Annotated in this window: 45 protein-coding genes and 1 pseudogene; 18 read left to right on the top strand and 28 right to left on the bottom strand. The window is 58.5% G+C overall.

The window, feature by feature from the left end:
- Positions 1-84: 84 nt before the first annotated feature.
- The gene (locus RDL66_RS01895) at positions 85-1,143 is read right to left on the bottom strand and encodes a zinc-binding dehydrogenase (protein ID WP_308534810.1); all 1,059 of its coding nucleotides are present in this window, start codon (positions 1,141-1,143) and stop codon (positions 85-87) included.
- Between the two features lie 77 nt (positions 1,144-1,220).
- Positions 1,221-2,639, bottom strand: a complete 1,419-nt coding sequence (locus RDL66_RS01890; RefSeq protein ID WP_374042894.1) for a cell wall-binding repeat-containing protein — start codon at positions 2,637-2,639, stop codon at positions 1,221-1,223.
- Positions 2,640-2,791: 152 nt separating this feature from the next.
- Here RDL66_RS01890 and RDL66_RS01885 point away from each other — a divergent pair, with 152 nt between their 5' ends.
- A complete protein-coding gene (locus RDL66_RS01885; RefSeq protein WP_299296538.1) occupies positions 2,792-3,787 on the top strand; it encodes a bifunctional riboflavin kinase/FAD synthetase in 996 nt (331 codons plus the stop codon).
- A gap of 40 nt (positions 3,788-3,827) precedes the next feature.
- The gene (locus RDL66_RS01880) at positions 3,828-5,099 is read left to right on the top strand and encodes a CapA family protein (RefSeq protein WP_308534808.1); all 1,272 of its coding nucleotides are present in this window, start codon (positions 3,828-3,830) and stop codon (positions 5,097-5,099) included.
- Between the two features lie 52 nt (positions 5,100-5,151).
- On the opposite strand, the gene RDL66_RS01875 is transcribed toward RDL66_RS01880, so the two are convergent.
- The 8 genes from RDL66_RS01875 to rimP all read right to left on the bottom strand — a co-directional run bounded on the left by RDL66_RS01875 (position 5,152) and on the right by rimP (position 16,614).
- Entirely contained in the window at positions 5,152-6,582 is a 1,431-nt protein-coding gene (locus RDL66_RS01875) for a sodium:alanine symporter family protein (protein WP_308534806.1), read from the bottom strand.
- A gap of 139 nt (positions 6,583-6,721) precedes the next feature.
- A complete protein-coding gene (locus RDL66_RS01870) occupies positions 6,722-8,650 on the bottom strand; it encodes a cell wall-binding repeat-containing protein (protein WP_308534804.1) in 1,929 nt (642 codons plus the stop codon).
- Between the two features lie 54 nt (positions 8,651-8,704).
- Positions 8,705-9,763 carry a tRNA pseudouridine(55) synthase TruB gene (truB, locus tag RDL66_RS01865; RefSeq protein WP_308534802.1) on the bottom strand — a complete coding sequence of 353 codons (1,059 nt, stop codon included), beginning with the start codon at positions 9,761-9,763 and terminating at the stop codon, positions 8,705-8,707.
- Between the two features lie 107 nt (positions 9,764-9,870).
- A complete protein-coding gene (rbfA, locus tag RDL66_RS01860; RefSeq protein ID WP_308534800.1) occupies positions 9,871-10,308 on the bottom strand; it encodes a 30S ribosome-binding factor RbfA in 438 nt (145 codons plus the stop codon).
- 90 nt (positions 10,309-10,398) lie between these two features.
- The gene (infB, locus tag RDL66_RS01855; RefSeq protein ID WP_308534871.1) at positions 10,399-13,182 is read right to left on the bottom strand and encodes a translation initiation factor IF-2; all 2,784 of its coding nucleotides are present in this window, start codon (positions 13,180-13,182) and stop codon (positions 10,399-10,401) included.
- Between the two features lie 358 nt (positions 13,183-13,540).
- On the bottom strand, positions 13,541-14,770 hold the full coding sequence (locus RDL66_RS01850) for a cell wall-binding repeat-containing protein (protein ID WP_374042893.1): 1,230 nt from the start codon (positions 14,768-14,770) through the stop codon (positions 13,541-13,543).
- Positions 14,771-15,076: 306 nt separating this feature from the next.
- Positions 15,077-16,063, bottom strand: coding sequence for a transcription termination factor NusA (nusA, locus tag RDL66_RS01845; RefSeq protein WP_299296520.1), 987 nt, complete (start codon positions 16,061-16,063; stop codon positions 15,077-15,079).
- 23 nt (positions 16,064-16,086) lie between these two features.
- Entirely contained in the window at positions 16,087-16,614 is a 528-nt protein-coding gene (rimP, locus tag RDL66_RS01840) for a ribosome assembly cofactor RimP (protein WP_308534798.1), read from the bottom strand.
- A gap of 119 nt (positions 16,615-16,733) precedes the next feature.
- On the opposite strand from rimP, the gene RDL66_RS01835 reads away from it, so the two are divergent.
- From RDL66_RS01835 to RDL66_RS01820, 4 genes are all read left to right on the top strand, one after another.
- Positions 16,734-17,714, top strand: a complete 981-nt coding sequence (locus tag RDL66_RS01835) for a hypothetical protein (protein ID WP_308534796.1) — start codon at positions 16,734-16,736, stop codon at positions 17,712-17,714.
- A gap of 190 nt (positions 17,715-17,904) precedes the next feature.
- Entirely contained in the window at positions 17,905-18,378 is a 474-nt protein-coding gene (locus tag RDL66_RS01830) for a MarR family transcriptional regulator (protein WP_308534794.1), read from the top strand.
- 118 nt (positions 18,379-18,496) lie between these two features.
- Positions 18,497-19,333, top strand: a complete 837-nt coding sequence (locus tag RDL66_RS01825; protein WP_308534793.1) for an ABC transporter ATP-binding protein — start codon at positions 18,497-18,499, stop codon at positions 19,331-19,333.
- Between the two features lie 3 nt (positions 19,334-19,336).
- Positions 19,337-22,051 carry an FtsX-like permease family protein gene (locus RDL66_RS01820; RefSeq protein WP_308534792.1) on the top strand — a complete coding sequence of 905 codons (2,715 nt, stop codon included), beginning with the start codon at positions 19,337-19,339 and terminating at the stop codon, positions 22,049-22,051.
- 6 nt (positions 22,052-22,057) lie between these two features.
- On the opposite strand, the gene RDL66_RS01815 is transcribed toward RDL66_RS01820, so the two are convergent.
- Genes RDL66_RS01815 through RDL66_RS01785 form a run of 7 tightly spaced genes read right to left on the bottom strand, consistent with a single transcriptional unit; the run spans position 22,058 to position 26,549 of the window.
- Positions 22,058-22,573: a pilus assembly protein TadG-related protein gene (locus RDL66_RS01815; protein ID WP_307741446.1), complete on the bottom strand. Its 516-nt coding sequence runs from the start codon at positions 22,571-22,573 to the stop codon at positions 22,058-22,060.
- Positions 22,563-23,027, bottom strand: a complete 465-nt coding sequence (locus tag RDL66_RS01810; protein WP_307741447.1) for a pilus assembly protein TadE — start codon at positions 23,025-23,027, stop codon at positions 22,563-22,565. Before RDL66_RS01810 ends, RDL66_RS01815 begins: the two co-directional genes overlap by 11 nt.
- Positions 23,024-23,479, bottom strand: a complete 456-nt coding sequence (locus tag RDL66_RS01805) for a TadE/TadG family type IV pilus assembly protein (protein WP_307741448.1) — start codon at positions 23,477-23,479, stop codon at positions 23,024-23,026. Before RDL66_RS01805 ends, RDL66_RS01810 begins: the two co-directional genes overlap by 4 nt.
- A complete protein-coding gene (locus tag RDL66_RS01800) occupies positions 23,463-23,648 on the bottom strand; it encodes a hypothetical protein (protein ID WP_307741449.1) in 186 nt (61 codons plus the stop codon). Before RDL66_RS01800 ends, RDL66_RS01805 begins: the two co-directional genes overlap by 17 nt.
- Before the next feature lie 32 nt (positions 23,649-23,680).
- Positions 23,681-24,592 carry a type II secretion system F family protein gene (locus RDL66_RS01795; RefSeq protein WP_308534789.1) on the bottom strand — a complete coding sequence of 304 codons (912 nt, stop codon included), beginning with the start codon at positions 24,590-24,592 and terminating at the stop codon, positions 23,681-23,683.
- A gap of 3 nt (positions 24,593-24,595) precedes the next feature.
- Positions 24,596-25,483 (bottom strand): type II secretion system F family protein, encoded by an 888-nt coding sequence (locus RDL66_RS01790; protein WP_307742342.1) that lies wholly within the window; start codon positions 25,481-25,483, stop codon positions 24,596-24,598.
- Positions 25,476-26,549: an ATPase, T2SS/T4P/T4SS family gene (locus RDL66_RS01785; RefSeq protein WP_307742340.1), complete on the bottom strand. Its 1,074-nt coding sequence runs from the start codon at positions 26,547-26,549 to the stop codon at positions 25,476-25,478. Before RDL66_RS01785 ends, RDL66_RS01790 begins: the two co-directional genes overlap by 8 nt.
- Before the next feature lie 252 nt (positions 26,550-26,801).
- Here RDL66_RS01785 and RDL66_RS01780 point away from each other — a divergent pair, with 252 nt between their 5' ends.
- Positions 26,802-27,938, top strand: coding sequence for a phosphotransferase (locus RDL66_RS01780; protein ID WP_307742339.1), 1,137 nt, complete (start codon positions 26,802-26,804; stop codon positions 27,936-27,938).
- 315 nt (positions 27,939-28,253) lie between these two features.
- Here RDL66_RS01780 and RDL66_RS01775 read toward each other — a convergent pair whose 3' ends face one another.
- Positions 28,254-31,796 carry an ATP-dependent DNA helicase gene (locus tag RDL66_RS01775; RefSeq protein WP_308534785.1) on the bottom strand — a complete coding sequence of 1,181 codons (3,543 nt, stop codon included), beginning with the start codon at positions 31,794-31,796 and terminating at the stop codon, positions 28,254-28,256.
- Positions 31,793-35,203, bottom strand: a complete 3,411-nt coding sequence (locus tag RDL66_RS01770; RefSeq protein WP_308534784.1) for a PD-(D/E)XK nuclease family protein — start codon at positions 35,201-35,203, stop codon at positions 31,793-31,795. Before RDL66_RS01770 ends, RDL66_RS01775 begins: the two co-directional genes overlap by 4 nt.
- Before the next feature lie 129 nt (positions 35,204-35,332).
- Here RDL66_RS01770 and RDL66_RS01765 point away from each other — a divergent pair, with 129 nt between their 5' ends.
- Entirely contained in the window at positions 35,333-35,554 is a 222-nt protein-coding gene (locus RDL66_RS01765; RefSeq protein WP_308534783.1) for a DUF3107 domain-containing protein, read from the top strand.
- Positions 35,555-35,560: 6 nt separating this feature from the next.
- Here the strand turns inward: RDL66_RS01765 and RDL66_RS01760 are convergent, their stop codons facing one another.
- The gene (locus RDL66_RS01760; RefSeq protein ID WP_299296482.1) at positions 35,561-36,184 is read right to left on the bottom strand and encodes a ferritin-like fold-containing protein; all 624 of its coding nucleotides are present in this window, start codon (positions 36,182-36,184) and stop codon (positions 35,561-35,563) included.
- A gap of 79 nt (positions 36,185-36,263) precedes the next feature.
- Here RDL66_RS01760 and RDL66_RS01755 point away from each other — a divergent pair, with 79 nt between their 5' ends.
- From RDL66_RS01755 to RDL66_RS01735, 5 genes are all read left to right on the top strand, one after another.
- On the top strand, positions 36,264-38,471 hold the full coding sequence (locus RDL66_RS01755) for a cell wall-binding repeat-containing protein (protein ID WP_308534781.1): 2,208 nt from the start codon (positions 36,264-36,266) through the stop codon (positions 38,469-38,471).
- 118 nt (positions 38,472-38,589) lie between these two features.
- Positions 38,590-40,170: a DEAD/DEAH box helicase gene (locus tag RDL66_RS01750; protein WP_308534779.1), complete on the top strand. Its 1,581-nt coding sequence runs from the start codon at positions 38,590-38,592 to the stop codon at positions 40,168-40,170.
- A gap of 12 nt (positions 40,171-40,182) precedes the next feature.
- The gene (locus RDL66_RS01745) at positions 40,183-40,686 is read left to right on the top strand and encodes a transglycosylase (protein WP_308534777.1); all 504 of its coding nucleotides are present in this window, start codon (positions 40,183-40,185) and stop codon (positions 40,684-40,686) included.
- A 114-nt stretch (positions 40,687-40,800) separates the two neighbouring features.
- The gene (locus RDL66_RS01740) at positions 40,801-42,315 is read left to right on the top strand and encodes an aminopeptidase P family protein (protein ID WP_299296476.1); all 1,515 of its coding nucleotides are present in this window, start codon (positions 40,801-40,803) and stop codon (positions 42,313-42,315) included.
- Positions 42,316-42,419: 104 nt separating this feature from the next.
- A complete protein-coding gene (locus RDL66_RS01735; protein ID WP_308534774.1) occupies positions 42,420-43,298 on the top strand; it encodes a PHP domain-containing protein in 879 nt (292 codons plus the stop codon).
- On the opposite strand, the gene RDL66_RS01730 is transcribed toward RDL66_RS01735, so the two are convergent.
- On the bottom strand, positions 43,295-45,433 hold the full coding sequence (locus tag RDL66_RS01730; protein ID WP_308534772.1) for an acyltransferase family protein: 2,139 nt from the start codon (positions 45,431-45,433) through the stop codon (positions 43,295-43,297). The two genes, RDL66_RS01735 and RDL66_RS01730, sit on opposite strands and share 4 nt — an antisense overlap.
- 90 nt (positions 45,434-45,523) lie before the next feature.
- Here RDL66_RS01730 and RDL66_RS01725 point away from each other — a divergent pair, with 90 nt between their 5' ends.
- Positions 45,524-46,660 carry an Mrp/NBP35 family ATP-binding protein gene (locus RDL66_RS01725; RefSeq protein WP_308534770.1) on the top strand — a complete coding sequence of 379 codons (1,137 nt, stop codon included), beginning with the start codon at positions 45,524-45,526 and terminating at the stop codon, positions 46,658-46,660.
- Between the two features lie 70 nt (positions 46,661-46,730).
- On the opposite strand, the gene RDL66_RS01720 is transcribed toward RDL66_RS01725, so the two are convergent.
- The 4 genes from RDL66_RS01720 to RDL66_RS01705 form a co-directional block, all read right to left on the bottom strand.
- A complete protein-coding gene (locus RDL66_RS01720; RefSeq protein WP_299296467.1) occupies positions 46,731-47,390 on the bottom strand; it encodes an O-methyltransferase in 660 nt (219 codons plus the stop codon).
- On the bottom strand, positions 47,390-47,557 hold the full coding sequence (locus RDL66_RS01715) for a DUF3117 domain-containing protein (RefSeq protein WP_004008170.1): 168 nt from the start codon (positions 47,555-47,557) through the stop codon (positions 47,390-47,392). Before RDL66_RS01715 ends, RDL66_RS01720 begins: the two co-directional genes overlap by 1 nt.
- Before the next feature lie 118 nt (positions 47,558-47,675).
- Positions 47,676-48,398, bottom strand: a complete 723-nt coding sequence (locus tag RDL66_RS01710) for a TIGR00730 family Rossman fold protein (RefSeq protein WP_299296464.1) — start codon at positions 48,396-48,398, stop codon at positions 47,676-47,678.
- An 82-nt stretch (positions 48,399-48,480) separates the two neighbouring features.
- Complete coding sequence (locus RDL66_RS01705) at positions 48,481-49,557, bottom strand: sugar phosphate nucleotidyltransferase (RefSeq protein WP_308534764.1); 1,077 nt, start codon at positions 49,555-49,557, stop codon at positions 48,481-48,483.
- A gap of 62 nt (positions 49,558-49,619) precedes the next feature.
- Between RDL66_RS01705 and RDL66_RS01700 the strand changes: the two genes are divergently transcribed.
- The 4 genes from RDL66_RS01700 to RDL66_RS01685 all read left to right on the top strand — a co-directional run bounded on the left by RDL66_RS01700 (position 49,620) and on the right by RDL66_RS01685 (position 53,963).
- Positions 49,620-50,210 (top strand): 2'-5' RNA ligase family protein, encoded by a 591-nt coding sequence (locus tag RDL66_RS01700; protein ID WP_308534762.1) that lies wholly within the window; start codon positions 49,620-49,622, stop codon positions 50,208-50,210.
- Between the two features lie 9 nt (positions 50,211-50,219).
- On the top strand, positions 50,220-51,377 hold the full coding sequence (locus RDL66_RS01695) for a YhjD/YihY/BrkB family envelope integrity protein (protein WP_308534869.1): 1,158 nt from the start codon (positions 50,220-50,222) through the stop codon (positions 51,375-51,377).
- A 3-nt stretch (positions 51,378-51,380) separates the two neighbouring features.
- Entirely contained in the window at positions 51,381-52,265 is an 885-nt protein-coding gene (locus RDL66_RS01690) for an exodeoxyribonuclease III (RefSeq protein ID WP_308534760.1), read from the top strand.
- 159 nt (positions 52,266-52,424) lie between these two features.
- Positions 52,425-53,963 carry a peptidase gene (locus RDL66_RS01685; protein ID WP_308534758.1) on the top strand — a complete coding sequence of 513 codons (1,539 nt, stop codon included), beginning with the start codon at positions 52,425-52,427 and terminating at the stop codon, positions 53,961-53,963.
- Positions 53,964-54,280: 317 nt separating this feature from the next.
- On the opposite strand, the gene RDL66_RS01680 is transcribed toward RDL66_RS01685, so the two are convergent.
- The 3 genes and pseudogenes from RDL66_RS01680 to RDL66_RS01670 form a co-directional block, all read right to left on the bottom strand.
- Positions 54,281-55,237, bottom strand: coding sequence for a helix-turn-helix transcriptional regulator (locus tag RDL66_RS01680; protein ID WP_308534757.1), 957 nt, complete (start codon positions 55,235-55,237; stop codon positions 54,281-54,283).
- A 109-nt stretch (positions 55,238-55,346) separates the two neighbouring features.
- The gene (locus RDL66_RS01675) at positions 55,347-56,924 is read right to left on the bottom strand and encodes a YfcC family protein (protein ID WP_308534756.1); all 1,578 of its coding nucleotides are present in this window, start codon (positions 56,922-56,924) and stop codon (positions 55,347-55,349) included.
- Positions 56,925-57,365: 441 nt separating this feature from the next.
- Positions 57,366-57,671 (bottom strand): annotated as a pseudogene (locus RDL66_RS01670) (carbamate kinase); the annotation flags it as partial.

Below are 57,671 nucleotides of genomic sequence, written 5' to 3'. Positions count from 1 at the left end.
TTGCGAGAAACGTTGCACTTGCGGGGCGGGTTTTTGGGAAAACTTGAATTTTTAGCTGGGCGGGCTGTTTAGCTTTAGGGCTAATTATTTGGCAAGAATCAATTTGCCGAAGGGACGGTTGGTTTTGGCTCTAAGGGCTTCGTGAGCTTGGGCGACTTTGGCGAAGGGGTACGTTTCGGCAATAACCGGGCGGATTTGGCCGGATTCGACAGCGGGCCAAACGTATTCACCAACTGCGTGAACCAGGTCAACCTTGGTGTCCGTATCCAACGCGCGAATGGTGGAACCTTGCAAGGTGGCCTGTTTTTGCAAAAAATACGCCAAATCGATTTCCCCGCGTGCTCCCTTTTGCAGTCCGATAACGCATAAACGTCCTCCGATCTTTAAAAGATTGATATTCGATTCCAGCCCTCCGGCCCCACTGACATCCAAGATCAGGTCAAACCCCAAACAGTCAGTCACGTCCTCGAACGCTTTTTTCAGCGATTCTTCGTCACGGTAGTCCGCCACGCCGTCAGCACCCAGCAGGGTCACTTTTTGGCGACGGGCTTCGTCCCCGGCTGTGGCCGCCACGTTGGCACCCAGCGCCTTGGCCAGTTGCACCGCAACGGTCCCGACCCCACCGCTTCCACCTTGAATCAGCACGCTGAAGCCAACTGGGTAGCGCCAGCTTTCCCCGTACGGGTCGCGGCCTGCCAGGAAGCCGTCGTGCGGCCCATCCATCCAGGTTATCCGCGGTTCTAAGTTGACTAGGTTATGCCAAGAAGTCACCGCTGCCTCCAGCAGCGCCGCCCCAGCCACATAGCCGTCCAGGCGTCCCACCACCGGCACCGGCAGACACAGGTCAGGATTGGCCACGCAGTATTCCGCCTGGGCGCCGCCTTCCACCAAGGCCACAACCGAACGTCCCAGCCACTGGGAAGCATCGAGTTCAGGGCCGACTTCAACGATCGTCCCGGCTGCTTCCAGGCCCAGTGTCTGCGGCATCCCGGCAGGCGGCGGATAATGGCCTGCCACCTGCAGCAAGTCTGCTCGGTTCACTCCTGCGGCCGCCACCTTAATCAACACCTGACGGGCGCCTACCAGGGGACGCTCCACCTGGACAATTGAAGCCACCCCATCAACGCCTTGCACAGCCCACATGGAAACCCCCTTGCTTTAAGTCTTTTCCAAGTCTAAAGCAAGGGGGTCGATGAAGTTAGCAAAAAGACCCGCGAGCGTTATCCCTTGCCGTGGTCGATATAGGCTCCTGTAGAATGCGCTCCAGTCATGGGAAGCCTCACGTCAGTGGGCCAGAAAAGACTGTATGGCTTAAAGGTGACAGACGCCCGCATACCGTCGTATCCACGCCACGACTCCATGACAGCCTTGGGATCGGAGGTGTCCGCGAGCAAGACCATGTCAGCCTCGCGCGGATTAGTGGGGCCGCCTGGCCCAATATCCGAAGCATAGGAAATGTCGAATACCGCCGGTTCATCCAAAATGAGCACAGCGTATTCGTAGCCAGCTAACACTTCGGACAACTCCGGTACATCCTGGTGGTTCTCCATCTTGATAAGTTCCTTGGCACTTAGTATCCGAATGAGGCCTTCAAGCTTAAAACCCACGTTATTGGTGATGTAATGCGGATTACCGGGACCATCCGCACCTAAACCAACGCCGGCTGCCATAGCTACAGTACTCTGGGGCAACACTCCTTCTCCTCCGATAAATACAATCTTGTTAGCGCCCATAGACACGATTTGCTGGAAAGTACCTCCACCACCGGGTGGGGTCAGCAGGATAAAACCGTCCTTGGCTGCCCCCGCCACCATCGCATCTTTCAGGGCGGTTCCCGACGCCACGTAGGCGACCGTTCGGGCCGGATCAGTGGCGGCAAACTTGGCGATTTCTAGGGCGGTGAGATAACGATTTGTTCCCGCAAAACGTTGGGTTGCCGCACCGTTCGCGACTGTTTGGAGTACCGCGTCGGGAACCGCGCCCGGTCCGCCCAAAGCCACCAGTTCCGCGCCAGCAGGCTGGTCCGCCGGCATCCGCATCGCCACGAACTGCTGCGCGGCGCTGATGCTGGCCTCGTTCGTGTAGGTGATGATAGGTCCGTCACGCAGCACCGAACCGGCCACCGCGTCGGGGGAACCGGATCCGGCGTTTTTGGTCAAATACATGCGGTTGGTGGGACCGTTTACCTGTATCCAGCGGTCGGCAATAGCCCGGGCGGTCGCGTTGCGGTCCGGGCCAGCGAGGCGTTCCACGTTTTCCGCGCCGCAAGTCTGCCGGGCTTGCTGTGCAATGTTTTCAGGAACCGCGCCCGGCCCACCCAAAATCACGATATGGCCGGGTTTGACCCCACCAAGGTTCAGCTGTTTGCCATCGGTGAGCACCACCGGTCCGTCCCCGATAGTTGCCGCCGGCAGGGCATCCACCGGGTTACGGTTCGCGGCCACATAGACCACCGGCCAGTTTGTCCCCCAAGTGTGCTTGGCTACCGCCAGGGAGGTTTCCACCCCACTGGGCCCCGCCAGACGTTCATAGTTCAACCCCTCTGCCTGAGATTCGCTGACGGTGACCAGGGTCATCATCGCTAAAGTCAAGGCTCCCACCGCGCTGGAAATGGCTCCGCGCTTTACCCATGTCTGCATGTCTGTACCTCTCCGTTGCAACAGTCGTGACCCACTCAGCTTATTGAGGCACTTTTGGTAACTGAACACCCAAAAGGGTGAAAGCCCCGCCCTTTCCCCACGTCGGGACAGGGGCAAAATCGGAGCGGATAGCGTCATGCTAAGGTTGAGGGGTGCAAATTTTTCGTGACAAACCGTCAAGTTTCGGGCCGAGTATCGTGACCATAGGTACTTTTGACGGCGTTCACACCGGACACAAGCGAATCATCGAGAAAGTCGTGGCGCTGGCGCACGAGCGCGAGGTGGCCTCTGTCGTGTTGACGTTCGACCCGCTGCCTCGCCAAGTTCACCACCCCGACCCGAAGAATAAGTTGATTTGCTCCCTGCCAGACCGCCTGACCCGCATTGAACAGCTGGGGGTGGACGCAACTTGGGTTCAACAATATGACCTCGATTTTGCCGCCCAGTCCCCCGCCGAATTCGTCCAAAACTACCTGGTCACCCCCCTGCATCCCCTGGTGGTCGTCATCGGAGAAGACATGCGTTTTGGAGCCAAGAACAGCGGAGACGCCCAGACTTTACAGGAACTGGGGGAACAGTACGGTTTTACCGTCGTGACGGTGCCGAACATCGTTGATCCGATTTTTGGGCGCCGCTGGTCCTCATCTTGGGTGCGCGAGCTGCTGGCCCAAGGCCGGGTTGACCAGGCAGCTTATGTGTTGGGTCGCGCCCATTCGGTACGAGGCACGGTCATTCACGGCAAACGGCGTGGGCGCAAACTGGGATTTCCCACCGCTAACCTGGACGCGGAGTTCGTGGAGGCCATTCCCGCAGATGGTGTTTACGCCGGTTGGCTGCGGATGCCTTACCCGCCGCACTCTAAGAGTCCGACTTCACTAGAGGTGGTGCCCGCCGCCATTTCGGTGGGAACTTCCCCGCATTTTGGCGACGTGGGGCGCACCGTAGAAGCTCACGTTTTAGGGCGCGCAGACTTGGATTTGTACGGGGAAGAAGTCGTGGTCGAGTTCGTGCATCGGATTCGCGACAACCTGGCTTTTGATTCTTTGGACGCACTGCTGGAGCGCATGGATCGCGACCTGTTGGAGACGGCTGTAGTGCTGGGGGTTCCGAAATCCCAACGTATCGACCCCGGCGCGGTCACAGTCTGAGTGCGGCGGATTTGTCAGCTTTGTTTGGTATAAAAGTTCCATGGTAAACAGTGACACCACCCGCAAATTTACCCGGATAGCCACCGCGACGCTGCTGGTGATGAGTGTGACCTGGGGGTTGTCAGGCTGCGACGATGCCGCCGGAAAATCCGCCGCCAAAGAAATTCCTACCAAAACCTCCCTTTTGAACGTCAAACCGAAACCTACTGCAACGCAGCCCCCGGAGATCACCTTTACCGTCGCGGCCACAGGCGACGCCCTGACGCACGATGCCCTCATGCCCGATGTGTCGCGCGACGCCGCGGGAAACACGCATTTTACTAATCTGATGGCTGGCATCAAACCGTTTCTCGAGGGGGCTGACCTGACGATTTGCCACCAAGAGATTGCTTTTGCCCAGGACGGCGCCCCCTACCAGGGTTTTCCCAAGTTCGCTATGCCTACGGGCTGGGCGAAAGATATGAAAGACTTGGGTTACGACGGCTGCTCCACCGCTTCCAACCACACGACTGACCAGGGCATTGAAGGCGTCTATCAAACGCTCAATGTGCTGGAAAAAGCCGGGATGGGGGCCACCGGTTCTCGGCGCAGCGCGGAGGAAAAACCTTATCAGATGTACAGCTTGACCAAAGACGGTCGCACCATCAAGATTGCTCACCTGTCCTTGGGTTGGGGAAAGTTGGGCGGGATGCCCTACATCAGCGAAAAACCTTGGTTGGTTAACGTGGACAATATGAGCGACATTCTCAAGTGGGCCGCCCAGGCTCGCCAGGAGGGTGCCAACGTGGTAATTTTGTCGGGCCATAACGGGTTGGAATATGAGTTGCAGCCCTCCGGCTGGGCGCGTAAATGGGCCCAAGAAGCAGCCGATAGCGGACTGATTGACCTCTATATCGGTCACCATCCGCACGTTCCCCAGGGCATTGAGAAGCTACCCGGCGGTGTGGACGGCAAAGGTATGTGGACGTACTGGAGCGTAGGGAATGTCATTTCGGATATGCGTCCCCTGACCACGATGCACACGGATTCGGAACAAATCGCCTGGGCCACGATTAGGGTTCCAGCTCAGGGCAATGCCGAAGTCATCTCCGCCCAGTGGGTGGCAATCGGGCTGGAACCAGATTCGCACATGGTGGTGCCGCTAGCCGCGGCCGCGCAGGGACAAATTCCGCCTAGTAGCGCCATGAGCGCGAGCAAGGCCGCACAGTATCGGGAGTTTTTGCAATCCCTGGTGGGGCCCGAAACTCCTGAACTCACCGAGCCGCCCGCGGCGCCTTCCCCCGCCAAAGTCGAAGCGCTGCCAAAGCAATAAGCTTCTGCAAATGCTCTTGGAACCTCATCGGCACCAGACCGGTGGGGACGATTTACTGGGATTCTTGCAGTTTCGGGTCGCGTTTCAGGTAAGCCCTGGTTTCGCGGGCAATCAAACCCGAAGCCAGGATTAGCCCGATTAGGTTCGGCAGAGCCATCAACCCGTTCGTGACATCAGCCAAGGTCCAGGCCACTTTTAGCTCCGTGATGCAGCCCACGAAAACAACTATGGCAAACAACAAACGATAGACGACGACGGCTCGGAGGCCGAACAAACGCTGCACACAGCGTTCCCCGTAGTAGGCCCAGCCCAGCACGGTAGAAAATGCAAAGAACACTAGGGAAACTGCCACCACAAAGTGGCCTTGGCCGCCGGGGAAACCGATGTTGAAAGCCTGCGCGGTGAGGGGTGAACCATCCAGCGTCTCACCGCTGGCGTCTGTCATTTTCCAGGCTCCCGTAACCACGATAACCAGCGCCGTCATGGACACCACGATGATGGTGTCGATAAAGGTTTGTGTCATGGACACGAGCCCTTGCCGGACCGGTTCGCGAGTGCGAGCCGCGGCCGCAGCAATCGCGGCAGACCCCATCCCGGACTCGTTAGAGAAAAACCCGCGCGCCACCCCGTACTGGAGCGCCACCATGAACGTGGAGCCCACAAAACCGCCTGCCGCGGCACTGCCCGTAAAGGCATCGTGAACAATCAGCGCCAAGGCGTCGGGGATTTTCGTGGCGTACAGACCCAGCACAATCAACGAGGCTCCCACATAGAGAATAATCATGATGGGGACAAAAGCCGAGGTCACCCGGCCGATGGATTTCACTCCGCCCAGCAGGACGATACCTGTCAAAGCCGCCATGAACAGGCCGGTCATCCACGGATTCACCCCGAAAGAGGCCTGTAACTGGGTCGCAACCGAGTTCGCTTGGGTCAGGTTGCCGATACCGAACGAGGCAATAATCGCGAAAATCGCAAAGGCGATGGCTAGAGCCCGACCCAGCCACTTCACTTTCGTGACGTGTTCCAGGTAGTACTGCGGACCGCCGCTCATCTCACCTTTGGCATCCTTGGTGCGGAAACGTACCGCCATGAAGGCTTCGGAGTATTTCGAGGCCATACCCAACAGTCCCGTGACCCACATCCAGAACACCGCTCCGGGTCCGCCGATGTGGATAGCGGTGGCGACACCGGCGATGTTGCCGACCCCGACGGTAGCAGCCAGGGCGGTAGTCAGCGCTTGGTAGTGGGAAATGTCGCCCTCGATAGTGTCGTCGAGCGGTTGTTTCCCCTCGGGGCTTTCCCCGGTGCCCTCGTCACGTTTCAGCAGGGCGAGGTGCATGGCGGGACCGAGTTTGCGGAACTGGATTCCCGACAGCCGAATTGTCAGCCCCAGCCCGGTTCCCAGCAGCAGGGGAATCAGGAAAAACGGCCCCCAGACGAAAGAGTCTATGGTGTTGAGAACCTCTAAGAACTTGTCCATAGTTTATTGCCTCAATATTTTCGGAAACGAACTTGTGGCAAGTTTAGCGAGTGAGTCCGGTTATCCATAATTCGGCACTGTTGTCCACTATTTGAGACGGGCGACAAGGCCGGTGGATGGGGGCGGTGCTTTCGGCCGGTTACCGCGCTGTCAGCAGGGCGCCGATTTGGTTCGCCACGCCTCGTGACACCGCCCCGGTACCGCCGGCGATGGTGTAGGAGGCCTGCGGATGAGCCTGCACGAAACTTTGCAGGTTCACGTCCAGGGCGGCCGGGCGGCTGAGCAAAATGGCTTGGTTTTTCGCGTGCGCGTAGCCGGAGCCGGCCAAACCGTCAGCAAACACGGTACCCGAAGCAATCAGGTACCCCGAGGCGTTAGGGAAGAAGTTTTGGGCCAACTGGGTGGAGGTCTGGAAACGATCTTTACCCACGATGGTCTTTACCTCGCTGACGGCAGCCCCCCAGGCCGGGTCCGCTTTAGCACCGGTAGCGGCTGCGGCAGCCCTGCCGCCTACGCCCCAGATGCGCAGCTTGCCCCCCTGCTTTGCCACCGTATTCGCCAGGTTAGAAATCGTCTGAAGGGTAGTTGGGGGAATGCTGTTCGAGCGGGTAAAGAGGATGACACCGTGGGTGTTTGCCACGGCGGGACCGGCGGCGATCGCGTCGGGAATGTTGGGGTCGCTGGTGGCGTTGACCAGGAAGACGTCAAGGATCTTCGTGTTGGCAACGACCGAAGCGTTTTCCTGGGCCGCCCGGGCCGCAACCCGGCCCGCCGTGTCAAAACGGTCTTGCCCCACCAAATCGATGATAGATATCCCCGCCTGCTGCAGTTCCGTGCGTTGGGCAGCCGAGAGTTTTACTCCCCCGCCAACCACATAGAGAGTCTTGCGCTGCGAGGCCTTAATGGCGGAAATCACACCCGGTTCCACCGGGTTGGACACCGTGAGCAGCACCGTCGCGCCTCGTGCCCCCACCAAAGCTGCCGAACTCAAAGCATCGGGAGCGAGCCGCCCGGTGGTCAGCGCAATCGCGTCCCCACTGGTCCCGCTGGCCGCGTGCAACGCCAAGGCTGTCGAGACACGGTCGGCTCCGCCAATCCGGTTCAATCGAGATTCATAAGGATATTCAGCCGTGTTAGGAGACGGCGAGCCCAGGGTCACCCCGGTGATGTCTTTCAGCCACGAAGCTAAGGGAATCACGGAACCAAAGTAAGCCGCCTGATCGTTGCCCCCAATCAAAGTGCCTATGACCTGGTTCCCCACCACCAGGGGTCCGCCGGAGTCCCCATGTTCCGTTTTCACACCCGGCCACGAGGTCTTGTAGCTAAGCTGACCGGGGGCGCTGGGTACGTTGCAGTTCGCCGCAAATTCACCCTGTTTATCGCCCCGAACCACCGTGAAACAGGTCGCGACAATTCGTTGTGACGTAGACAGGAGGGCACTGGAAGTGCCGCCCCAGCCATACTCCACCGCCACATCGCCAACTTTGGCTGGCCCGGAGGCTAAAGTGACGGAAGGAGTGGTATAAACCGGAGTTTGCAGGTGCATGACCGCGGCATCATACTGAGGGTTGGCTTTGTAATCGTTAACGGCAGTGGTCGACTGCCGGGTCGGACCAAAACTAACGTTGATATACCGGGGCTTATTGGCCACGCAATGTCCTGCGGTCAAAACCCAGGAGGGATCAATGAGCACCCCGGTACAAATTGAGCCGGTATTGTCCCAATTGCTGATACTGATGAAAGCCACCCAGCTGGCCTGCGCGGCGCTTGGCGCTGTACCCCCTCCAATCATCAAATCGCCGAATTCCGAACCGGGATATGAATCGGGCGCAGCGGAGGGCTCACCGCTGGGGGCGGAGGTGAAGTTATCAGGAAGCTCGGGAAACTCGCTGGTTTCATCTGCGGCCGGCACCTCCGCTGCCGCGGTACTGGAAATGGCTGGGGTGTGAGCCGGCGCAACCGGATTGGTGAAACTCATTTGGGCAGGACCGCCGAGCAGGCCCACAAATCCTAACAAACCGAGCATAACCATCGGCCACCATGATTTGAGATACGTGTTCTGTGTCATTTCTTCACTTCCCCAATACGAAACCGGCTCCTAAATAGTTTATGTCTTTACAGGTTAAGAATTTGCAGGTCTTAACACCCAAATCGGTTTCAACTCTTCGTTTTCTAGCTGCACCAGCGCGACGACACGTTTTTCGCGTCCCTCCGTGCCGGTTGTCGCTTCGGTTACAGCCAGCAGCGAACCGGTGGACGCGTTTGGGCTCGGATTTGTTGTCTCAAGGGCGGTGGCAGCGGCGTCACGGATTGGGCCGGTCAACGCTTGCCCGAAAGACAGCGCCCGCACCTGGGCTTCGTCGCCGGACAGTGCGGGGAAAATCCCTAGGATTGCCGCATCCAGCCCCAACGGACGCAGCACCCCACAGCTCTCGACTTCGGCCCCCAGCTCGGACAGGCTTTGCGCCTGGTCCAGCCCGTATGACCCGACCGAAATGCGTCGCAAGGCCGTCAGATGCGCCCCCACCCCCAAGTCAGCTCCGAGGTCTCGAGCCAGGGCGCGCACGTAGGTTCCTGCTGAACAGTGCACCAAAAGTTCCGCATCGGTCACTCTCACCGGAGGGTTTGAGTCGTCGCCCGCCACCGTTTCGACGACAGGAGTGCCTCTCAGTTCGAGCCGGTGAATGGTCACCGGACGAGGCTGGATTTCCACGTTTTTGCCGGCACGCGCCAGGTCATAAGCACGTTTGCCGCCAATCTTAATGGCGGAAAACTTGGCGGGGATTTGGTTGACCGACCCGCGCCACGGCACTAAAGCCGCCGCGATGTCCTCGGGGGATAATACGGCACCCGAACGGGCTGTCACCTGCCCCTGAGCATCGTCAGTATCCGTAGAGATACCAAACCGCACCCGGGCGGAATAGACCTTGTCATGGGCCGTCAGGTATTGCAAAAGGCGCGTGGCTTTACCGATGGCACAAATGAGGATTCCCGTGGCCAGCGGGTCCAGCGTGCCGGCATAACCGACTTTCTTTTGCCCTGCCAGCCGGCGAATCCGTGACGCCACCGCGTTGGAACTCAACCCGCGCGGCTTATCGACGATGACCAGTCCGGGCGGACAGGTTTCGCCTCGAGGCAAATCTGCGGGGCAGTCGGGCAAGAAGTCCGGCGCGTCAAACATCGCAACCCGCCCGGGGAACCTTGTGAACCAAGCGCCCCGCGTCGGCCACGCCGCCCGGGCCGCGCCGAATGCGGGTTCGTCCGTGACCGGGCCCCAGACCGACGGCGTTAGGATTCCTGGTCATCTTCGGACTCACGGGGAGTTTTGTAGGGATTGGCTTCCCCGGCATATTGGGTGCCTTTGCGGGCAGCCAGCTCAGCGTCGGCCGCGCGGGCCTCCGCCAGCGCCGACTCCAAAGCCGCGGCCTGCTGAGGCACCGGATCGGCCACAAATTCCAGGGTCGGAGTCAGGCGCGTGCCCAAATTTTTGCCCACACGGGAGCGAATCAGTCCCTTGGCAGACTCCAAAGCCGCGCCTGAAGCGGTCCGTTCCGTGTCGCTGCCATAAGCCGTGTAATAGACTTTGGCATGCTGCAAATCCCCCGTGACCTCGACCGAAGTAATGGTGACGAAACCTAACCTGGGATCTTTAATCTTGCCGGCCAACAGGCTGGCCACCGTAGTCAAAATGTTTGCGGCGACTTTTTCCCGCCGGGTCTCATCCATTGTTTCTCCCCTCTCGGTGTGTTTTCACAGCGCCCCGGCCGAGCCAGGCGGTAAACCGCCACAGTTCGGCCCAGACGCAGGGTTGGGATATTAATCGCGCGGAATTTCGCGCATTTCCCAGGTTTCGATGCTGTCGCCCACCTGGATGTCCTTGAACTCCAGGCCGATACCACATTCGAAGCCTTCACGAACCTCGGTGACATCGTCCTTTTCGCGGCGCAAGGAATGAATCTCCAGCTCTCCGTTGACGACCACGCCATCGCGGACCAAGCGAGCCTTGGAACCGCGCTTGATGGTGCCCGACTTAATCAAGCAGCCCGCGATGTTGCCGAACTTGGAGGACTTAAAGACCTGGCGAATCTCGGCGGAACCGAGTTCGTGTTCCTCATAAATCGGCTTTAGCATACCCTTCAAGGAGTTCTCGACGTCCTCAATGACCTGGTAGATGACGGAATAGAACTTCATCTCCACGCCTTCGCTGTCTGCCAGTTCCGCCACGCGCTCAGCAGGACGGACGTTGAAGCCGATAATGATGGCGTTGTCCACGGTCGCCAGGTTGACGTCGTTTTGGGTAATCGCGCCGACACCACGGTGAATGATGCGCAAGCCGACTTCCTCGCCCACGTCAATCTTCAGCAGGGAGTCTTCCAGAGCCTCGACCGAACCGGACACGTCGCCCTTGATAATCAAGTTCATCATGTCGACCTTGCCGGCCTTCAGAGCTTCGTCGAAGGATTCCAGCGTCACGCGCTTGCGGCGCTTGGCCAGCATCGCCGCGCGTTCCGCAGCCGCACGTTTGTCCGCAATCTGGCGGGCCGTCCGGTCGTCTTCGGCGACCAGGAAGTTATCGCCGGCTCGCGGCACCGAGGTCAGACCCAGCACCTGCACCGGAGTGGAGGGGGTGGCTTCCTCAACGTTTTGGCCGCGCTCGTTGAACATGGCACGCACCCTGCCGTAGGCGGTTCCCGCCACGATAGCGTCGCCGACCCGCAGAGTACCGCGCTGCACCAGCACGGTAGCGACCGTGCCGCGTCCCTTGTCGAGGTTCGCTTCAATAGCGACACCGCGGGCAGGAGCGTGCGGATTGGCCTGCAGATCCAGCACCGCGTCCGCAGTCAGCAGCACCGCGTCCAGCAAATCCTCGATACCAGTGCGCTGTTTGGCCGAAATCGGCACAAACATGGTGTCGCCGCCGTATTCTTCGGGCAACACGCCGTACTCGGACATCTGGGCTTTGACCTTGTCCGGGTTCGCGGTAGGTTTATCAATCTTGTTGACCGCCACCACAATCGGCACGTTCGCGGCCTTGGCGTGGTTGATGGCTTCAACGGTCTGAGGCATCACCCCATCATCGGCGGCAACCACGATAATCGCAATATCGGTAACCTGCGCGCCACGGGCACGCATCGCGGTAAAGGCTTCGTGACCCGGCGTATCGATAAAGGTGAGTTTGCGGCCCTTGTCAGCCTTTTTCAGCGTGACCATATAGGCGCCAATGTGCTGGGTAATCCCGCCATACTCGGTATCAATCACGTCAGTATTACGGATGGCATCCAACAACTTGGTTTTACCGTGATCGACGTGGCCCATCACCGTCACGACCGGAGGTCGGGGTTCCAGAGCCTCGATATCATCGAGTTCTTCCGCCTCTAGGTCAATATCGAAAGATTCCAGCAGTTCGCGATCCTCGTCCTCCGGTGAAACCACCGCGATTTCGTAGCCGAGTTCCGCTCCCAGCAGCTTGAACGTGTCCTCGTCCAGGGACTGATTAGCAGTGACCATCTCTCCCATATGGAACAGCACCGTCACCAACGCGGCCGGGTTGACGTGAATCTTGTCCGCAAAGTCGGCGACCGAGGCTCCAGAACGAATCCGAATCTCTTGGCCATTGCCTTTCGGGACGGTGACACCGCCAATCACGGGTGCATTTTGCTCTTCGATTTCCTGACGTTTAGCCCGGCGGCTCTTGCCTTTCCGGGATTTACCGTGGCCGAAAGCGCCCTGGGTGAAGCCACGCCCGCCGCGGCCGCGAGGTGGCGATGGCGGACCTCCGAACGCGGGAGCGCCACCAAAACCGCCGGCTGCCAATGCATCGGGGCTGGGGCGAGAACTACGGCCGCCACGGCCGCCGCGTCCCGCGGGAACGGAGTCGCCGCGTGATGAACCAGTGCGGTCTCCCGGCTTGGGACGCGGTCCGCCGCCCTGACCGGGACGGGGAATCCCTTGACTCATGCCTTGGGCGGACGCAAAAGGATTGTTACCCGGCCGTCCTCGGCGCGGACCCGGCTTCGCTTTGATGCCGCCGGTGCCGCCGGGACGCGGCATACCCTGGGCGGAAGCGAAAGGATTGTTACCCGGACGCGCGCCAGGCTTGGGTATAGAGGCTCCCGGCTTGGGAATGTCGGGGTGGGCACTAGGTTTCGCCTGCGGTTTGGCCGGGCTGGGGCTCGGAGCTGATTTCCCTGGTTTTGGTTGGGGAGCCGCGGGAGCAGGAGGAGTAGAAGCGGCCGGTGCGGCGGGTGTCTCCGGGCTCGAGGTGTCCGGTGCCGGCGCACTCTCCGAGGTCGGCTGGTCAGCCTCACCGGCTGGCGGAGTCGGTTCTGGCTCAGCAGTCTCGGCGGCCGACTTTTTACTCTTTGCAGTCGTCTTGGCGGCTGGCTTTTTCGCTTTCGCAGCTGCTTTTTCGGCTTTCTTTGCGGCCTCCGGGCTGAATTTGCCCAGCTTTTCCTTTTCAAAGCGTTCCATCATCCGCTTCACCACCGGGCTTTCCACCACGGAGGATGCAGATTTCACGAACTCGCCGGCGTCTTTCAGATACGCCAGCATTTCTTTGGATTCAATACCGAGCTCTTTCGCAAGCTCGTGCACGCGCATTCGTGCCACTTTTCTCCTGTCCTTCGCCACCCCACCCGGCGAAGGGTGAGAATGGATTAATCGTTGGTACTCATCGGGTACTCATCGGGTGCCCAACATCTTCCAACCCGCTCCTAGGTCATTGCGAACACAGTGCCTGGGGATTAATGAAATCCACCAGCCGCAAGGTGTCCTCAGCCAATAAGTTCATGTACTCAAACGCGACTGTTGGAGCCGCGAAAAGCAACGCTCCCGATTATACCCGACTTTTCTCTATGCATTTGAATCGGAGCCCCCAGCCGGGCAAACAACCAGCCAAAACATTGGGGTGGAACCGTCCATGACGGCTCCACCCCGAAGTTATTGGCAGATTCTCAAATCAATACCAGCCGCGGGCACAGAATTTCGCCCAGGCGGCAGCGGGGCTACCGTAGCGACCCTTGATGTAGCTCAAGCCCCAGCGGATTTGAGTGGCCGGGTTTGTAGCCCAATCCGCCCCGGCGGAAGCCATCTTGCGACCGGGATTAGCCTGCGGGATACCGTAAGGACCGCCGCGGCGTCCGGCATTCGTGCGCCACCCGGATTCCCGGTTCCACAGGTTGACCAAAGGCTGCATCTGATCCGGTCCCCAACCGTACTGGCCCAACATATCGTAGGCAATACCCTGCGCGGTGCCGGCACCCCACGGATTCGCCGCGCGAGCTGCGGCCTCCCGTGCCGCTTTCTCAGCTGCTGCCTTGGCAGCGGCGGCAGCGGCTTGTTCAGCCGCCTGTTGTTCACAGGTTTTCGCCGCAAAGTTGTCGGCAATAGCGCCGGTACCGCCGATAGCGGTGAGATGTTTACCAGCCAAGGCTCCCAGCACCGCTTGGGGCGTGCAGGAAGTCTGGACCAACACTACCGAAGCTTTATTCTGCTTCGCCAAAGGCGCCAAAGTCAGGGCGTCTACCGGATTCTTGCCGTTGACCAGCAGGTAGTTTTGCGAACCCATAGCCTGAGCGGCCGCCAACGCGGTGGTGTAACGGTTATTTCCCGCTAGTCGCGCGGCCTTCTTGCCGGTCAGTTGTTCAACCTGAGCTTTCGTTTGCTCACTCACGACCCCGGTTCCCCCAATAATCGTGACGCTTTGGGGATTCAACTTCGCCAGGGCCTCCGAGCTGGATTCGCCCAACTGCTGGGGCTCCGACAGCAACAGGTTCGCTTCCAGATTCGCCGCATAGGACGTGGCGGCCAAAATATCTACCTGCGAGTTGCCGTTGGCGATAACCACGGGAGCATCCGCTTCGCCTTCCAGAGCGACCTTCGCGGCCGACTCGTAACGGTTGGCACCCCCCAGCGAGGGCGCATTCGGGCTCATGACCGCGGATTTATCATCGTTAGCGGCCTGCAGGGAACCAATGAGCCCGTCAGGCGACTTATCGCTAACTAATACAGGTTCCAGAGCTGTCGCCGCGGACACGGCTTGAGAAGTTTCATAACGATCAACACCAGCCAAACGAACGTTGGCACTGACAGTTTGATTTGTAATGGTTGCGGAATTTCCGTCTTCCGCATTGGCAATCGGGGCAACCCCCGCTACACCGATTCCAGCGATTGCAAATGAACTTGCCATCAGTTTAGTAATACGCATAACTCAAATAATCGGCCGGCTCATTTGACCCAGCCAAATGCCCTCCTCGTTTTTTCGGACGTTTCGCGACCCTTCGCCGCGACTCACCGATTATAACGGTTTGGTAACAACCGTGTCCATTTTGGGGGTTTCAAAGGCTCTCACCTGGGGATATGTCTTCACAAGGGCGGTCCCGCACGTTGCCGCGCCCCACCGGAAACGCCGGGGACACCCCTTGTGAACAGAAAAACTCAGCCCCCCGAGGAAGCACCTCGGAGGGCTGAGCGTAAGCCTCAGGGGACTAAAAATCTAGGCTGGGGCGCCACCATTTTCCGTATCGGAATGGATGTCGATACCCCAACCGGTCAGGCGCGAAGCCAGGCGAGCGTTTTGGCCCTCCTTGCCGATAGCCAGGGACTGCTGGAAGTCCGGGACCACCACTCGTGCCAGCCGCTTGGCCTCGTCGATGACCCGCACCGAAACGACTTTCGCGGGGCTCAACGCATTGGCCACGTAAACCGTCGGATCTTCGGCCCAATCGACGATGTCGATTTTTTCTCCGTTCAACTCGTTCATGACCGCCCGGACCCGAGAACCGTTCGGACCGATGCACGCACCCTTGGCGTTGATGCCTTTCTCGGTCGCCCGCACGGCAATCTTGGTGCGGTGCCCCGGCTCGCGAGCCACGGACTCGATGACGACTTCTTCCTTTTCGATCTCAGGAACTTCGCGCCTAAACAAGCCCTGCACCAAGCCGGGATGGGTGCGAGACAGTTCGATATGCGGGCCTTTCAAGCCGCGCGACGCCGCCAAAACATACACCCGCAGCCGTACCCCGTGCTGATATTTTTCGCCGGGAACCTGTTCGGCGGGCGGAATGATGCCTTCCACATCTCCCAGATTCACGGTCACCAGCTTCGGATCGCGCCCGGAAGTCACCACCCCGGAAACGACTTGCCCGACTCGTTCCTTAAAGTCACCGAGGACAGCTTTGTCTTCTTCCTCCTGGAAACGTTGAATAATCACGGATTTCACCGTGGCCGCGGCGGTGCGCCCGAAATCTTTGGGAGTAATCTCGGACTCGCCCAACTCATTGCCGTCCTCGTCCAGCTCCTTGACCAAAACCCGCACCTCGCCGGTCTTGCGATCAACCTCAACCCGTGAATGATCCTTTTCGGCACCCGGCTGATTGCGGTATGCCTTCAAAAGCGCTTGCTCGACCGTGTCGATAAGCGAGTTCATATCCATGCCTTTTTCGGCTTCCACCAGGCGCAATGCAGACATGTCAATTTGCATAATTCCTCCGTATTGATTTGTCGCTATTTATTTTTTCGTCCCTTGTGCTGGGACCCCCGAGGCTTCCCAAACAAGATGACGGTACGTACCGATTCTATGTCCTCGAAGGGATATACCGTAACATCTCCGTCATCATTTACGCTCAGCCCGGTTTCCGTAACGTCAGTCAAGATTCCGGTGCGAACCTGCCCGCCGATTCGCACTTCCACGTCTTTGCCCAAGGCGCGGCGCGCCAGCCGCAGATTCGTCAACTCATGTTCAGCCCCGAGCGTGGAAATCTCAAGGGTATAGGCTCCCGGCACCGGATCGCTGGCGTCCAGGGCAGCGCCGATGGCGCGGCTGACTTCCTCTAGCTGGGCGCTGCCCAAATCGGCGTCACCGTCGGGTAAATCCAAACTCAGCGTCACGACCCGCTGATGTTTCGGGCCGGTGACGGCAATTTTTTCCAGATACAGTCCGGCTGCGTCTACGACCGGGCTGACGACCTGAATAATCGCGGCGACACCGGGGTCTGCCGCCGTATGCGGTTGTGCCTGTGCTTTTATCTGCAATAGTCTCCCCTTTTTTCGTTCCCTCAGGGTTGCCTGAGCGCGTGAATGGGATGGGGTTGTGAAACAATGGGTCTATGTTTTTGCCCCCATCCCGTTTCCTGAAACTAAGTCTATGGCTTATGGCGGGTGTTGCGCTGACTGGGTGCGGGCTGCGCCTGGACACTCCCCCCGACGCCCTGCCGGAACTGGATGCCGGACAAGCCGGGATTTCCGCCGTTTCCCGCGCGGAAGCAGCCATCAACGCCGGCAGTGAAAAGATGGCTGACGATGCCTCGCTAGCACCCGGGGTGCGGGCGGCAATCGGGACGGTACGCGACCTGTCAGCGACCCGTCTAGCGGCCCTGGGCGGGGTCTGGCAACCGTGGCCGCAGGGCACACCCGAGGGAGCCGACCCCGGACCGCAACCTTCCCCGGCTCCGGGCAGCGTGGAGGACTTGCTGCAGCTCCTGGTGGACTCAGCCGCGACGTCCTGCCAGGCGGGGGCCCGCGCCCCCCAAGCTAACGACGCGCAACTCCTCACGGCCTTGTGTGCCGCCCAACAGCTTGACGCCTCTCACGTGGCGGGGGCTGCGGGCAGCAAGCTCCCCGAGCCAAAAGTGCCGGTGGACGAACCGGCGGGTACGAATCCGGAAAGCCCCACCGAACCGCTGGCTGACCGGAAAAACCTGCAGAAACTTAAAGAGGCTCAGACCGCCCTGGATTTTGCCCGTTTCCGTATGGACGTGGCGGCGGCGCACCTCAGCGGGAATGACCGGCAGTGGGCTTTGCAAAGGGCGGATTCCCTGGCTTGGGACGTGCAATCGCTGGTGGACGGGGGCGTCGAGGACGTGCGTGCTGGCCAATACGCTTTGGATTTTCCCCAGATTAAGACAGCCCCAGACGCGATTCGCCTCATCAATCAGGCAGATGCCGACGCGTTCGCGGCTCACCTAGAGATTATCGGAATGATTTCGCCCGCCGGCGCAGCGCCGCAGAAATCGCCAGACCCAACCCTCTCGGCGCGGCGTCAACCCTGGATTAGTGCGGCGAAAGGCGATGTCGCGTCGCAGAACCGTTTCGGTGTTCCTCCCTCCCAGATTTTCGTACAACTGTGGCCCTGACCAGCGCAAAAGGGCGTTACGGTCGGTTTACCCGCCCTGGTGAGACACAGCGCGTTTCGTACGGGCCACATCTAAAGAAAAGTTAAAAGTTTTACAAATACCGGGGCGAGAGATTGAAAAACAGCGCGTTTTTATAGCACAATATCAACACACCCGTTAGGATTTTCCGAGTTCCGAGAGGCTATTTCCGTTGGCTCACACCGATTACCAAGACACGCCGGACGCCACGCCCGAAGAAATCTGGGAAAACTTTTTTAAGTTCTCCCAGATGCTCAACCTCGAGATTGACTGTGCCCTAAAGGAAGAGTGCGGCTTCGACCTGCCACAATACTCAATCTTGACGGCTCTGGCCCACGCTCCAGAAAAGAAGCTGCAGCTCGGGGAACTCGCCAGACGAACGGTGTTTTCACCCTCGCGATTGAACTATCGCCTCGGAGAGATGGAGAAAAAGGGCTGGCTGAATCGACTGTGCCAAGGTGCGGATAAACGAACTCGCAATGCCTGCCTGTCGACCAAAGGGTTGAACGCTTACGAAGCTGCGGCGAAAGTACAGATGAAAGCCGTGCGCGAACTGTTCGCTGGCCGGGTCTCGCAGTCAGATTTAAACGCGATGCGCCGCGTGCTGTCCGGTCTGCGTACCCACCTGGAAAAACCGGAATTCTAGAGACCGCAATCGCCTCAGGGGCGCCTCGGGGTTTTTTCAGGGTTAACCCCCATAGCTTGTTAGTTTCGGGCTGGCTACGCTGGATTTCAGTTAAGAACTCTAGCGAAAGGTGATTAATATGTCCTCCCCGAATAGTCCCGCCGACACCCCGTTTACCCCGGTGACGCCCCCCACTCCACCAGCCTCTGCCGACCCCGAAACGTCACCCTCCCCCCTTGTGACCAGTACAGACGCGGACCTGCCGACTGTCCCGGTAGCCGAGCTGCGAGATGTCACCAAGGTTTACGGGGAAAAGGGCACGCGCGTCGAGGCTCTGCGCGGAGTTAACGTTGACATTAACGCCCGCGAATTCACGGTTATCATGGGCCCCTCCGGTTCCGGTAAATCCACGCTGCTGCACGTCTTGGCCGGTTTGGACGCGGTCACTTCCGGTTCCATCACGGTCAACCGTATGGACATTACAAAGCTGAAAGACAAGCCGCTGACTCTGTGGCGCCGCGACAACGTAGGGTTCGTGTTCCAGTCGTTTAACCTGGTTCCCACCTTGAGTGCCCAGGCCAACATCGAACTGCCGCTGCGCCTGGCGAATAAACCGATAGATCGGCACTGGTTCGACCAAATCGTCACCGGGCTGGACCTGACCACCCGACTGAACCACAAGCCTTACGAACTGTCCGGCGGCCAGGTACAGCGCGTCGCGGTCGCCCGCGCCCTGCTGTCCCGCCCCGCCATGCTGGTCGCTGACGAGCCGACCGGAAATCTGGACACGGCGTCTTCTGCAGAAGTCCTGAACCTGCTGCGCGCCGCGGTCGATAACTTCGGGCAAACCGTGGTGATGGTGACCCACGACCAGCACGCCGCCACGACCGGAGACCGGGTCTTGATTGTCCGTGACGGAATGATTGTGCACGATCTGCATCACCCCGAACCCGCAGACATCGCAAAGGTGGCGTGAGAGATGAAAGGAATTCTGCGCGCAGATTTGCGCAAAAACGTGAAAAGCTACACCGCCACCGCCTTGGCGATTGCCTTAGCGGTAGCGTTCCTGCTGACCTGCCTAGGGTTGACCGCCGGGTTCAAGACGACTTTGGCTCGCAACCTTACGGAGAAAGCCACCGGTGCTGACCTAATTGTCACGGCTCCCAACGGAGTTCCCTACGACGGTGAGGGACCCGAACCGGACTACCTGCAAAAGGTCGCGGATCAAGCCCATAAGGCCCACCCGGAGTGGAAAATCCTGACCCGCACGTCCATGAGCGTGGATTTGTCCGCAAATCGCAAGAAGGTGTCTGCCTCGGTATTGGGGCTGGGTGATCCCGTGTTCGACCCCAGCTCGGTCGTGGAGGGAAAGCGCCCCAGCTCTGAATCAGAAATCGGTATCGAGCAGTCCAACGCTAAGACTCTCGGGGTCAAAGTCGGGGATACCCTCAACGCAGGAATCTACGATCCTGCCACCGATGACACCAAGACCGTGCCACTCAAGGTCAGCGGTATCTATAAAGCCCGTCCCGGTGCGTTCCCCACCAGCTACGTTTCCGATTCCCTGGTGAAAACCTGGGCTGGGGACGATTATTTGGCTGACATCTTGCTGGTTTCGGGGATAGGCTCCACGAACCTGAAAGCGGCCACGGCCGAGCTGAAACAGTTGACCTCCCACATTGCCGACGCGGATTACTATGAGGTGTTCACCGCGGATCAATACTTGGATCGTGCCGTGGATAGCATGACGGGCGGACAGGACGTCCCGCTCGTGTTGGCCTTGGCGTTCCCGCTCATCGCCGGCGTTACCGCCATTATTGTCGTGTCGGTGACCTACAACGTGCTGTTTGCCCGCCGGCGGCGCCAACTGGCTCTGTTGCGGGCGGTCGGTGCCACCTCCGGTCAGCTGCGTTCCCTAGTGGCGCGCGAGACATTACTGGTAGGAGCCGTTTCTGCGATGATCGGGGTACCGGCGGGCGTGATTTTTTCGGCCATAGGGTGCCGAATTGCCAACCTTGTCGACACTTGGGGTCAGGCTTTCACCGTTTTGAACTGGCAAAGTCTGCTGGCAGGTTTCCTCTGCGGTACCGTGATTTCTTTCCTGGCCGGGTTTGCCCCGTCGCGCCGGGTCGCCCAGGTCACCCCGATTGAGGCTCTGGCGACGGAAGACAAGCTCAGTCGGCGGCGCAAGCACCGGACGGTTCGCGCCATTTTTGGTTCCATTCTGTTCTTTGGCGGCACCGCCACCATGGTCTACGCCACCCTGAAAAACCATCAGTTGATGATGAGTGTCTCAGAGCAGGGAGACATGGATACCTACACCTCCAATTTCTTCCTGATAGCGATGTTTGCCGGAATGATTTCTTTCCTGGGGCTGATTATGCTGACTTCCATCGTTTTGCCCTACGTGACTTCCGCTTTGGGCGTGTTCAGTTCCCCCGCGGCGGTGACGTGGCGTTTGGCGGCAGAGAATACGGGGCGTAACCCGCGGCGTACCGGAGCTACCGGCGCGGCCTTGACATTGGGTATTACCTTGATGGTACTGCTGCTGGTCGGGACGGCCTCGGTAGACGCTACCGGCAAAAAACTCATCGACGAACACACGCCGGTGGATCTGCAACTCGTTTCAGAGGGAGAACCGCTGAGCCAATCCACCATCGCCAACGTGAAAGCCACTTCCGGTTTGGAACACACCATCGCCGTAAATGGGCTGCTGGGCAGCGCTGTTCCCTGGGACGAGTACGAAAAAACCCAGAAATTATTGTCTCAGCCGGAAAAGCTGACCCAAGACGAAAACGGCGGCTGTATCGTTGCCGCAACGAACGAGCCTTGTGACCCTGACGCGGATACTCAGGAAATGCTGTTGGAATCTAAGGATTTTTCGGCCATTTCGCACAGCCGCATTCCCGTGATTGCCCCCGGCCACGTGGGAATCCCGCAGTTGAGCGATGAGGAAGTAGGCAAGCCTTATGCCGTGCGTAGCGGGGATAAGGTGCTGAAACTCACGGCTGAGAAAACTCCCCTGGATTTCGTGTCCGTGAACCCCCAGGATTTGGCTGGCCTAGCCAGTTCCACCCAAGTGGTCCGTCCGGCACAAACCGACACCGACCAGGAGCTTGAGCGTAATGCCACGGTGCTGGCGCCTCGAGTTCTGCTGATGCGGATTTCTCCGGATTGCAGCTTTTCTGACATTGAGCAGCTCGCTTCGGATATTCCGGCCGCCTCCGAGCAGGACGCCTACATCAACGGTTCCGCGCCCGACCGAGCCATGTTTACCCAGATAGCACAAGGGTTGATGTGGGGTGCTTTCGCGATGCTCGGTGTATCGGTGTTGGTTGCGCTGGTTGGGGTGGCGAACACTTTGGCGCTGTCGGTGATGGAACGCCGGCGGGAAAATGGAATGCTGCGCGCTCTAGGCATGACGAAAGGACGTTTGCAAGGAATGCTCGCGATCGAAGCCCTACTGACGGCCCTCGGGGCACTGGTCGTAGGCGTACTAGCTGGTTTGGGTTACGCGATAGCCGGCATCAACGCCCTGCCGGTGACAGAACTCGCCTCCGCACAAGTTATTGTGGTACCCCCGTTAGCTATCGCCGCCGCGGCGCTGACCATCGTGGTGGCCTTGTTGGCTTCGATTGGTCCGGCGCGGGCAGCAGCGCGGGTCACGCCGGTAGAGGCTTTGGCTCACGACTGAGTGGGGTTAGCCGAAGCTGGCTTTCAGCGAAGCCGCCCCGGTAGCGGTGAGTTCGACCTGGGTCAGGGAACTGATGAGCGGGAGTACCAGAGGAATTTTTCCGGTCGCCCGCAGAGTCACCTGCACCCGGGTCGAAGCCACCGTAACGTCAACCAGGTCAATTCCCTGTAGGCCAGAGTTAGCGCCTATGGCCGCCCCTGATAGGTATTCGGCAGCACGTTCTGAGGCGTGATTCGGTTCGATTTCCAGGGGGACGCCGTCGACGATGCCATCTTGGTAATAGGCCGCATCCGCCATGTCTGCCGCCGCCATAGAGGCGGTTTGATCCGCCAAGCGCTGCAGGCGTCGCTGTTCCAGATACACCCCGGAGACCGCCATACTCATCAGGATAATCACACAGAGCAGCACGCAAGCGGCGAGTCCCAATAGCATGATGCGGCCATCCTCGTCACCGAGACGGTCGAAGCGGGCGACAAACCGACGCGGCGACGCACCGCCCTTGTGCCATTTCCTAAGCCCCATGCTCGCCCCACTGAATCGGGTGCTCCGCGCTCAGCGGCAACGAGGCAGGAAAAGAACCCTGCAGCATGGTTCCCACCAGCGGTAGGGGAACCTGCAGATTAACGCGGACGGTACCGCGCGAACCCGGCGCGGGACACGGCCCCGTCACACAGTCCAGAGTGTAGTGGGCCTGTCCCGCCGGTAATCCCTGGTCAGCGGCCGCTAGCTGCACCGCCAGACTGGCCGAACTGACCCCTGTTTCGGGATGCAGCGTGAGGATACGCGCCGCCCCGGCGGCCCCCGCCTCCGCCGCGTAGAGGCCGGATTGAACTTGAAAGAAAGCCAAAATCAGGTACACCAGCGGAATCAAAAGCATCATGGTGATACCCACAAACTCCAACGTGGCCTCGCCGGATTCTTCCCGAGCCAAGCGGGAAACGAACCTCGGCCACTTCCGGTTGCACGGGCGTTTCACGGCCCCTCCTCTATCACCGCGTGACCCACCGCGGTCAAGTCCCCCACCCCAAACAGGCCGATAACCGGCATAGGGGCTTTCACCTGCACTTCCATCACTTCCAGGTCCGAGGTGGAATAGGAACCGTGCAGCGTAGCTACGGTGACACGCTCGGCGCTGACGGTATGCACGTAGCCGGGGCCCAGAGTCGAGGCGAGGGCAGCGCGCACGGTGTCATCGGCGGCATTCGTGGGCGCACCAGACAGCGCTGCGGCGTGCGCCCCCGCCCCGGCCGCGTCAATCAAAGTCGTGTGCACCCACAGCGCCAGCGACAGCTGCATCAATCCCAGCACCAAAATCAGGACTAGCGGCATGACGAGCGCGAAACTGGCCGATTCCGAGCCGGATTCCCCCCGCCAGCACTGTTGGACGTGCCGAGCCAGAGACTCACGGCACTCACAGGGTCGAGACATGGGCGATGGCATCGTTAAACAGATTCGTCAAGGCCGGCAGGGCCACCGCCGAGAGCGCCACCACCAGCCCCGCGGTCATCAGGGTCACCATCACCCATCCGGGAACGTCGCCGTCTTCGGCTTGCAGGCGGGTGTACAAAAAGTTTCGCAAAGCGCGGAGTTTTTGCATATTTTTATCCTTTCGATATTGATTCTGACGGTTTACAGCTGCAGCGCCACCAACCCGGGATAGAGAGCGAAAACCACGGTTAGCGGCAAAATTAAGAACACGACCGGCACCATCATGAGGACTTCTTTCTTTCCGCCCTCCGTGAGCAACTGGGTTCGCGCCACCGCTCGTGAATCCGCCACTTGGGAACGCAGCACGCCCGCTAAGGGTGAACCGCGTTCCAACGCTGAAACAATGGCATCGATGAGGTGCGCGAGGATTTCGGAATCATTGCGGGCCCGAGCCGCGGTCAAACTGGGAGCCAGAGAATCTCCGTTGTCGGCCGCGGCCAAGATTTTTTCCAACTCCTGACCAGCGACATCGGTGCAACGGGCAGAGACGCGGTGCAAAGCCCCGTAGAGAGGTTCCCCGGCTCCCACCGCCAGCGCCAACAGCTCGATAACGTCAGGCAGTTCTTGATTCAAATGCAGTTGGCGACGCCGCGCCGCGCCTGTGAGCCGGTAATCGGGAATCAACAGACCCGCCAGCACAAAACAGGTCAGCATCACGAAGGCTCCGGGTATCGGCAAGGTTTTTCCCAAAAACCCCAGGAGGCTCAATACCGCCGCCACTATCCCCAGGGAAACGGCCCATCGCAGCTGGGAACGGCGAAATCCGCGCACATCCCGGGGCAAACCCGCCAACTGCAACCTGCGCTCGACAGAATCTTTGGAGGGGCTGATAAACGTGAGAAACCGCGTCAGGCCGTTATGGGCGAACGGGGTATCCCGCACCCCGGTTCCTCGGTATGCCGCCATGACGATGAGGTCAGCCTGAACATAAGGGGTGATTCGCCAGGTCGGAAAGGAGCCTTGACGAATCCAGGGACCCAGGCACAGCCCGATAAGCCCACTCCCAGCTAGGATAGCGAGGCTGCCGATAATCCAGGTCAAAAGGTCCTCCACGGTCTACTCCCGCATCGTGCGCGGGCTGACTTCCAGGCGGCCCAAGCGCAGCATCAAGATGTAGGCCAACGCCGAAATTAGCGCCCCCACCAGCAAAATCATGGAGCCTACCGGAGTGGAATACACCTCTAATGTGCCCGGACGACTCAACAGCAGCGCCAGGATAATCCACGGGGAGGCGGCAGCGAGGCGCGCCCCGGTCACGGTCCAAGATTGGCGTGCCAGCACTTCCCCGCGGGTTCGTTCCTCCGCGCGGAGCATCGCCCCCAAATCCTCCAGCAGGACCACCAAGTCGTTGCCCCCCACTTGTGCAGCTAAACGCAACGCCTCCACGATGCGATCCCCCACTGGATCGGCCAGTTCATGTTTCAAGATTTTTAGGGAGGCATCGAGGTTCCCGCCCGCCCGATAATCGGCCGCGAAGTGCGCAAACGGCACTCGCAGCGACTTCGGGGCTCGCGCGGCGACTTCCAGGAGCGTTTCGCCCAAACTCAGCCCCGCTCGTACCCCGGAAACCAGGTTATCCACCAGATTTGGCCAGGCTTTGCCGCGCTGACCCTGCACGGAATGCAGTTTACCCTGCAGCCCCAAAAATGGCAGATACGCGGCCAGCAGCCCCGCCAACCACCCGACCATCACCAGCCCGGTGACCAAGGCGAGGCCAATCCCTGCTGACAACCCCGCCAGGAGGGAAAGCGCCAGGAAATGTCCCAGCCCGAGGGGTGTTCCGCTCACCGCGGTGATGTCGTCGAAACGGGCGCATTTTTGTGCCCAATAGCGTTTCAGGGAACTTTCTTGGCGGGTCGAATGCCGTTTTGGTCTCAACGTCACCAGGAAAATCCCGAAAGCCGCACTGAGGGCGGCCGCCAGGGTCAGCAGGGGGCTAGTCATCGGGGGCCTCCCGCCAGATAGCCGCCAACTGGCTGGCTCGAGAACCGAAAGCGGAAAGAAAATCGAAATCCGCGGGATTCTTGGCTGGCTGGGCGCCATCAGGCGGCGCACTGTACAGCGGGTGCGCCACGACCTGACCGTCGCGCAGCGTCCCGTCCAAAGCCAACACTTCCGTCACCGCACGGCTGCCTTGCCAAGTTCCGCGCAGCTGCACCACCAGGTCTATGGCTCCCGCTACGGTCGGCACCACGAATGCCGAGGTCACGTTTTCTCCGGCCAGCAGCGGCAGGGTCGACAGTTTTGTAATCGCCTGACGGGCGGTGTTGGCGTGAATCGTAGACATTCCGGGGATTCCGCAGTTCAGGGCGATGAGCATATCGAGGCTTTCGGCGCCGCGGACCTCCCCGATAATCAGCCGGTCGGGACGCATCCGCAGAGTTTCCCGAACCAAATCCCGCAGAGTAATCTCACCTTGGCCTTCTATCGAGGCGTTGCGGGTTTGCATCGCCACCGCGTCCGGGGCTTTCAGATTGAGTTCCAACACTTCCTCACAAGTGATGATGCGCTGGTCAGGAGGGATTTCACCACACAGGGCGCGGACCGTGGTGGTTTTCCCCGATTGGGTCGGCCCGGCCACCACGATATTCAGGCCAATACGCACCGCTTCGGCCAGGAAACGAGCCATCCAGGCGGGCATCATGTTAAGCCGAACCAGGTCCCGCACCCGCACAGCTTTCGCGCTGTGCTTGCGGATATTGATGGACCAGGTGGCAGTCACGGGCGGAATGACGACGTGCAGACGTTCTCCGGTTTCCAAGGTGGCGTCCACGCAGGGATTGACGAAGTCCAGATGGCGTCCCGAGGCTCTCAACATCCGCTCTACCAGGGATTCTACCTCGTCTTCGCCCAGCAACAGATTGGTCAGGTGGGGTTGTCCGCCGCGGGAACAAAAAACCTGGGAAGGGCTGTTCAACCAGATTTCTTCCACCGCCGGATCGTCCATCAGCGGCTGCAGTTTCCCGTAACTTAAGCCCAAGTCGACAACTCCCTCATGCCTGAGAGCCAATAAAATTACGGTCAGTTTAAGCGCTTTTTTTACTGCTATAGTGCCAAGCCCTGGTTTCCGGAAGGAAAATTCTCATCTTACATTCATGTAATACTCAGCTTTTTCTGAGGTTTGCCGTACCTTTGCCAAAAGTCGACGCGGCTCCCTCAGCAGCGCCCGTCACCCCCGTCCGGAGAGGGGCTTATTGACCGGATTTCCGGCTTTCCGGAGCGGTCTGTCGGTTTAGCTACCGAGGTGACATAAAATTGAAAAATGAGCGATACCGATTTCCTGACCTTGGCAGCTCTGGCGACCGTAGCGGTTCCAGACCTTGAGGTTGAGTCACTGTGCCCGCCTCTGGGCGAAGATAACGATTTCCGCTGGGTCGGCGTCCTCGATAATCATTCAGCCCGGTGGAGCATCATTGGAGCCAAGCATCTGGATGCGGAAGCGGCCCTAGACAAGCAGCAAAAGATTTTGACCATGCTGACCAATTACCGTGATGCGCACCGGCTTCCTTTTGACGTGCCCCGTATCGAGGGCAGCGCCACCTCGAAAGATGGAACCTCGATTTTTGTTTATCGCCAATTGCCGGGCAACCCGTTGGAGTTCAACGAACTGGCAGAGGATCCGGATCTGCTGCGCGCCTTGGGCAAGGCCGTCGCGGCCCTGCACGAGATTCCCGCCAACCTGGTGGCTCACGTGGGCTTCCCCACCCCCAGCGTAGACGACATCCGTGCGGAGCTGCGCCAAAATCTGTCCCGGGCGGTCGCGACCGGTTTGGTTCCCCCGGTTCTGCAGGCTCGTTGGGAACAAGCCCTTGACGAAGATGCCTGGTGGCATTTCCATCCCACATTTGTCCACGGTTCGCTAGAGCCCCAGCACGTCCTGGTCGCGGATTCCCGGATTTTGGGGATTTCCGGTTTTGCTGAGGTCAGCGTGGGTGACCCCTCCCAGGATTTGTCTTGGGTGGCTGCGGAGCTGACTGACGAGGCCGTGGACCTAGTCTTTGACGCGTACCATTTGGGACGCGCGGAGGGCGCAGACCCGTTCTTGCGTCAACGTACCGACCTGTATATTGAACTGGCGTTGATTAACTGGCTCAATTGGGGGGTTGACCAGGGGAATGCCTCGATCATTGCCGATGCCCAAGACCTGTTGAACGAGCAGCTGGAGCGGCTGGACGGAGACCTGTCACTGACGGGCCGCCCCCTCTATGAGGAACAGACCACCAGTGCCCCCGACCACAGCGTGGAAGCGAACGAAATTGCCGCGCCAACGAGCGAGAGCGACCCGGAGGCAAACGAGACTGACGCGGAACCTACTGCCGAAATTCCCTCGGAAATAACCGCCGAAATTCCCTCAGAATCAGGCTCGGAGGTGACCTCGCCGTCCCCGGATAGCGCCTGAGGACGGCGCCAGAGCCCGAGTGGCTTCAGGTTTGCTCGTCGGCTCGAGAGTCCTCGGGCAACCGCCCGGCACACGGCTCCGACCAGCCCTTCTCCCCCTCCCATAGCGGCACACGACCGGGGGGAACTCTGCTTCGCCTCGGCCTGGATAGCCGGGATAACCTATGGCGGAACACCACGGGGGCGAACACCGCCTTCAACCAGAGACCCCTACATAACCTGGGGCGGCGCCTCGCCGGGGCGAACACCGTTTTCCAGCCCGAAATCCCTCCGCAAAGCCCGGGCGGCACATAACCTAGGCAAAACGGCGACGGCTTCAATACCCAAACTTTTCTAAGACTTCGTCCGCCTCCTTTCCGCGGTCCGTCAAGTTACTGACCAAAAGGTCTCGGCTGTATTCGGCTATGCCCAACTCATCGAGGATGTCCCGGAGGGTGAGCAGTTGGCGCTCCGGACTGTCCTCATTGAGGAACACGTAGGCGCACACGATGTCCTCGGCGGGTGTCTGGGGATGAGCCTGCAGCCAGTAGAGACGATAGATGCCCAGCTGGTGAAGCCATTGAGCATAGTTTTCCGGGGTCGGACGCCGACCGGTTTTCCAGTCCAGAATCCAGATTTTTCCGGTTTGTGCCTCGACAAACTGTGCATCAATCCGCAGCGGAATCACGGCACCGCCCGCTTCCTCAATATAAAGCTCACCGTTGAATTCGACTCGTGGACGGCGCAGGCGCCGCAGCAGTTCCAGGTCAGCATAGTGCTGCTGCCATTTGTGCAGCAGCTTACGCTGTTCGGAGGTGAACCCGTCTTCCATCCCGGCATCAAAAATGAGCACGTCTTCGTTTTCGAGCTGGCTGGCAATCCAAGCGTGCATATAGGTTCCCAGACGTGCTGCCGCACTGGGTTCCTGCGGCAGGGGACGCAGACGCTGTAGCAGATAACCCTCGCTGTCTTGCGCCAAACGCGCCATCCCTGTAGCAGAAATTCGTCCCAGCAAATCGCCCGTACCCAGGCGTGTTTGCGGCTGGTACAGCAGTTGACCCAACCGGCGCTCGGTTTCTTCAGCGGCGTCCTGACTGATTCCGTCAGCAAATTTGCCGCTGGCCAGAGCAGCCTCGGTGACCGCAACCGCGTGCGCAAAGTCCTGGCGAGTCTGGGTCCACGGCAGTGCCGGCCAAACGCCCGCATCGAACCGGTCCTGATTCGGGTTTTGAGTTTTTTTAGGAATGGACGTGACTTCGGTCTCGGGCCATTCGACGCTGGGGAGCGTAATGCCCAATCGGGTGGCCTCCTGTGCAAATGTCTCAGCGTTGAACGGGGTCAGCAAGTTTTCGGTTTCAGCTGCACTTCCCCCTGAAGCCTCTGCGTCCGCCCCGTCTACCGCACCCGATACCTCAGCATCGGTAAAAATGTGCTGGTGCGGGTCCTGTTCCACCAGGAAAAACTGGCTGGGCAAACGCTCAGTCTTAGTCTGTCGCTCAAACCAGCAGTGTCCCAGCAAGAGCCGTGATTTGGCGCGGGTGAAAGCCACGTAGGCCAGCCGGGATTCTTCCCGCAGGGTGTATTGGCCAGCCTCTTCCTGGTACGGCTCCAGCAGACCTTTTTTCGATGACACTTTTCCAGTCGCGGTCAAAACGGTTTGGGTCTTTAGTTCCAGCTCGGGCAAATGGGCCCGGTCACTGCGCAGCGGATAGGGCAACACGTTACGTTGCGTGACCCAGATGTTGCTTTTGGTGGAGGGGAAAGTCTTTTTGTTCAGGTTCGGAACCGCCACCCAATCCCATTCGAGGCCCTTTGCAGCGTGCATGGTGATAATCTGAACCGCCGCGTTATCAACCTCAAAGTCCAGGTCAGCAAAGCTGGCTTCCTCATCTTCACCGGCACTCAGCCAGTTCAAAAATCCGCTCAATGTCGCTCCGGGAGTCCGCCCAAAATCGCGAACCAGGTTTAAGAACTCGACATAGGCCGCGGCATGGCACGGGGAACCGGGTAGCTGCTGCTCGATATCCAAATCGAGCAGTCGATGCGCCAAACGCGCCAACACAAGGGGGGTCGCGAACGCGGCATTTTCCCTTAGCTCCGTGAGGATTCCACGCAGTTTTTCCAGTCGAACGCCAGCCTCAGCCGAGACTTCAGCCCCGCCCTCCATCACTATCTGGTAGGGAGTAAACCGGTGCGGATTTTGCCCCACCGCCTGTAAATCGCTCAATCCCAATCGGTATCGATCGAGCAAAATCAGCAGGCTGGCGCTTTTTTCAGGATTATCAGTGACCTCCAGAGCGGCTCGCACCAAACGCACCCCCGGATCCTCCAAAACACCTTGCATCCCCCTGGTTTGGTAGGGGATTCCGGCTCGGCGCAGTGCCTCAACCAAGCCGGGAATAGCGTTTTTTGCACGACACAACACCGCGGCGGTAGGCAGCTTTTCGGCAGGCATCCCCTCGCTTTGCAACTTGACACGCTGGGCTTGCCACAGCCGAAGAAAGTTCACCACCGCTTGACTTTGCTGTATATCGGTCAATGTCTGGATTCCGTAGACGATGCCGGGATTCGCCCCCGGCCGTGCCCGCAGGGGTTTACTGACTGCGGGTTGGAGACCCTGATCCCGCCGGCCTTTCCCGCTCGCGCCCAGGGAAGGGGCCGTGGCCAATTCGACAGAAATGCGGTTAGCGACTTTGAGGATGGCCTCATCGTTGCGCCACGAGGTCGACAGGGTTCGGGTGAGCAGCTGTTGCGGATCCGAGCAGAACATGGTGCCGAAATCCTCCATAGAGGCCGCGGAAGCCCCCCGCCAACCGTAAATGGCTTGGTTCGGATCGCCCACCGCGGTAACCGCACAATCGCGGAAAATTCCCGAAAGAAAACGCATCTGAGCCACGGAAGTGTCTTGGAATTCGTCCAGGAACACCAGTTGGAATCGTTCCCGCTGGCTGTCCCCCACCAGAGGCAGTTGTTCGACCAAGCGGACCGTTTCCCGAGTTTGGTCAGAAAAGTCTGCCATCATGAGTTCCTGTTTGCGTTCATTGAAAGCCTGGATGACGTCTGTGGCGTTACGCCCGAATTCCAAGGTGTTGAGGGCGGATTTCAAATGGCGTAACGCTGTCGCGTTGAGCTCTGAACCTTCAGTATCACGCAGGTGTTTGGCAACAGACAGATAGGAACGGTAGGTCTGTTTCATTTCAGCGAGATCTACTAGATGCGAATTCGTGTCGTTAGCCAGGGACAGCAGGATCTTTATCAGGTTTTCGGTGTTTTCACCCTCGCGTTTCGTCCCCAGAGCTCCGGTCCAGCTTTGCACCACGTCAGTCATGATTTGATACCTGGCTGCGTCGGTGATGGTGGTGAAACCCGATTCCCGCCCGACCAGGTTTCCGAATTCTGTCAGAAGGGCCCCCGCGTAGGAATCGTAGGTTGAAACACTGACCGGATGGCGCAGTATTTCCGAAGTCATCCCCCGCTGGGCGAGGGCCTCGAAACGCAGGCGCAGCTGGTCAAGGTCAAGGTCTGCGGCTTTTAACACCGCGGTGACCTCAGCAGTTTGCTGCCGGTTTTGCACCGACTCCATGAGGCTCGCGAAGCGTTCCAAACGCAACGCGAAACGGGCTGCCATTTCTGCCGCGGCCTTGCGAGTAAAGGTCAAACCGAGGATGGCTTCAGGAACAATGCCCGCGTTGATGACCCCGTAAACCAGCCGGTTCGCGATGGTTTCCGTTTTCCCGCTGCCGGCCCCGGCGACCACCAGGAGTTGTCCCCGCGGAGCCGTGATTACCGCGGATTGTTCCTCGGTCGGCGGGTTAGCCCCCGTCAAAATAGCCAGTTCACCCGCAGAAAACAGTTCTTTCTCTGGTTTAGATGTAGTCATCGTTGTCTCACTTCCACTCCGAGATGATTCCCAGCCCCCCAAGCTCCTAGGGATTCGATTTGTGTCAAATTCGGTCCGCTGAACGCCGCCACCGCTAAGTCCACACGGTCTTGTAAATAGTCTTTCAACAGCATGGTTTCCGGATCGGGCGCACCCGGGGCTTCACCGCGTAGCCAGGCCAGCGGGTCAAGGAGAATTTGCCGTTGTTCAGCGGAGAACGGATTGGGGAGGGTAATCGTTTCCGTTTCTGAAACTAGGGCTTTTTGGACCCAGATCTTAGGGTCTCGCGGCTCTTCGATGACTTCGGAGTTCAGCGGTTCGTCCGAGTTTGGCGGCACCTGGAGGGCCACAATTTCCGCCAGGTCACAAGGCTGCTGCCGGCCTAGCGCAGAGGCATTATAGGCCGCCTGGTAGAGAGCTAACTGCAGGTTGCCCGCCACCAAGGGGGCACTGAAATTGGTTAGAGAGCCGGTCTTATAGTCAATCAGGATGGTTTGCCCCTCGAAGAACATCACCCGGTCAATTCGGGCGTTGTACACCAGGGCACCGGCCCCGGAACTGGCCTGCAACCGAGCGGGATAACGCACCTCGAAAAGAGAGGGATACTGATGATTGACCAAGAAAGTCGCCAGAGGCACCAGACAGGTTTCGACTCGACGGCGGAAGTTCCATTCCACCCACGTGTCCCCTGATAGAGGACCCAGCAGACTCCGCACCTCCTGGCGCAGTTCGGTCAGGACCTGGTCAAACTCCAGGTCGTCCCGCGGCCCGTGGTCCTTCCACCAGTATCTGCGTCCCAGGATCTCAGCAGCTGCGTGAACAATGTTCCCAACTTTATTCGCCGCATACGGGTCATCTTCATCGTTAGAGTAGCCGGACCAGCTTAGCACGTTATCCAAAGGATTTTCCAAGGCACGTTCCAGCCCTGAAGCATAGATGTGCACTTCGGTGGATTCCGAAGTGGTTCCGCTGACCGGCAAGGCACCCATCCAGTTGTCCGGGTGAGCGGCAGGACAATCCCCCGCTGCCAATTTCGCCAATAACCCCGCGGCGGTAGGAGCATCGATAGGGGGAGTTCCCCAACTGGTTTCCCCACCCAAGCAGGCCGCGCGCAGGTAGGCTACAAAGTCACGCAGGTTCGTGGGCAAAGGTCGATGCTGTTTCGGCTCCAGCTGCAAAGTTTGTACCAGCGGCGTGAGGAAAGTGGAACGTCCCACTCCGTCTTGAGCGGTGGTGCCCAAAATTAAACGTTCAGTGCAACGGGTCAAGGCGGTAAAGAAATGCCGGTACTCGTTTTGCCAGTTCCACAGGTAACCGGCACTGCTGGAGTTTACGGGGTCGCCGCAATCTTCCAACTCGAACGTGGAAGCACCCAAGATTGAACCCGGCCAACGCATCGCCGGCCAGCTTCCGTCAGTCAGTCCCGCTACTGCCACCAGGGGCCAATGCTGCGAGACAGAGGCCGCGGCAGGTGTGACTGTGACCGCGTCGTGTACCAGATGGTGCGGGGCGACGGTGCCGGTTGGAAGATCGCGAGCCAGCATTCCCCGGGCGAAATCCGCCGCGGTTTGGCCCGGATTTCGAGCCTCGAACCAGTCCGCCGCCTTGAACAAGTCCATCACTAAATCCAGGTCTATCTGGAGGGTAGAACGCACCATGGGGACCAAGCCGGGCTGCAGGGCTCGAGCCTGGAGAAGTTCAGCGCGTCCCAGACCATCCCAAAGCTTCCACAGCAACAACTGCACCGACCCCGAATCGGCTTTCCATTGCTGCCATCCCGAACGGAGCGCCTGTGCGAGGTCTGCCAGCTGGTTCGCGTCAGGATATTCGGCGGTTATCTCAGCGAGGGGGCGCCCAAAGAAATCCTGACCGGAAATCACCGTACGTAAAAACTGACGGATGTAAGGCAGGATTCCAACTGTGTCGGACGCGCTTTGCTCATCATCAGCAACAGTCTCGGATTCCATTGCGGAGGGGGACCGCTGTTCACCGTCCCCGACTTCCCCCGGAGGCAGCAATGTCAGGTCGTGCAGATAGGTGTCCATGCGCCGCATTCGCCACACGTCCCAGCCCACCAGGGCAGAGGAAAGTAATCCGGCCAAATCCAGGTCCGAAAGCTCTACCTGGTCAGGGCTTTCCACGCAAACTGCCTGCATCATCTGAAGCAGGCAGCGGGTTAGACGCCCTTCGTTGAGTTGACCGGCGGCTCCCGGAACCACCACCGGAATATCCATGTTTTCCAAAACTTCAGCGACTTGGCGGGCTTCCAGCGAAGACCGGGTCAGAACCGCCATCTGAGAGTATTGCAGGGGGTGGTCAGAGAAAATGTGGGCATCTTGCAGGAGCGTCCCGATTTCACGGTATTGGGCCGTGTCGGTGGGTTTTTCCACCAAAATAACGTGGTCTGGGCAGTCCGGGGCGGCGGTTGGTTCTGGCTGTGCCGGATCCGGGGACGGCTCCCCCTGCGCGTTCCACAATCGTGCGCTGATGCCGTGTACCCCCAGACGATTTACGGCCACGCGCCACAAGCGGCTCAACGGTGCGGGGACGTGTTCCCGGCTGAGCAGAATCTCGGTGACGGTTTTGCCGGGAATTTTCCCCAATCGTTCCCACAGTTTTTCGCACAAGTGCGGACTGGCCCCGCGATAGGTGTTCACGCAGGTTTCGGGCAGGGTACAGGCCACGAGGGTGGTCCCATGCGCCGCCCAAAGCGAGAGGATGTCAATCATCAATCCGTTGAAGTTTTGCAGGTCATCGACCCCCACCAGTTCCGGTACCGGGGCTCCCGCTTTCACTGCCAAAAGGTATTCCTCGAAAAGGGAAGCCGTGTCCAGGGGCCAGGCAGATTGGCGAGCCTGCAGGCGTTGCGCCTCCCGGTCGGTATGCATGGCCTGAATGAGCCGGGTCACCAGCGGATGAACCGGGGATGGTGCGGGGTCTGAGAAGGCGGCGCCAGCAAAAGCCCGAACGCGAAAAATCCCGTCCACCAAATCACGCCGGAATCCCTGGGTTTCCAGAGCCGAGCGCAGTTCCTCCTCTAGGGGCATTTCGGCCAGGAAATCCTGGATTTGGACCATAACCTCAGCATCGGTAGCCAGTCGCACCTCCGGCAAGCCCTCCGCTTTACGCCATTGATTGAAACGCGCAAAAACTTCCGCCACGAAACCTTTGCTGATTCCCAGAGGACAACCCGGAGTCTCAGAGCGAGCGCGAAGCTCTAAGGCCCGCTCGCTCAACCGCCGGGCGGCACCCGCATTCGCGCTCAACACCAGCATCCCGGGATTATCCACCAGCAACTGGGCTAAAAGCTTGGTTTTGCCGCTGGCCGGAACCCCTGCCAACAGCACAGATTCACCGTTATGGAGCGACTGGCGAACTCGGGTCGCTAACTCATCGAAACTTTCCATATCTTGAGAGTACCAGCCCCCCCGAAGACGAAAATTTTAGAGTTTAAAACTTCCCCCACCCTTGTGCAGATAATTCCCGCTCACCGGGCAAAACCCCTAGAATGAAGGGACAGTCGGAAAGGAAAATTAATGGAAATCAAAATCGGAATGAAGTCCGTGGCTCGCGAAATCGCCCTAGACATCGACAAGTCCCCCGAGGATCTGCAAAAACTGCTCAAAGACGCCATCACCAAGGGGGAAATCATTGATTTGGTGGACAAGCGCGAGTCGCACACCATCCTGAACGCGGGCAACATCGCCTACGTCGAGTTTGCTCCGGAACGCCAAAACCGGATTGGTTTCGCTATCTGATTGTCTCTAAAAAGCCAGCCCTAAGTCTTCCATCCTGCGGGAATGCTGCTTCTGTATCTCCTCGACCTTGTCGCTGGCCTCAACACCCTCGGGCAGGAGCAGCGGGTAGGTGTCCAGAATGGCTCTGACCCCGGCTACGGCCTCTCCCGCGACCCGCCGCCCCCACATGGACAGGCGAGACTCTACCGTCGGGTCAGCCGCGATTCCGTCACGCAGCCGCGCCCGCACCCACTGCGTCAGCCCAGCGGACCCGGAGACCCCCAGAATCTCAATCATGTCAGCCCCCACGAACTGGGCTGCCAAATCCTCCATATCCGCCAAAATTCCCACAAAAATGTAGCTCTTAACCATGCGTTCCCACCAGTCACGAGGGCGGGTGCGCAGCTCCATGTCGTCAAAGAAGCCCACGTAGGGTTGGGTCAAGTCTGCCAAATCTAAGCCCCGCCGGTTAGCAAACGCTTCCAAATCATCGATGGCGGTCACGAAGGAAACCCCCATCCGCGCCAACGCCAGCTGGTCAGCAAAATCAGTGGTCTGGGACACATCCCGTGCCAGCCTCGCATAGGCCGTAATTCGCGTGAAAGCCACCAAACCCAGCATATGCGCCGTGCGTTCTTCCGAAATTTCCATAGGTTCATTCTAAGCGCTGCGTTGCGGTAGAGAATGCGAAACTCAAGACATTGCCTGGAAAAGTTGTCAAAATGGGGGGGTGGGGATTTCTTTTTTTCCAAACTCGGAACCAGCCGGGACCGCCTCCCGTCACCGGTCGGCCTCCCGTCATCGGGCTGCCGCTCGCTTTTGGTCTGAAGGCCGGCTCTGGCGGCGAGCCGGCGTGACGCTGGCAGCCGTGGGCTTGGCCGCCACTGGGCTGATCGCAGGTAGCCCCGGAGCAAACTTTGCGCCCGGTCAGCTCGCCGCGGCACAGGCGGCACCGGGTAACAACGAGGCGGCGGCACGCGCCGAGTTTGAATCCTTGTGGGACTCAACAGACCAGGTCACCCCGTTTTCTTCGGGGACGGTCATTTCTTCGTGCACCCCCGGCACGGCGCAGCCCGAAGCCGTCCAAAAGATGCTTTCGACCTGGAACTATTTACGCTCTTTGAACGGTCTCACCCCGGTCAGCTTGCCCGCCAACTACGCTCCGCAAGGCCCGGCGCAAGCGGCAGCCCTCACCGCCGCGGCAGGACCGGTTGCTTCGCCAACCCCCGACTCTGTTCCGGGCGCGACGTGTCTGAACGAGGACGTGAAACTCGCCTCCCGGTCAGGGGTCATTGCCCGTTTGGACGGCATCGTCACCCCGGCCACGGAAATCTTGCGCTACATCACCGAAGCCTCCGCCACAAACATGAACGACAACCTGGGCCATCGTCTCCAGATGTTCTCACCCATCCAGGCAAACGCCGCTATCGGAGCCGTTTCCATCGGGACCTCCGGCCCTACCGCGACTTCCATCCAGCTTTTCGACACGACTTACCAGGCCGCGGGCCGGCCGGCCCACCCCAATTTTTGGAATTCCGCGAATCATCAGCCGCCGAGCATCGCGTGGCCGGCAGCGGGTTATTTCCCCTCGCGTATCCTGCCTACCGGTGCGGGCGAAAATGTGTCCCGCTGGTCTTACTCCGGGCAATGCGCCGACCTGCGGGCTGCCGAGGTCCACGTGACCGGCCCAGCAGGAGAGATTCCGCTGCAGGTCATTCGCCGTTCGCAACCGGGAGTCGACCCCAATCTGACACCGTGGGAATACGGCGGATATGACACGATTCTGTTTAAAGTTCCCCTGGATCAGCTGACTATCCCCGACTTTTACAACGTGTCTCGCTACACCGTCAGTATTTCTAACATCCGGACCGCCCCTAACTGCCAGCCGGTGCCGACCTCTACTAGCTACCAGATCAACCTATTCAACTCGGATTGGCCCGCCGACCCTAACGGCGACGCGGATAGTGACGGGATCCCGAACTCGCTGGATCCCCGCCCGCACATCCCTGACCTGCACACTAATCGGATTGGCGGGGCTAACCGATTCGAAACTTCCGCCGCCATCGCTAAGGCGTCAGACTCCCGTCCCGCGGTGGTCTACCTGGCTCGCTCCGATATTTTCGCCGATGCCCTGGTCGGCGGGGTTCTCAAGGACGGTCCGGTACTTTTGGTTCCACCCGATACGTCCTCGGTACCGCCCGTGATTACCGAAACTCTGCACGCTCTGGGGCCCACACAGGTCATAGCTTTAGGGGGAACCGGAGCGGTTTCGGATGCCCGTCTCTATGAACTCGCCGGGGGACGCAGCGCCCTGCGGATTGGCGGAGCCAACCGGGTCGATACTTCCGTGATGATTGCCCGCCGAGCCTTTTCTAAAGCAAATTCTCTCTACATTGCCAACGCCTACGGACCGGGCGGCAGTGTCTCACCGGACGCGCTGACCGGCGCCGCCTTGGGAGACGGGCCTATCGTCCTGGTCAACTCGTCCTCCCCCGCCATCGCCACCATTCGCCAACTGGCGACGGACCTGCAGGTGAGCCGGGTAGTTGCCCTAGGCGGGCCCGCGGCCGTGTCGGATGCGGTACTTCAAGGTGTAGCCAACGGCAAAGCGGCGACCCGTCTGGGAGGCCGGGATCGTTACGAAACATCGCGGGAAATTGCGTTGGAATCCGCACGTCTGCAGCCCTCAACCCACGCCTACCTGGCTCGCGGCGACGTGTTTGCCGACGCGGTTTCGGGAGGCCACCTGCGCAACGGGCCGATTTTGCTAATACCGCACGGATGCGCAGCCCTGAACCAGAACACGTTGCATACTTTGGCAAAACTCAACGCTTTCCAGGTAACTGCCCTGGGCGGGTACGGCGCAATCTGTGAAGAAACCTTACAGAGCGCGCTGCAGTGGCCAGACTACGTCAACCACAACGTCACCGAGTTCTAGGCGGTTGCCTGTAGTGGTGAACCAGGCAGGAAAAACACATCCCCCGGCCAGCGCGGTTTACAATGAAAGATGTACACAAACGACTTTTGAACACTGACAATGATAAGGAAGATACACATTGAGAAGCGAAGATACCTTGGAAACCGCGGGAACTGACCAGGAAGCTGCGGCGGACATCACCGGTATTAACGACTTGGAAGCGAACCAAGACAAAACTTTCGCCGATTTCGATGTGGAACCCGAAATCGTTGAGGCCCTGCAAGATCAAGGCATCATTCATCCGTTCCCGATTCAAGCCTTGACCCTGCCGGTCGCGTTGAACCGTCAGGACATTATCGGTCAGGCCAAGACCGGTACCGGCAAGACCCTCGGGTTTGCCATCCCGATTCTGCACGACATTATCGGGCCTGGCGACGAAGGCTGGGACGAGATTCCCGATCCGGGTGCCCCGCAAGCCCTGGTGGTCTTGCCGACCCGCGAACTGGCGAAACAAGTTGCGGCGGAAATCCGAGCCGCCGGCACCCACCGGGTAGCTCGGATCGTCGAGATTTACGGCGGGGTCGGTTTCGATTCCCAGGTCGACGCGCTGCACCAGGGAGTCGAGGTGGTGGTCGGCACTCCGGGACGTCTGATTGACCTGATGGAGCAAGGTACCTTGAAACTGGGGAGGGTCCGCACCCTGGTTTTGGATGAGGCTGACGAGATGCTGGACATGGGGTTCCTGCCTGATGTGGAAAAACTCATCGCCCAGGTTCCCACACACCGCCACACCATGCTGTTCTCGGCCACGATGCCGGGACCGGTAGTTGCTCTGGCGCGCCGTTACATGGATCAGCCCACACATATCCGTGCCGCCGACCCGGCTGACTCCTCACAGACCGTACGGCAGGTCAAACAGGTCGTGTACCGGGTACATTCCCTGAATAAGACGGAAGTCGTCGCTCGGATTTTGCAAGCTCAGGGGCGGGGTCTGACGATTATCTTTACCCGCACGAAGCGGACCTGCCAACGACTGGCCGACGATCTCTCTGACCGGGGTTTCGCCACCGGCGCCATCCACGGCGATTTGGGTCAGAATGCACGAGAGCGGGCCTTGCGGGCTTTCCGTCACGGCAAGGTGGACGTGCTTGTTGCTACTGATGTGGCGGCTCGAGGCATTGACGTGGATGACGTGACCCACGTGATTAACTATGAATGCCCCGAGGACGATAAGACCTATATTCACCGCATTGGGCGCACCGCTCGCGCCGGCAACAAGGGCAGTGCCATCACGTTTGTGGATTGGGAGGACCTGACGCGGTGGCGGGTCATTAACCGGGCGCTCGACTTGGATTTTGCCGAACCGAAAGAGACCTACCACACGTCCCCGCATCTCTATTCCGACCTGGACATTCCCGCTGACGCCACCGCAAACTTACCGCGGTCCCGCCGGGTTCGCGCCGGGTTGGAAGCCGAGGAGCTGGAGGATTTGGGCGGACGCGACCCCGGGCGTTCCGGGCAACGCCGCGGTGGGAAAGGTTCCGGTTCGGGACGCCGGAAATCTGAGAAGGGCCGTGGACCGCGCAAGAACGGCAAAAAGAAACACGACGTCAAAGACGGCGGGAAAACAGCAGAGCGCAGGGACGGTGCGGAACCGGCAAAGAAGGAACGCCAACGCAAACGCACTCGTCGTCACAAGTCCGATAAGGATAAAAAGTAAGGGAGCTCACTGATGATTGATCACCTCACCCCTTACGAAGGCGTTATTTTTGGCGCTTTAATCGGAATGGGCATCATCTCGATGCTCTCGGCCGAGGAAAACACCCAGACGGTGGGGGCCTGCCTGTTAGCGGCCGGTTTTTGGGGCGGGGTTATTGCGCTGGTGCGTGCCTTGGTGCATCGCGAGCCCGGGGGTCTGTATGTCATCTCCTTCGTGGCCGCGCTGATTGCCGGTTTGATGAAGTTCTTTGTGTTTTCTGACTTAGGCAAAGACGGCGGAAACCGGGTCATCTGGACTTTCATTATCGGCATCGGCATCGCCGGTTTAGTCGGCACGGCTTTGAACGCTTTGATTCGCAAGCCCCCGGAGGACCCGGAAGCGGCGGCGAAACAGGCCGCCCCGAAGCCCGACGAATCCGAGGAAGCCGCTCCCCTGCGCGGGATGGATGAAGCCCCGTCAGAGGCTGGCGCACCGACAGATGAAGTTCCCCCTGAGGACGCCCCGGACTTGCCCTAGACACCTAACACAACAGTCACCTGCCCGGCCTAGGACAGCTCGAGGACAGAGGTTTTGGTGGTGACAAACGGGAAAACGACCGCGTGTTAGTGCCGAGCGCGTAGACTTGAGGGCATGAGTGATCAAAAAGAATCCCGCGGTAAGAACCGCTCCCGTCAGCCCCAGTCCAAAGAGTTCAAAAAGTTTATTGGCGAAAACTGGGGTCCGCGTCCCACCGATGGCTATGAACGTTCCAGCGCCGCTCCCTACGCGCTGCAACGCCGCGTGAAGCTGGGGGAAAAGTTTAAGGGGGTGCGTCTGGTCGTTCCCGCCGGCTCCCTGGTGGTGCGCAACAATGACTGCGATTACCGGTTCCGGCCCCACTCCGCTTTTTCCCACCTGACCGGCTTGGGAACTGACCTGATTCCCGATGCTGTGCTGGTTTTGAACCCAGTGCGGGAAGGCGAATCCGGTGAAGGCGGGGGAACCCACACCGCCACAGTCTTTTTCCGCCCCCGCGCGTCGAGGGCTTCTGAAGAGTTTTACGCCGATTCGCGTTACGGCGAACTGTGGGTCGGGGTGCGTCCCTCGTTGGAGGAGTTCGAGCGGATGTGCGGGATTCCCTGTGCCCACTTGGAGACGCTGCCCGACCTTTTGGCTAAAGATGCTGGTCAGCTGCAGATTGCGATGATTTCTACCTCCGATACTCAGGCCGCAGCCGTGGTGAATCAGGTTCGTGAGCAAGCCGGGATTGACCCCGATGACGCCAAGAAGTTAGATGATTTGCTCGAGGAAGCGACTTCGGAACTGCGCCTGATTAAGGACGATTGGGAAATCGAAGAGATGCGCAAGGCTGTCGCCGCCACCAAAGAAGGCTTTGAAGAGGCGATTCGTTCTTTCCCAAGGGCGGTGAAGCATTTTCGCGGTGAGCGCGTGGTGGAAGGTGCGTTCGGGGCGCGGGCTCGGGAAGTCGGCAACGGCCTGGGCTATGACACCATTGCGGCTTCCGGGGAGCACGCTGCGACCCTGCACTGGATTAACAACGATGGCCAGGTGCGGGAGGGCGACCTCATCTTAATTGACGCCGGGGTGGAGCTCGATTCTCTGTACACCGCGGACATCACAAGGACCCTGCCCATCAATGGTCGTTTCAACGAGGTACAGCGCCGGGTTTATCAAGCGGTCTTGGATGCTGCCGACGCGGCTTTTGAACAGGCGAATCAGCCGGGATGTATTTTCTCCGATGTCCATAGCGCCGCTATGCGCGTCATCGCGCAGAGGCTCGACGAGTGGGGTCTGCTGCCGGTTTCCTGGGAGGAGTCGCTGCAGGAGGACGGTCAGTATCACCGCCGGTGGATGGTGCATGGCACTTCACACCACTTGGGCATTGATGTTCATGACTGTGCCCAGGCACGCCGCGAAATGTACAACGGGGCCAGGCTGGAACCCGGCATGATTTTCACGATTGAGCCCGGACTGTACTTCCGTAAGGACGACTTGGCGGTTCCCCCGGAATATCGGGGCATTTCCGTGCGTATCGAGGACGACATTCTGGTAGGACCGGGCGGCAAATGCGAGCGTATCTCGCAGCATATCCCCCGCACCGTAGCTGACGTGGAAGCCTGGATTGCCCGCGTGCAGGCGGAATAACGCCGCGGCTGTCCCGATTTCGGGCGGCTCCGGTTCTGACGCAGTAATCAAAATATTTCGAAACGTCACAGCCTGATCCGCCAGCGAATCATAAGGATGTGGATATGGCCTTGAAAATCGACCCCCACGTACATTCCGCGCTTTCCGATGGCACGGACTCTCCGCGTGATTTGCTAAAAAAGGCGCGCATTGCAGGCTTGGATGTAATCGGGGCGGTGGATCACGATACGTTCGAGCACTGGGAGCCGTTTCGCGCCGCCCATGCCGCTTTGACAGCCGAAGGGGCACGTCCGCCCGCCATTATTTTCGGTACGGAAATCTCCACAAGCGTGAACCGCTGCCCTGTTCACCTGCTGAATTACCTGCCAGATCCGCGCCGCGGCGCGGTGAGGGAAATTTTAAAGAACGCTCACCGCGACCGCCTGGAGAGGATGCGGCGCATGGTCGCAAAGATCAACCAGGATTATCCGCTGACGTGGTCAGATGTCCAGGCAGAGATTACCGGATTGACCCCGGGTCGTCCGCATATCGGCGACGCCCTGGTGCGGAAAGGCTATTTTCAGACCCGCTCTGAGGCATTCGAAAAGGTTCTCAATCCCGGCTCCCCCTATTACGTGTCGCGCCCGATTGTGGACAGTTTCGCCGTCCTCGAGGCTATCCTGGCTGATGGCGGGGTTCCCGTGCTGGCTCACCCGTTCTCGGTGACCCGCAGCAAACGGAGGCTGGACCCTGCCTTGGTGCGCAAATTTGCTCAGAACGGCCTGCGGGGCATCGAGGTCAACCACCGCGAACATGACGCTCCCGCCCGCCAACTGGCCGCGGATTTGGCGCGGGAACTCGACCTGTTTGTCTCTGGGGCTTCGGATTATCACGGGGCGGGTAAACCTAATCAGCTGGGGGAAAACACTATGCCCGAAGCCAGCCTGCGCCAGATTCTCGCCGCGGGCGCCAGCCCGCTTCTAGGCGAGCTGCCGCTGAGTTAGGAACGACCGGCCGGTTTGGTGGCGAACTGCTGCAGTGCGTCGTGGACGGTCGCGGCATAGATGTCCTGCCCGGCTGGACCGGGGTGGACTTCGTCGCTGGCTAACAGGTCCACGTGCCCAGCAATGGCGCTGTCCCAGCTGGCGACTTTCACCCGGTCAGGATGGGCGCCAGCCAGGGCATACATGGTTTGGTTCGAGATTTGGATCCACTCCTGGGAGGCCCGACCGTGACCGGTCACAAACACAAATTTTGTCTGGGGGAACTCGGCGAGCAGGGCTTCGCCGTCTCGCGCTCGAAACGTCGAATTCGTAGCGAGGGCAAACACTACGTAGGGGCGCAGCGTGCCTTGGGCTTGGCGAGCCCGCATGATGCCCACACCTGCCGCTGAACTGCGTGATACCGCCGCGTCTATGGTGGCACCGGGCAGCGTTTCGGCGAGCTTCGGCGCTGCGGCGAGGGTCACGGAGTCTCCGATAATGTCGACTTGGTCCCCGGTGATTGGCTTGCTATTTTCAGAAGGAGTGGTTGACGTGGTTGGCTTATTTTGGGGAGTTGGCACGGGTGGTTTCGTCTCCGCGCCAGTTTTCGGGGGGTGGCTGTCCCCCGGCTTTTCGTTATGAAGAAAGTTCGCTCCGGCTTCGACAAGTTCTTCGGCAGCGGTTTTTTCTGGAGCTATGGCGATAGAGATGACCAGCGGCAGCACCGCCACCACAGCCGCCATCCAAACCAGGGAGCGCCGCCACCACGGCACCCGCAGCCGGGAGGAAACCGCCGAGCTAACGGCCTTCTGCGGGCGCGGCGCAAACCAACGTTTCCAGGTGACGATTAAACCGTTGCGCCGCATGGGATTTTCTACATACTTGTAGCTCACAGATGCCGCCAAAATCGATACCACGGCAATAATCACCAGCGCCGCCCACTGCGGCAAATCCCGCCACAGGCTGTTGACCAGCATGAACACTGGCCAATGCCACAGGTAGAGGGAATAGGAGCGCACGCCTAGCCATTGCAGAGGAGGCCACGACAATAATTCGACCAGGACCTGACCCGGTCCGCTCACCCCGGCGACTTCCTCCAAACAAGCCTGCATAATCCCAATGGTCAGCACGCTAACCGCCAGCACGCCCCACGGATAGGTGAAGGGGTCGCTGTCACGAAGCATCAGGAAACTCACGAACACTCCGACCATGCCGACCCAAGCCGCCAAACCGCGCAACCGGGCTGTGGAACGGTCCAGGTAATGCGGCGTGTTTTCCAACGCTAGGGGGAACAGCAACGCCAAAGTCGCCCCCAGCATCAGCCCGAACGCGTGTGTGTCGGTGCCTTCGTAGATGCGGGTCAGGTTCCCGCCTCCAGCTTTCAGCACCGCCATTTCGCTCACGGAAGCCAGCGCCAGCACCGCAGGCACCAGCCACCGGTGCCGGGTGGGAATCAGGAAAGCCAACAGCAAAATCAGGGGCCACACCAGGTAAAACTGCTGCTCCACCGCCAGGGTCCACATATTGGCGAGGAACTGGGGGTTGGTTCGGTCAAAATAGGAGCCCCCTAAAGCCACGTTGACCCAGTTATAGGTGTAGGTCAGGGTTCCCAGGACTTGATACCAGATGCCCACCAGGAAATCTCGGTTCACCACGGATGCCAGCGGCACAGTCACCAAAACAGTCAAGGTTACGGCGGGAACTAGTCGCCGGAAGCGTCGCAGCCAAAACGCGGCGATGTTGATGCGCCCGGTGAGGCGCTGTTCACGCGCCAACAGGGCCGTAATCAGGAATCCCGACAGCACAAAAAATACGTCTACCCCCAGGAATCCCCCCGGCAGCCAGTTCGGAGCCACGTGGTAAACCAGCACCGCCAACGCTGCCAAAGCACGAATCCCGTCCAGGCCGCGCAGCTGGTAGCGCGGTATTTTCCGGTCTTTCGAAGCGGGGTCTGTAGGGAATGGCACAGTGTTGTGGGCCGGCGCGGGCGCGTCGCTCTGCAGAGCCGCGCGGGGCATCAGCTCGCTGGCTCCAGAGCCGGTAACGGGGGTTTCACCCGGTGTGGCTGGCTGCTGCGGGCGAGGTTTTTGCGGCGCAGGCGGCGAGACAGGGCGGGCACGTCCACTCGACCGAGCCTTGCCAAAACCGAAAACCACCGTACTCCCTCATGACCGCCGTGAATATAACAAGAGTTAAGCCTAACGCCCTAGTGTGAAAAAACCCAGCGCTGGCATTAGCATGAAGGTATGACATTACCCACTACAGATGAACTGATGAAAGCCCTGGAAAAGGTCATTGACCCTGAGATTCGCCGGTCAATCACCGATTTGGATATGGTCCAGGAACTGAAAATTGACGAATCGGGCCACGTTTTTGCCCGCATCGCCCTGACTATAGCGGGATGCCCCTTGCAGGCTCAGATTGAGCAAGACGCCAAGGCGCGCCTGGCGGAAGTTCCCGGCGTGACCTCTGTGGAAGTGGAAATGGGCGTCATGAGCCGCGAGGAACTCGACCGGGTGAAGGAAAAGCTGCTGGGGGCTCGGCCGGTTATTCCTTTTACTCAGCCGGACTCGCTGACCCGCGTTTATGCGATTACTTCTGGAAAAGGCGGGGTCGGCAAGTCCTCGGTCACCGCTAACCTGGCGGCCGCGATGGCGGATTCCGGACTGAAGGTAGCCGTGCTGGACTGCGATATTTACGGGTTCTCGATTCCGCGTATGCTCGGCCTAGATGAAGCGGCGCCCACCCCGGTGGGAGACATGATGATGCCGCCCACCGCCCACGGGGTGAAAGTTATTTCGATGGGTATGTTCGTTCCTGACGGACAGCCGGTGGTATGGCGCGGCCCGATGCTACACCGGGCTTTGGAACAGTTCCTGTCCGAGACTTTCTGGGGAGACTTGGACGTGCTGCTGCTCGACTTGCCCCCCGGCACCGGCGACGTAGCGATTTCGGTGGCACAGCTGCTGCCGAACTCGGAGATCATCGTCGTGACCACCCCGCAGCTGGCCGCGGCCGAAGTCGCCGAACGTGCCGGATCGATAGCTTCGGGTACGAATCAAAAGGTCGTGGGGGTGATCGAGAATATGAGTTACCTGACCGGGCCGGACGGTTCTCGTATCGAGGTCTTTGGGACGGGCGGCGGCGAACAAGTGGCCTCTCGGTTGTCTCAGATTCTGGGTTACGAAGTTCCGCTTTTGGCTCAGATTCCGCTGGAAGTCGCCTATCGGGAAGCCTCCGATGGCGGTGAGCCCCTGTCTATCAGCGAGGCCGCCAAGAACGGACAATCCGTCGCCGGGGCGGCTTTGCGTTCCGCTGCCACGACTTTGAGCCAGCGGGCGCGCAGCCTGAAGGGTCATCGTCTGAACGTCACCGTAAAATAGCTCCCCGCACCCCTACGGTTCGCGGGAAAATATAGCTTTTCTACCCGACGGTGCGGCGGATGAAATGTTCCTAGCGGTTCTTGATTGCCACCAGTAGCCCGTCGCCGACCGGCAGCAGGTTCTCAGTCCATTCTGGGGATTCCTGAATGTAGCGCAAGACCTCGCGCATCGCCACGGTGTCGGGCTCACGCCGGGCGGGGTCAGCCACCGAATCATTCCACATGGCGTGGACCAGAACCAGTAGCCCTCCTGGGCGCAGAGCCGGGTTTAACAGTTCGACATAGGCTTGGGCTTCGCCAGGGTCCCCGTCCACCACGGCCATGTCGTAGGCTCCCCGGCTGAGGCGCGTCAGGACTTGCAGGGCACGTCCCGTAATCATGCGCACCCGCGTGAGCGAGATACCCGCTCCCGTCAGGATTTCCTTGGCGACCGCGTGTAGCTTTGGCTCGACATCAATGGTGGTCAAGACCCCGTCCGCGGGCATTCCGGCCAGCGTCCACAGGGAGGACACTCCGGTTCCGGTACCGATTTCCAGTGCGGAACGAGCTCCGGAAGCCCCGGCCAACATCCGCAGCGCCGCCCCCACTCCGGGGGAAACCGGCACGGAACCGAGTTCCCGACCCCGCTGCCTGGCGATGGCGATAGTTTCGGACTCCGGTAAAAATTCTTCCGCATAGGACCAGCTAGCGGTCTTATCTATGGAAATTTTAGATTCGTTGAAACGCGGCACTATTTCAAAAACTTCTCTAGTTCCTTAGCTAAGGTAGCGACTTCCTCATCGTTGAGTTCAATCACCAGACGACCGCCCCCATCAGCAGGAATACGCATCACGTTACAGCGCGGTTCTTTAGTGACTTCCAGGGGTCCGTCCCCGGTGCGGGGTTTCATGGCTGCCATTTGTCCCTCTTTTCGAAAACGGCTTTACCCCTCTATTATACGGGAAGTTCCGGCTTTGATAAGGAATTCCTATTTTATCCAAGTATCACTGGGCACCGGGACGGGAAATCAGCTTTCATTAAAGCGTCTTTGGCAGGGTGTTCTCTACCACATAGAGAGCTTCCTCGGCGGTATCTACCACCTGAATGATGGAGGCATCCGCAGAGCTAACCATACCTTCCTCAACCAGGCGCTTGCGCACCCACTTCATCAGTCCGTCCCAATATTCGTGCCCGACCAACACTATGGGATATTGCTGAATTTTGCTGGTTTGACGCAGCGTGACGCATTCAAAAAGTTCGTCCAAAGTACCGAAACCGCCCGGCAGAGCCACGAAGGCTTGGGCATATTTCACAAACATGGTCTTGCGCACAAAGAAGTAGCGAAAGTCAATCCCCAAATCAACGTACTCGTTGATTCCTTGCTCATGGGGCAGCTCAATGCCCAGGCCGATGGTCAGTCCATCGTTACGGCGGGCTCCTTTGCTGACGGCCTCCATCAGCCCCGGACCGCCGCCGGTGATGATGGAGAACCCGGCTTGGGCAAAAACTTTGCCGATTTCCTCGCCCAGGCGATAGTACATCGTGCCGGGTTCGACCCGCGCGGAACCGAACACGGTGATGGCTTTACCGATATCCGCTAGAGACTCGAAACCGTCGACGAACTCCCCCATGATTCGCAGGACTCGCCAAGGGTCCTCTTCGGTCCACTTCGGATCGACTTTCGAGCGCAGCAGGGCCTGATCCGCCAGTTCCTGGTGCAGCACCCCGCCCCGGGGACGCCGGTTAAAAAAAGTCTTCATGAGTAAATCCTTGTTTCGGTTCTTTCACCCGTGGCCTCCGGCCCTGGCTTTTCTGCCGATTTTTCCTTGCTTGGCAACCGTATCACCAATTATCAGCAGCGTTGGAAGCAACTTTAACGTTTTGAGCAAACTCTCGGGTTGTCACCAGCAGCTGACCTGCGGATTCCACCACCACCGCGCCGGGGATGCCGATTATCGCGACGCCTCTAAGGTTTTCCGCCCTCACTAGGGCGGCAGGAGCGGCATCTGTATAGACCGGGATTTCCGGGCTCAGATTCGCCAGTTCAGAGGCGTTGCTGACGACGTGGCGCACCGCTTCCCAGTCCCCCACATCTGACCATCCCAAGTCCGGTCGGGCCGGCACCACCGCAACTTGCCCCTCTTGTGCTAACGGTTCAGCCAAAACGGTATCAATCGGCGCCGCGACGACACCCTCCCACAGCGCGGTTTTCGCGTCCGGACTCAACGTTTCCCATCCCGCAGCCAGTTTTCGCACCGCCGTGCCTGACCCCGGCACTCGCGCCTCCATGGCATCGAGCAAGACGTCACTGCGCACCACAAACATACCCGCGTTCCACAGGTAGTTACCGGTTGCCAGCCAAGTGCTGGCGGTGGCCGCATCCGGTTTTTCCGTAAATGACTGCGCCCGATGTACCCCGCTAAGCTCTCCGTCCAAGGCAGGGCCCACCTCGATATAACCAAACCCGGTCGCCGGTTCGGTCGGCGCAATCCCGATGGTCGTGAGCCATCCGGCGGCGGCAGTCGGGACAGCCTGGGCCAGGGCTTCAGAAAACGCGGCGGGGTTTGCGATGAGATGATCCGCCGCAAAAGACCCGACCACGCAGGTCCCGTCACGTTGCTCTATCAGGGCGGCCCCCAGGGCTATGGCCGCCATCGAATCTCGCGGACTAGGTTCCGCCACGCAACGCACCGGAACCGACAAACCTAGGGCGCTGACTTGTGCGTCTAAAGCCTCGCGGTGGGGCGCGCCGGTTACGAAAGTCAGGGACTGGCAGAGTGGCGCTAAACGTGCCGCGGTTTGTTGCACCAGGCTTTGCGTCCCGTTGATGTTGAGCAGGAACTTTGGTTTTTCCGCCGTCGACCAGGGCCACAGCCGCCGCCCGTACCCCCCAGCAGGCACTATCGCATGAATTTCCACGACACAAATTCTACCGGAGGCTAGGCGTGAGTTTTTACGTTGAACAGAGTAGGCTTTACCCCGTGTATTTACCTCCTCGTAAAGAAGGCCAGGTTTATTTGGGCATGATTATTCCCGTGCCCGAACCCTATGCTGGCGAGCTGCAAAAAGTCACGAAAACTGACGGTGTACCCCCGCACGTTACCATTGTGGAACCGCGTGCGGTGGACCGCGAACAGGTCCCGGACATCCAGGCTCAGGCTGCCGAAATCTGCCGGTCCTTTTCACCGTTCGTCATTAGTTTCGGCAACATCGGAGATTTTCGGCCCGTGTCCCCGGTCGTCTATATCGAGGTGCAGCGCGGGCACGAGGCCTGCAAAGAACTGGCAAAACGGCTCAGCTTCGGACCCCTAGATACTGAATCACGCTTCCCCTACTATCCGCACATTACTTTGGGGACGAACGTCACCAATGAGGACCTGGATCGGGTCGCGGCTCTGTCGAAACGTTCGCACGGCTTTTTCATGGTTGACGGCGTTGACTGTTCCCTGCTCGAGCCGAACCATGTCGAACAGTTGGCTATCCTCCAGCTGGGGTCGGGGGTGCCCGAAAGCGTCACCGGGGAAATACCCGAAATTTTCGCCCACCCTCAGTTGCACACTCGAAAATACTGAGGCCCCGTGATGAAACAACCTGATTCCCAGCCAGCCGAGCCCGCCAAACCCGCGGGGGTGGTGGAACTCAGCAAGGCTTTCCTGGAGTGGCTCAACACCACGCGATTTATGCGGGCTTACCTGCGTTATCAAAACGCCTCCTCGAACCTCTTGGCTGGCGGCATCGCCTATACCGCCCTGTTTTCTATGGCGGGGATAGTGACCTTGATTATCATGACCGCACAAGTCATGATTTATGCTTTCCCCATGACCAGTCACACGATTTTCCAGGACGTCAATCAATGGATTCCCGGAGCTATCCAGGTCGATGGGCAGCCGGGTCTGATTGACCCCGCCGCGATTGCGACTCCCAGCTTTACCTGGGGAACTTTGGTGGTTTTGGTTGTGTCCATCATGGCGGGAATCCGGGTCGTCGCGGCTTTGCGTGTCAGCATTGAAACGGTATTCGGACTGCCGCAACGCCCCGGGGCGGGATGGAAAAACGCGCTGCGAGACGTGTGTATGTTTCTGGTTTTGTTCCTCAGCGGAATTTTGGCTTCGGTTTTGGGTTCGGGTTCCATCGTTGCGGTGCGTGCTTTGCACAGTCAGCTGCCGCTGGCTCTGCCGGTTCCTCCCGGGCTGATTAATGTCGGAGCTTTCGTCCTGACCAGTATCTTGGCAACTTTGATTCTGGCTTTCACGCTGCGCTACCTGGCTTTGGTGCGGGCTCCGCGTCGCGATCTGTGGATTGGGACGGGAGCGTTGGGATTTTTGTCCACGGCTCTGCAGATGTCAGGAGCCTATCTGGCCTCCAGCGTACCCCCCGCCTACGCCCCGTTTACTCTAATTTTGACGATTATCTTGTGGGTTAACGTATTGGGTCGCCTGTTCCTGTATATGTCGTGCTGGATCGCGAACCCCCCGGCGGCTCCGGCGCCGGTGAGGGACTTTCCGCATTTTTCAGAGCGTCCGAACTTTGTGACCGTTTCGGCTCCCGCTAGTTTGTCCTGGCCCCACGATCCACTTTCCGGCCGGATTTGGTCCCCCGCCCAGGAAGAAGCCGCTTGGCGGCTGTCTCAGCAGGTCATTTGGAGCAGCCGGGACCGCCGGGAAACCGCGGCTGGTAAACGTCTGTCGGGACATCCGGTGGCTCCCAGCGCTGCGTCTCGGAAACAGAATCGGAGGTAACTCATGAAAGTGACCACTGTCAATGTCAACGGCGTTCGGGCGGCGTTCCGCAAAGGGTTTGGGGACTGGCTGGACAATGACGACTCGGATTTATTGTGCCTGCAAGAGGTGCGGGCCACCCCGCAAGATACCCATGACTTGTTCGGTCCGGCTTGGGACGTGCACGTGTGGCCCTGCCGAGTGAAAGGCCGCGCCGGGGTGGCGCTGGGGGCTCGGCGCGATTCCGGCTGGGAGATTGGTCAGGTTACCGAGGGACTGCCTCCGGAGTGTTATGCAGAGATTGGCGGGGAACCGGACGTGGATTCCGGGCGCTGGCTGGAGGCCACTATTCACGGACCCCACGGAGCGACGTTTACCCTGGTCAGCGCTTATCTGCATTCCGGAGAGCTGCACACGGAAAAGCAGGAACAAAAGCTGGCTTACCTCGATCGAGTGGGCAAACGCGTGGACCAGTTGGGCGCGCGCGCTGTGGCGGGTGCGGGCTCTGATGCTCCGCAAGAGGCCCTGATTTGCGGGGATTTCAACATTGTGCGCACCGCCCGCGACATTAAGAACTGGAAGCCTAATCACAATAAGACTTCCGGAGTTATGGACGAAGAGATTGCGTTCCTGGACGCATGGATGGCCGACACACTGTCTGGGAGTGACGGGGTGCCTTGCGTAGACGTAGGACGAGCCTTGGCAGGAGAAGTGGACGGCCCCTACACTTGGTGGTCGTGGCGCGGTAAGGCCTATGACAACAACGCCGGCTGGCGCCTGGATTACCACATGGCTACCCCCGTACTGGCGGGGAAAGCCCTATCGGCCGCGGTGTATCGCGCACCGGCTTACGATGCCCGTTTCACGGATCATGCTCCCCTCACGGTAGCCTACGATTTCCCCGAGTAAACCCGTATATTCAGCTGTTTTTAAGAAATGTCCGGTCAATTCTTAGAAATTCCTAAAAATGTGGGAAAACTGACGATATAATAATAGAACGTGGTGTGAATTATCTGGGAAATGTCTGAAAACGTCCAGGTGAACTAAGAAAAAGGAAATACAACAAATATGAAAACTACTCACTATGACCCCCGGTTATTGACTCGTTTCACCAACCGTGCTCTGGTTATCGGTTCCTCAGCCGCTTTGACTCTGGGACTGGGCATGACCGGTTTCGTCCCGGCTGCTTTCGCAACCGAAACCCCCACTCCCGAGGCTCCCTCCCAGGAATCCCCTGCTGAATTAACCCCGGTTACCGACCCGGCTCCCAGCGATGCTGATGCTCAAAATCAACCGGTTACCGACCCGGCCGCAAACGACCCGGCCGCCTCTGCGATTCTGGCAGCTCCGGTTCAGGCTCCACCTGCTCCGGCCGAGTCGGCAGTTCCGGCAGTTCCGAGCGGCTCCAACTTCGCACACCCAGAAGAGGTCAAAACCGTTGAGGACAGTGAAATTCATCGTACTTGGTGGTTAACCAATCCTATTGATAGTATGAAAGGCGATGCCCTGGTTAAACGCACAGCGGACGGGGAATACGATACCCAGAACGACAAAATCTTTCCAGTACACTCCGGGGACACCCTGGATATTAAAAGCAATCTGGATGTCAGCGTGGGATATAGAGAAATGAAGGAATTTCAGGAAAGAGTTATAAGCGTAATAAAAGAGGACAGTGTGATTCGTCATTTTGGGATAACACCCAATGCCAATAATTTTACATACGATAAAGCTTATTCCGTCATCGAGACTTTCATTTCGGTTCCAGAGTACCTGGAGATGCCCGATGACCCAAAGTCTTACACACTGGAAACCCACAACGGAGACAATCCGCTGTACCGGATTACCAGTGTGTTGCGTTCGGCAAAACGGCTGGCTATAACTTTGACACTTAATGAGTCGTACGAAAAAGGAAATTGGGAACAAGGCTCATACTCGCCCCTGAGGGACAGCTTTGCTGCGTACGTGAACAAGCCGCTCAGCTTGGTTATCTCTGGGGTTAAGGTTAAGGACAACATTCCCCCCAAGGGAGCCCCTGCCAAGCTGATATTCGAGACCAAAGGATACCTGGATCTCCGGAGTCCTAGTAGCATCAACGCGAAGGAATTTAATGCTATGCGTAATTTCTCGCGACTCTTCATACATTGGTCTGCCGATCAAGACCCTGAAGGCTTGGATTCCGAACCCATATATAAACACATTATTTCCTTGACTATGGACATCAAGCCGAAACCGACTCCGGCAGACCCTGTGGTTCCGAATCCGAATCAGCCAGTCATCCCGGATACGCCGAGTGTCGTCCCCGGTCCCGTTCCGGGAGGGACTGTGGTTCCTCCCAGCGAGCCCGTGCCTCCGGTAGCGGGTGTTACTACCACCCCGGCAGCTCCCGAACCCCCCGTCGCGGGTGTTACTACCACCCCGGCAGCTCCCGAGCCCCCGGTCGCGCGCGTCTTTACCCCGGCAGCTCCCCGAATTCCGGTGGCACAAGGGCCGGATAAGGCTTTGGCAGCTACCGGTTCGTCAGCCGAAACGCTGGCTGGCGGAGCTATGATTGTGTTCCTCGCCGGCGGAGCCATGATGGTTGCGTCTCGCCGCCGGGCTCGCCGCTAACAGCTGACGTCACTTCCCGAGGAAAACGCCTCGGATTTCACACCCAGCACCCAAGCAGGCAGAATCATAACCTAACAGTGTGTTGGTCGAGGTAAACCTCGACCAACACACTTAATTATTGTAAATTTAGTGACACCTAGAGTCGCTAGTCTCTACAGGAAAATAACAAATAAATGGGCAAGAACATGGATACCCACACTTGGATACATTATCTATCATGTTTTTTCAACGCTGTCGCCAAGCAAATAACTAAACAAGAGGATGCCAGTTACACGATTAAACGATAAACGATGTAAATCCCACCATGAAATATCTGGCTACATAGAATGCCAAAAATCTGAAATAACTTCGTTTCGACTGGTTTTCCCGGTCTTTTTCAAAATGTTGTGAACATGGACTTTCACAGTAGTGAGCTCTATAAACATAGCCTCAGCAATCTGACGATTGGTTTGCCCTTGTACCATCCTCAACAAGACCTTGTTTTCAGTAGGTGAGAGTTTATATTTGCGGGTAAATATGGCAGCTTCATTAGCAATGATATCTTCATCGGAAGCCCTCTCCCGAGAAGGAGGCTCGTTGATATGCAGTCTTAGTATTCCCACTCCTCTAAAAGAGATATACCAGGAAATAAAGAGAATAAAGAAGTTCTCGATAAAGTTACGCTCCGGAAGGAATGGTTCTTCCACCGATGAAAGAGAAGGAAGAATTATCATAAAGTAGATATTCCAAAGAACGGTTCCAATACACAGTATCCCAGAGACTATAAATAGAATCAAATGCTTCTTAAGTAAAAAACGTTTAATGGTATCTTTACAAACAAAATAATAGATGATGAGGAAGCATAACAATGACATGAACCCTACAGCCCTCATTGAGAAAAATATAAATTCCCTCCACATTCGTTCTGGTTCTGCTACTAAAATGATCACACTGAGTGCCACGAATAAAAGCGCCGGGATTGCAATCCAAATTGGCCGCAAACTTAGATACATAAATGCGGTGTACCACAGGAGGCATATCAGTGCACAACCTAGCATGATGGACTCAGGAGGGCTGGAAATTACAAAAATATCCACGAATCTCCCGGAGGGATTTTCTTCTGCCATGTAGGGTCTGAACATCAATGCGACATCGAAAAAATAAACAACACTGAAAATTGATGCACCGAGATAGGTTTTCCGCCTCGAGACTGTGTAGGCAGAAAAAGAAATTGCTCCCGCAAAAATGGAAAGCATCATCACTCCCTGAGTCAAGTAAAACAACCACGTACTCATGAGAGCTCCTCACCCTAGCAAAGCATCCCTCTATTTTACCAACAAGTTGCCTACTGCTGCGCCTTGACTGACGCAGCAGTAGGCAACCTGAACAAAGGACTTCTTGGGTCTAATGGGCGTAAATCAGCGTTTGGGCGACAAGCATTCCGCCGCCAAATACCAAGACGAACACCACCATAGGCCAAACAAACTTCAACCAATGGCTGTACTTCATGTCAAGCATCTGCAAAGTAGCCATCACCAGGCCAGTAGGTGCTAAGTACAACATAGCGTACTGACCCCACTGGTAAGCGCAGACGATGATCCAACGCGGAATACCAACTGAATCAGCTAACGGTGCCATAATCGGCATGGACAGCACCGCCAAGCCAGAGGAGGACGGTACTACGAAGCCAAGGACAAAGAAGATGAACATCATGATGATTATGAACAGCGGACCACTCATTCCCGAAACCAACTTCGTTGCACCATACAGAATGGTGTCTGAAATGTAGCCCTCTTTCAAAATCGAGTTAATGCCACGAGCCAGTCCAATAATTAAAGACACCGCAACGAGCGAAGAAGCCCCGTTCGAGAAGGCATCCACGAGTTGTTTTTCGGTGAGGCGGGCCTTACCAAACAGTGACAATATCATTATCGCAATCGTAATAGTCAAGAAAGACGCAGCCATCAATGGGAAGTACCAACCCCGAGCCATGACACCCCAGACCATAATCGGGAAACCTGCAAAAAACAAGACCAGGATAATTTTGCGCTTCCAGTTGAAGGGAACATCTTCCTGGCTCATCATGCCCCACTGCTTTTCATAGGAATCCCGGTCTTCATAGGTGTAAGAGAACTCGGGATTTGCCTTGATTTTTTTGGCGTACCAATACAGGTAACCTATGACTACTGCTGCCCCTACTACACAACTTACCGCGCGCCACCAGATGCCCTCGGTAAACTGAATGCCTGCAGCATTAGACGCAATCACAACAGAGAATGGGTTGACGGTTGACATCGTAGTCCCCATAGAACCAGCAAGGAAGATAGCCCCTACTGCGATAATAGAGTCGTATCCCATCGCGATAAAGATAGGACACATGATTGGATAAAAGGCCACAGCTTCTTCTTCAAGACCACACAGAGTGCCTCCAACTATCATGAACAGAGACATCGCGAATACGAGAGCAAACTCGTGTCCTTTGGTTTTCTTAGTCAAGGCCATCAGACCAGACTCGAAAGAGCCGGTAGCCCGAACCACACCTATGAGACCTCCAAGGACAAAAATGAACACCATGATGTCCACTGCCTCCATAGTGCCATTCACCATGGCCTGCGGAATTTTTTCAAGACCAGCAGGATTAGACTCGAGTCTTTCGTAAGTGCCAGGAATAGAAATCGGTTTTCCAATTGCTCCGTTGGCAAACTGTGCGTACTTGATGTCTACCCCGAGTTTGTCCAGGGCCTCTTGATTGCCGGGAACAGTACTGACTTCCCCTTGTGGACTTGTGATTGAGAAAGCTTGAGTCTCCTTATCATAGGCCAGTTTCGAGTACTGACCTGCTGGTACGAACCAAGTCGCAAACACCGCAATAATGGTGAGAAAGAATAGGATTGTGAACGCGGTGGGCACGTTCAAACGAAAGCCTTTTTTCGGTTTTTGCCCAGTTTCGCTCGCAGTTTTTCCGTCGGTAACTACAGACATACTGCATCCTCCTTGTAGTTTTGTTGTGAAGTTTGGTACCGTCTCAAAATTAGAGAGGACCGAGTAGCATCTTTGCTAGAGAAAAGTTTGCCAATCCGATTTAGGTTTGTAAACGAACTTACACCGCTCTCTAAGGATGATTCGTGTTTATTTCTGGGCAACCAACACGTACACCCACTCTTAACCTAGTTTGAACAGGTATCTTACATGTGTTCTAGACAGACTGTTTGCGAAGAGAAATACCGTCACTTCACTCGATTGATAGTAGCCTTCCGCCGTAAAGGTGGAGTCCGGGAGCATCGTACGTGCGAATCCCAGGGAAGGATCTTTATCGTCCTCGCCTTGGGTCGTACAAAAATAAGCTGGTGGGGAAGGAACTAAGTTCCTCCCCCACCACTGGCGGTATCAGGTGACAGGCTACTTTGGTAGTTTGCTTGGAAACTAGACCTCGATGTTTCCACCGCTAGTCATGCACATTTTCTTGTAGCTGCGCTGGTTGATGTCATCGGGACCACCATAATTACCGCCTGGGGTAATGATGGTGCCGGATTCGCCCGCGATAATCTTTTGAGCATCACTGAGTTGCCCAATCGCGGCGACATCGCCGGTCAGTTCCACGAAACGGCAGGCTGCCTCCACCTTCGGCCCCATAGAGCCGGCGGGGAAACCGCCCGCGCGCATGGCAGCGGGACTGGCGCGATGAATTTCCTTCTGTTCGGGAGTACCAAAATTCTCCATCACAGCGGG

The sequence above is a fragment of the uncultured Mobiluncus sp. genome (assembly GCF_902488535.1).
Lineage (GTDB): Bacteria > Actinomycetota > Actinomycetes > Actinomycetales > Actinomycetaceae > Mobiluncus.
Note: the sequence above shows the minus strand (reverse complement) of the source record. Positions and strands in the feature narration are given on the sequence as shown.

Coding starts and splice junctions, on each gene's coding strand:
- RDL66_RS01895 (WP_308534810.1), bottom strand. CDS start 1,143: ATGTGGGCTGTGCAAGGCGTTGATGGGGTGGCTTCAATTGTCCAGGTG.
- RDL66_RS01890 (WP_374042894.1), bottom strand. CDS start 2,639: ATGCAGACATGGGTAAAGCGCGGAGCCATTTCCAGCGCGGTGGGAGCC.
- RDL66_RS01880 (WP_308534808.1), top strand. CDS start 3,828: ATGGTAAACAGTGACACCACCCGCAAATTTACCCGGATAGCCACCGCG.
- RDL66_RS01875 (WP_308534806.1), bottom strand. CDS start 6,582: ATGGACAAGTTCTTAGAGGTTCTCAACACCATAGACTCTTTCGTCTGG.
- RDL66_RS01870 (WP_308534804.1), bottom strand. CDS start 8,650: ATGACACAGAACACGTATCTCAAATCATGGTGGCCGATGGTTATGCTC.
- truB (WP_308534802.1), bottom strand. CDS start 9,763: ATGTTTGACGCGCCGGACTTCTTGCCCGACTGCCCCGCAGATTTGCCT.
- rbfA (WP_308534800.1), bottom strand. CDS start 10,308: ATGGATGAGACCCGGCGGGAAAAAGTCGCCGCAAACATTTTGACTACG.
- infB (WP_308534871.1), bottom strand. CDS start 13,182: ATGCGCGTGCACGAGCTTGCGAAAGAGCTCGGTATTGAATCCAAAGAA.
- RDL66_RS01850 (WP_374042893.1), bottom strand. CDS start 14,770: ATGGCAAGTTCATTTGCAATCGCTGGAATCGGTGTAGCGGGGGTTGCC.
- nusA (WP_299296520.1), bottom strand. CDS start 16,063: ATGCAAATTGACATGTCTGCATTGCGCCTGGTGGAAGCCGAAAAAGGC.
- RDL66_RS01835 (WP_308534796.1), top strand. CDS start 16,734: ATGGCGGGTGTTGCGCTGACTGGGTGCGGGCTGCGCCTGGACACTCCC.
- RDL66_RS01825 (WP_308534793.1), top strand. CDS start 18,497: ATGTCCTCCCCGAATAGTCCCGCCGACACCCCGTTTACCCCGGTGACG.
- RDL66_RS01820 (WP_308534792.1), top strand. CDS start 19,337: ATGAAAGGAATTCTGCGCGCAGATTTGCGCAAAAACGTGAAAAGCTAC.
- RDL66_RS01815 (WP_307741446.1), bottom strand. CDS start 22,573: ATGGGGCTTAGGAAATGGCACAAGGGCGGTGCGTCGCCGCGTCGGTTT.
- RDL66_RS01805 (WP_307741448.1), bottom strand. CDS start 23,479: ATGTCTCGACCCTGTGAGTGCCGTGAGTCTCTGGCTCGGCACGTCCAA.
- RDL66_RS01800 (WP_307741449.1), bottom strand. CDS start 23,648: ATGCAAAAACTCCGCGCTTTGCGAAACTTTTTGTACACCCGCCTGCAA.
- RDL66_RS01790 (WP_307742342.1), bottom strand. CDS start 25,483: ATGACTAGCCCCCTGCTGACCCTGGCGGCCGCCCTCAGTGCGGCTTTC.
- RDL66_RS01780 (WP_307742339.1), top strand. CDS start 26,802: ATGAGCGATACCGATTTCCTGACCTTGGCAGCTCTGGCGACCGTAGCG.
- RDL66_RS01775 (WP_308534785.1), bottom strand. CDS start 31,796: ATGACTACATCTAAACCAGAGAAAGAACTGTTTTCTGCGGGTGAACTG.
- RDL66_RS01770 (WP_308534784.1), bottom strand. CDS start 35,203: ATGGAAAGTTTCGATGAGTTAGCGACCCGAGTTCGCCAGTCGCTCCAT.
- RDL66_RS01765 (WP_308534783.1), top strand. CDS start 35,333: ATGGAAATCAAAATCGGAATGAAGTCCGTGGCTCGCGAAATCGCCCTA.
- RDL66_RS01760 (WP_299296482.1), bottom strand. CDS start 36,184: ATGGAAATTTCGGAAGAACGCACGGCGCATATGCTGGGTTTGGTGGCT.
- RDL66_RS01745 (WP_308534777.1), top strand. CDS start 40,183: ATGATTGATCACCTCACCCCTTACGAAGGCGTTATTTTTGGCGCTTTA.
- RDL66_RS01740 (WP_299296476.1), top strand. CDS start 40,801: ATGAGTGATCAAAAAGAATCCCGCGGTAAGAACCGCTCCCGTCAGCCC.
- RDL66_RS01735 (WP_308534774.1), top strand. CDS start 42,420: ATGGCCTTGAAAATCGACCCCCACGTACATTCCGCGCTTTCCGATGGC.
- RDL66_RS01725 (WP_308534770.1), top strand. CDS start 45,524: ATGACATTACCCACTACAGATGAACTGATGAAAGCCCTGGAAAAGGTC.
- RDL66_RS01715 (WP_004008170.1), bottom strand. CDS start 47,557: ATGGCAGCCATGAAACCCCGCACCGGGGACGGACCCCTGGAAGTCACT.
- RDL66_RS01710 (WP_299296464.1), bottom strand. CDS start 48,398: ATGAAGACTTTTTTTAACCGGCGTCCCCGGGGCGGGGTGCTGCACCAG.
- RDL66_RS01695 (WP_308534869.1), top strand. CDS start 50,220: ATGAAACAACCTGATTCCCAGCCAGCCGAGCCCGCCAAACCCGCGGGG.
- RDL66_RS01690 (WP_308534760.1), top strand. CDS start 51,381: ATGAAAGTGACCACTGTCAATGTCAACGGCGTTCGGGCGGCGTTCCGC.
- RDL66_RS01685 (WP_308534758.1), top strand. CDS start 52,425: ATGAAAACTACTCACTATGACCCCCGGTTATTGACTCGTTTCACCAAC.
- RDL66_RS01680 (WP_308534757.1), bottom strand. CDS start 55,237: ATGAGTACGTGGTTGTTTTACTTGACTCAGGGAGTGATGATGCTTTCC.
- RDL66_RS01675 (WP_308534756.1), bottom strand. CDS start 56,924: ATGTCTGTAGTTACCGACGGAAAAACTGCGAGCGAAACTGGGCAAAAA.